General features: G+C 59.6%; 59 protein-coding genes and 1 tRNA gene (1 of these 60 only partly in view). 47 read left to right on the plus strand and 13 right to left on the minus strand.

Annotation, left to right across the window (positions count from 1 at the left end; all coding sequences use genetic code 11):
• The 13 genes from OCV66_RS11915 to OCV66_RS11975 form a co-directional block, all read left to right on the plus strand.
• On the plus strand, positions 1-2,225 hold a 2,225-nt coding region (locus OCV66_RS11915), incomplete at its 5' end, for a helicase-related protein (protein WP_262564593.1).
• Positions 2,226-2,250: 25 nt separating this feature from the next.
• Positions 2,251-3,390 carry a beta clamp domain-containing protein gene (locus OCV66_RS11920; RefSeq protein WP_054328360.1) on the plus strand — a complete coding sequence of 380 codons (1,140 nt, stop codon included), beginning with the start codon at positions 2,251-2,253 and terminating at the stop codon, positions 3,388-3,390.
• A 17-nt stretch (positions 3,391-3,407) separates the two neighbouring features.
• Positions 3,408-3,818, plus strand: coding sequence for a hypothetical protein (locus OCV66_RS11925; RefSeq protein WP_147574445.1), 411 nt, complete (start codon positions 3,408-3,410; stop codon positions 3,816-3,818).
• Positions 3,799-4,290, plus strand: a complete 492-nt coding sequence (locus OCV66_RS11930) for a sigma-70 RNA polymerase sigma factor region 4 domain-containing protein (RefSeq protein ID WP_054328362.1) — start codon at positions 3,799-3,801, stop codon at positions 4,288-4,290. Before OCV66_RS11925 ends, OCV66_RS11930 begins: the two co-directional genes overlap by 20 nt.
• On the plus strand, positions 4,287-4,580 hold the full coding sequence (locus tag OCV66_RS11935; protein ID WP_147574446.1) for a hypothetical protein: 294 nt from the start codon (positions 4,287-4,289) through the stop codon (positions 4,578-4,580). Before OCV66_RS11930 ends, OCV66_RS11935 begins: the two co-directional genes overlap by 4 nt.
• 213 nt (positions 4,581-4,793) lie before the next feature.
• Positions 4,794-5,426 (plus strand): hypothetical protein, encoded by a 633-nt coding sequence (locus tag OCV66_RS11940; protein ID WP_054328365.1) that lies wholly within the window; start codon positions 4,794-4,796, stop codon positions 5,424-5,426.
• A complete protein-coding gene (locus OCV66_RS11945) occupies positions 5,419-5,946 on the plus strand; it encodes a hypothetical protein (RefSeq protein ID WP_054328366.1) in 528 nt (175 codons plus the stop codon). The genes OCV66_RS11940 and OCV66_RS11945 overlap by 8 nt, the downstream gene beginning before the upstream one ends.
• Positions 5,946-6,185: a hypothetical protein gene (locus tag OCV66_RS11950; RefSeq protein WP_147574447.1), complete on the plus strand. Its 240-nt coding sequence runs from the start codon at positions 5,946-5,948 to the stop codon at positions 6,183-6,185. The genes OCV66_RS11945 and OCV66_RS11950 overlap by 1 nt, the downstream gene beginning before the upstream one ends.
• Positions 6,182-6,475 (plus strand): hypothetical protein, encoded by a 294-nt coding sequence (locus tag OCV66_RS11955; protein WP_054328368.1) that lies wholly within the window; start codon positions 6,182-6,184, stop codon positions 6,473-6,475. Before OCV66_RS11950 ends, OCV66_RS11955 begins: the two co-directional genes overlap by 4 nt.
• The gene (locus tag OCV66_RS11960; protein ID WP_054328369.1) at positions 6,472-6,756 is read left to right on the plus strand and encodes an LPD11 domain-containing protein; all 285 of its coding nucleotides are present in this window, start codon (positions 6,472-6,474) and stop codon (positions 6,754-6,756) included. Before OCV66_RS11955 ends, OCV66_RS11960 begins: the two co-directional genes overlap by 4 nt.
• The gene (locus OCV66_RS11965) at positions 6,743-8,110 is read left to right on the plus strand and encodes an AAA family ATPase (RefSeq protein ID WP_147574448.1); all 1,368 of its coding nucleotides are present in this window, start codon (positions 6,743-6,745) and stop codon (positions 8,108-8,110) included. The genes OCV66_RS11960 and OCV66_RS11965 overlap by 14 nt, the downstream gene beginning before the upstream one ends.
• Positions 8,111-8,132: 22 nt before the next feature.
• The gene (locus OCV66_RS11970; RefSeq protein ID WP_147574449.1) at positions 8,133-8,774 is read left to right on the plus strand and encodes a single-stranded DNA-binding protein; all 642 of its coding nucleotides are present in this window, start codon (positions 8,133-8,135) and stop codon (positions 8,772-8,774) included.
• A gap of 93 nt (positions 8,775-8,867) precedes the next feature.
• The gene (locus OCV66_RS11975; RefSeq protein ID WP_147574450.1) at positions 8,868-10,394 is read left to right on the plus strand and encodes a vWA domain-containing protein; all 1,527 of its coding nucleotides are present in this window, start codon (positions 8,868-8,870) and stop codon (positions 10,392-10,394) included.
• Positions 10,395-10,712: 318 nt separating this feature from the next.
• On the opposite strand, the gene OCV66_RS11980 is transcribed toward OCV66_RS11975, so the two are convergent.
• Both OCV66_RS11980 and OCV66_RS11985 read right to left on the minus strand, forming a co-directional pair.
• Complete coding sequence (locus OCV66_RS11980; protein ID WP_054328373.1) at positions 10,713-11,330, minus strand: hypothetical protein; 618 nt, start codon at positions 11,328-11,330, stop codon at positions 10,713-10,715.
• Positions 11,315-11,830, minus strand: a complete 516-nt coding sequence (locus OCV66_RS11985) for an NAD(P)H-dependent oxidoreductase (RefSeq protein WP_054328374.1) — start codon at positions 11,828-11,830, stop codon at positions 11,315-11,317. The genes OCV66_RS11980 and OCV66_RS11985 overlap by 16 nt, the downstream gene beginning before the upstream one ends.
• A gap of 633 nt (positions 11,831-12,463) precedes the next feature.
• Between OCV66_RS11985 and OCV66_RS11990 the strand changes: the two genes are divergently transcribed.
• The 3 genes from OCV66_RS11990 to OCV66_RS12000 all read left to right on the plus strand — a co-directional run bounded on the left by OCV66_RS11990 (position 12,464) and on the right by OCV66_RS12000 (position 14,650).
• Positions 12,464-12,772: a helix-turn-helix domain-containing protein gene (locus OCV66_RS11990; protein WP_082397401.1), complete on the plus strand. Its 309-nt coding sequence runs from the start codon at positions 12,464-12,466 to the stop codon at positions 12,770-12,772.
• 328 nt (positions 12,773-13,100) lie between these two features.
• Positions 13,101-13,346, plus strand: coding sequence for a helix-turn-helix domain-containing protein (locus OCV66_RS11995; protein WP_054328375.1), 246 nt, complete (start codon positions 13,101-13,103; stop codon positions 13,344-13,346).
• A gap of 50 nt (positions 13,347-13,396) precedes the next feature.
• Entirely contained in the window at positions 13,397-14,650 is a 1,254-nt protein-coding gene (locus tag OCV66_RS12000; protein WP_159068095.1) for a tyrosine-type recombinase/integrase, read from the plus strand.
• Positions 14,651-14,698: 48 nt separating this feature from the next.
• Here OCV66_RS12000 and OCV66_RS12005 read toward each other — a convergent pair.
• The 4 genes from OCV66_RS12005 to pfkB all read right to left on the minus strand — a co-directional run bounded on the left by OCV66_RS12005 (position 14,699) and on the right by pfkB (position 18,272).
• Positions 14,699-14,785, minus strand: a tRNA-Leu gene (locus tag OCV66_RS12005).
• Positions 14,786-15,092: 307 nt separating this feature from the next.
• On the minus strand, positions 15,093-16,367 hold the full coding sequence (locus tag OCV66_RS12010; RefSeq protein WP_054328377.1) for a dicarboxylate/amino acid:cation symporter: 1,275 nt from the start codon (positions 16,365-16,367) through the stop codon (positions 15,093-15,095).
• Entirely contained in the window at positions 16,364-17,224 is an 861-nt protein-coding gene (gene rfbD / locus OCV66_RS12015) for a dTDP-4-dehydrorhamnose reductase (RefSeq protein WP_054328378.1), read from the minus strand. The genes OCV66_RS12010 and rfbD overlap by 4 nt, the downstream gene beginning before the upstream one ends.
• Positions 17,225-17,348: 124 nt before the next feature.
• Positions 17,349-18,272 carry a 1-phosphofructokinase gene (gene pfkB, locus OCV66_RS12020; RefSeq protein ID WP_054328379.1) on the minus strand — a complete coding sequence of 308 codons (924 nt, stop codon included), beginning with the start codon at positions 18,270-18,272 and terminating at the stop codon, positions 17,349-17,351.
• Between the two features lie 133 nt (positions 18,273-18,405).
• On the opposite strand from pfkB, the gene OCV66_RS12025 reads away from it, so the two are divergent.
• Positions 18,406-19,164 (plus strand): MerR family transcriptional regulator, encoded by a 759-nt coding sequence (locus tag OCV66_RS12025; RefSeq protein WP_107631138.1) that lies wholly within the window; start codon positions 18,406-18,408, stop codon positions 19,162-19,164.
• A 33-nt stretch (positions 19,165-19,197) separates the two neighbouring features.
• On the opposite strand, the gene recQ is transcribed toward OCV66_RS12025, so the two are convergent.
• Entirely contained in the window at positions 19,198-21,033 is a 1,836-nt protein-coding gene (gene recQ / locus OCV66_RS12030; RefSeq protein WP_054327984.1) for a DNA helicase RecQ, read from the minus strand.
• 496 nt (positions 21,034-21,529) lie between these two features.
• Between recQ and OCV66_RS12035 the strand changes: the two genes are divergently transcribed.
• The 5 genes from OCV66_RS12035 to OCV66_RS12055 all read left to right on the plus strand — a co-directional run bounded on the left by OCV66_RS12035 (position 21,530) and on the right by OCV66_RS12055 (position 26,931).
• A complete protein-coding gene (locus tag OCV66_RS12035; protein ID WP_054327983.1) occupies positions 21,530-22,273 on the plus strand; it encodes a YebC/PmpR family DNA-binding transcriptional regulator in 744 nt (247 codons plus the stop codon).
• Between the two features lie 309 nt (positions 22,274-22,582).
• A complete protein-coding gene (gene larA / locus OCV66_RS12040; protein WP_054327982.1) occupies positions 22,583-23,860 on the plus strand; it encodes a nickel-dependent lactate racemase in 1,278 nt (425 codons plus the stop codon).
• A gap of 12 nt (positions 23,861-23,872) precedes the next feature.
• Positions 23,873-24,172: a UxaA family hydrolase gene (locus tag OCV66_RS12045; RefSeq protein ID WP_107631136.1), complete on the plus strand. Its 300-nt coding sequence runs from the start codon at positions 23,873-23,875 to the stop codon at positions 24,170-24,172.
• Between the two features lie 14 nt (positions 24,173-24,186).
• Entirely contained in the window at positions 24,187-25,365 is a 1,179-nt protein-coding gene (locus OCV66_RS12050; protein ID WP_054327981.1) for a UxaA family hydrolase, read from the plus strand.
• Between the two features lie 120 nt (positions 25,366-25,485).
• Positions 25,486-26,931: a GntP family permease gene (locus tag OCV66_RS12055; protein WP_082397318.1), complete on the plus strand. Its 1,446-nt coding sequence runs from the start codon at positions 25,486-25,488 to the stop codon at positions 26,929-26,931.
• 57 nt (positions 26,932-26,988) lie between these two features.
• On the opposite strand, the gene OCV66_RS12060 is transcribed toward OCV66_RS12055, so the two are convergent.
• Positions 26,989-27,648, minus strand: coding sequence for a GntR family transcriptional regulator (locus OCV66_RS12060; protein ID WP_107631135.1), 660 nt, complete (start codon positions 27,646-27,648; stop codon positions 26,989-26,991).
• Positions 27,649-27,772: 124 nt separating this feature from the next.
• Here OCV66_RS12060 and OCV66_RS12065 point away from each other — a divergent pair, with 124 nt between their 5' ends.
• The 16 genes from OCV66_RS12065 to OCV66_RS12140 all read left to right on the plus strand — a co-directional run bounded on the left by OCV66_RS12065 (position 27,773) and on the right by OCV66_RS12140 (position 41,127).
• Positions 27,773-29,011, plus strand: a complete 1,239-nt coding sequence (locus tag OCV66_RS12065; RefSeq protein ID WP_147574451.1) for a glycerate kinase type-2 family protein — start codon at positions 27,773-27,775, stop codon at positions 29,009-29,011.
• Positions 29,012-29,185: 174 nt separating this feature from the next.
• Positions 29,186-30,121, plus strand: coding sequence for a zinc dependent phospholipase C family protein (locus OCV66_RS12070; RefSeq protein WP_147574452.1), 936 nt, complete (start codon positions 29,186-29,188; stop codon positions 30,119-30,121).
• 104 nt (positions 30,122-30,225) lie between these two features.
• On the plus strand, positions 30,226-30,555 hold the full coding sequence (locus OCV66_RS12075) for a DUF1294 domain-containing protein (protein ID WP_147574453.1): 330 nt from the start codon (positions 30,226-30,228) through the stop codon (positions 30,553-30,555).
• The gene (locus OCV66_RS12080) at positions 30,552-31,718 is read left to right on the plus strand and encodes a cation diffusion facilitator family transporter (protein WP_107631132.1); all 1,167 of its coding nucleotides are present in this window, start codon (positions 30,552-30,554) and stop codon (positions 31,716-31,718) included. The genes OCV66_RS12075 and OCV66_RS12080 overlap by 4 nt, the downstream gene beginning before the upstream one ends.
• Positions 31,719-31,821: 103 nt before the next feature.
• Positions 31,822-33,090 carry a dihydroorotase gene (locus OCV66_RS12085; protein WP_054327974.1) on the plus strand — a complete coding sequence of 423 codons (1,269 nt, stop codon included), beginning with the start codon at positions 31,822-31,824 and terminating at the stop codon, positions 33,088-33,090.
• 61 nt (positions 33,091-33,151) lie between these two features.
• Positions 33,152-33,877 (plus strand): alpha/beta hydrolase, encoded by a 726-nt coding sequence (locus OCV66_RS12090; RefSeq protein WP_107631131.1) that lies wholly within the window; start codon positions 33,152-33,154, stop codon positions 33,875-33,877.
• A 161-nt stretch (positions 33,878-34,038) separates the two neighbouring features.
• Complete coding sequence (locus OCV66_RS12095; protein WP_107631130.1) at positions 34,039-34,581, plus strand: stage V sporulation T C-terminal domain-containing protein; 543 nt, start codon at positions 34,039-34,041, stop codon at positions 34,579-34,581.
• A gap of 13 nt (positions 34,582-34,594) precedes the next feature.
• Entirely contained in the window at positions 34,595-34,777 is a 183-nt protein-coding gene (locus tag OCV66_RS12100; protein ID WP_054327973.1) for a hypothetical protein, read from the plus strand.
• Positions 34,778-35,080: 303 nt separating this feature from the next.
• Positions 35,081-36,457, plus strand: coding sequence for an electron transport complex subunit RsxC (rsxC, locus tag OCV66_RS12105; protein ID WP_107631129.1), 1,377 nt, complete (start codon positions 35,081-35,083; stop codon positions 36,455-36,457).
• A gap of 15 nt (positions 36,458-36,472) precedes the next feature.
• Positions 36,473-37,474: an RnfABCDGE type electron transport complex subunit D gene (locus OCV66_RS12110; protein WP_054327971.1), complete on the plus strand. Its 1,002-nt coding sequence runs from the start codon at positions 36,473-36,475 to the stop codon at positions 37,472-37,474.
• A 3-nt stretch (positions 37,475-37,477) separates the two neighbouring features.
• Complete coding sequence (locus tag OCV66_RS12115; RefSeq protein ID WP_054327970.1) at positions 37,478-38,065, plus strand: RnfABCDGE type electron transport complex subunit G; 588 nt, start codon at positions 37,478-37,480, stop codon at positions 38,063-38,065.
• A 15-nt stretch (positions 38,066-38,080) separates the two neighbouring features.
• On the plus strand, positions 38,081-38,728 hold the full coding sequence (gene rsxE / locus OCV66_RS12120) for an electron transport complex subunit RsxE (protein ID WP_054327969.1): 648 nt from the start codon (positions 38,081-38,083) through the stop codon (positions 38,726-38,728).
• On the plus strand, positions 38,729-39,340 hold the full coding sequence (gene rsxA / locus OCV66_RS12125) for an electron transport complex subunit RsxA (protein ID WP_242977857.1): 612 nt from the start codon (positions 38,729-38,731) through the stop codon (positions 39,338-39,340).
• 19 nt (positions 39,341-39,359) lie between these two features.
• A complete protein-coding gene (locus tag OCV66_RS12130; RefSeq protein ID WP_054327968.1) occupies positions 39,360-40,268 on the plus strand; it encodes an RnfABCDGE type electron transport complex subunit B in 909 nt (302 codons plus the stop codon).
• On the plus strand, positions 40,268-40,672 hold the full coding sequence (locus OCV66_RS12135) for a Mini-ribonuclease 3 (protein WP_054327967.1): 405 nt from the start codon (positions 40,268-40,270) through the stop codon (positions 40,670-40,672). The genes OCV66_RS12130 and OCV66_RS12135 overlap by 1 nt, the downstream gene beginning before the upstream one ends.
• Before the next feature lie 290 nt (positions 40,673-40,962).
• Entirely contained in the window at positions 40,963-41,127 is a 165-nt protein-coding gene (locus OCV66_RS12140; RefSeq protein ID WP_054327966.1) for a ribbon-helix-helix domain-containing protein, read from the plus strand.
• 41 nt (positions 41,128-41,168) lie between these two features.
• Here the strand turns inward: OCV66_RS12140 and epsC are convergent, their stop codons facing one another.
• A complete protein-coding gene (gene epsC / locus OCV66_RS12145) occupies positions 41,169-41,837 on the minus strand; it encodes a serine O-acetyltransferase EpsC (protein WP_054327965.1) in 669 nt (222 codons plus the stop codon).
• Between the two features lie 144 nt (positions 41,838-41,981).
• Between epsC and OCV66_RS12150 the strand changes: the two genes are divergently transcribed.
• The 4 genes from OCV66_RS12150 to OCV66_RS12165 all read left to right on the plus strand — a co-directional run bounded on the left by OCV66_RS12150 (position 41,982) and on the right by OCV66_RS12165 (position 46,551).
• Positions 41,982-43,184 (plus strand): nucleotide sugar dehydrogenase, encoded by a 1,203-nt coding sequence (locus OCV66_RS12150; RefSeq protein ID WP_107631126.1) that lies wholly within the window; start codon positions 41,982-41,984, stop codon positions 43,182-43,184.
• Positions 43,185-43,338: 154 nt separating this feature from the next.
• Positions 43,339-43,866, plus strand: a complete 528-nt coding sequence (locus tag OCV66_RS12155; protein ID WP_159068093.1) for an RNA polymerase sigma factor — start codon at positions 43,339-43,341, stop codon at positions 43,864-43,866.
• Positions 43,863-45,329, plus strand: a complete 1,467-nt coding sequence (locus OCV66_RS12160) for a hypothetical protein (protein WP_147574454.1) — start codon at positions 43,863-43,865, stop codon at positions 45,327-45,329. Before OCV66_RS12155 ends, OCV66_RS12160 begins: the two co-directional genes overlap by 4 nt.
• A 91-nt stretch (positions 45,330-45,420) precedes the next feature.
• Positions 45,421-46,551, plus strand: coding sequence for a peptidylprolyl isomerase (locus tag OCV66_RS12165; RefSeq protein WP_054327960.1), 1,131 nt, complete (start codon positions 45,421-45,423; stop codon positions 46,549-46,551).
• Between the two features lie 61 nt (positions 46,552-46,612).
• Here OCV66_RS12165 and OCV66_RS12170 read toward each other — a convergent pair whose 3' ends face one another.
• The 4 genes from OCV66_RS12170 to OCV66_RS12185 are packed head-to-tail and all read right to left on the minus strand — an operon-like array spanning position 46,613 to position 49,490.
• Positions 46,613-47,161, minus strand: a complete 549-nt coding sequence (locus tag OCV66_RS12170) for a peptidoglycan-binding domain-containing protein (protein WP_054327959.1) — start codon at positions 47,159-47,161, stop codon at positions 46,613-46,615.
• Positions 47,161-48,591, minus strand: a complete 1,431-nt coding sequence (locus OCV66_RS12175) for a peptidoglycan-binding protein (RefSeq protein ID WP_147574455.1) — start codon at positions 48,589-48,591, stop codon at positions 47,161-47,163. The genes OCV66_RS12170 and OCV66_RS12175 overlap by 1 nt, the downstream gene beginning before the upstream one ends.
• 6 nt (positions 48,592-48,597) lie before the next feature.
• Complete coding sequence (locus OCV66_RS12180) at positions 48,598-49,029, minus strand: hypothetical protein (RefSeq protein ID WP_054327957.1); 432 nt, start codon at positions 49,027-49,029, stop codon at positions 48,598-48,600.
• Positions 49,030-49,070: 41 nt separating this feature from the next.
• On the minus strand, positions 49,071-49,490 hold the full coding sequence (locus OCV66_RS12185) for an asparagine synthase-related protein (RefSeq protein ID WP_082397314.1): 420 nt from the start codon (positions 49,488-49,490) through the stop codon (positions 49,071-49,073).
• 141 nt (positions 49,491-49,631) lie between these two features.
• Here OCV66_RS12185 and OCV66_RS12190 point away from each other — a divergent pair, with 141 nt between their 5' ends.
• The 5 genes from OCV66_RS12190 to OCV66_RS12210 all read left to right on the plus strand — a co-directional run.
• A complete protein-coding gene (locus OCV66_RS12190) occupies positions 49,632-50,210 on the plus strand; it encodes a xanthine phosphoribosyltransferase (protein WP_054327955.1) in 579 nt (192 codons plus the stop codon).
• 255 nt (positions 50,211-50,465) lie between these two features.
• The gene (locus OCV66_RS12195; RefSeq protein WP_054327954.1) at positions 50,466-51,884 is read left to right on the plus strand and encodes a uracil-xanthine permease family protein; all 1,419 of its coding nucleotides are present in this window, start codon (positions 50,466-50,468) and stop codon (positions 51,882-51,884) included.
• Positions 51,885-52,061: 177 nt separating this feature from the next.
• On the plus strand, positions 52,062-52,856 hold the full coding sequence (locus OCV66_RS12200) for an FAD binding domain-containing protein (protein WP_186950142.1): 795 nt from the start codon (positions 52,062-52,064) through the stop codon (positions 52,854-52,856).
• Between the two features lie 3 nt (positions 52,857-52,859).
• Positions 52,860-53,324, plus strand: coding sequence for a (2Fe-2S)-binding protein (locus tag OCV66_RS12205; RefSeq protein ID WP_054327953.1), 465 nt, complete (start codon positions 52,860-52,862; stop codon positions 53,322-53,324).
• On the plus strand, positions 53,321-54,888 hold the 5' portion of the coding sequence (locus OCV66_RS12210) for a xanthine dehydrogenase family protein molybdopterin-binding subunit (protein WP_147574457.1). 733 nt of this gene lie beyond the right edge of the window; the window shows 1,568 of its 2,301 coding nt (coding positions 1-1,568); its start codon is at positions 53,321-53,323; the stop codon falls past the right edge of the window. Before OCV66_RS12205 ends, OCV66_RS12210 begins: the two co-directional genes overlap by 4 nt.

A 54,888-nucleotide genomic window follows, 5' to 3' on the forward strand; every position in this document is an offset into this window, starting at 1 on the left:
ATCCGGCCCAGGAGCCGTTGTCAGAGGGGGTGCTGGGGCTGGACCAGTTCGTGGCGCAGACGGCAGGGTACCACCTGTACGGCGCCCAGCTTGCCGCCGCGGAAGCGCTTCGGCGCAGGCTGCAGACCGCCAGGTTCGGCCTGCTCATCGCAGAATGCGGGTCAGGAAAGTCTAAGGTCGGCAGCCTCGCCTTGCAGGCATACTTCCTGCAAAAGCACAGGAAGTGCCTGCATATCGTCCTCTGCCCCTCCCACATGACAGGCAAATGGGTGCGCGAGCTGGAGGAGGCCATCCCAAACGCGCGTGCTGCCATCGTGCGGACGCCGGCGGACATGGACGCCCTCTACGCGGGGTATGCCCGCGGCGGCCGCACCGTGTTTGCAGTCCTGTCCAGGGAAAGCGCGCGGGACGGCTATATGCGCCGCCCAGCGGCCAGATGGGACGCAAGGCGGCAGGGCTTTACCTGCCCGGACTGCGGCAGCGTGATCCAGATGGAATTCATGGACTGCGGTAAGCGGACATTGACAGACGCTACGCCGGAATACTTCCGGACAGAGACCCGCGCCAACCGCAAGTGCGAAGGCTGCGGCGCTGTCCTCTGGACAGCCACAACCGCGGAGGAACAGAGCGAATGGGTGCGCATCAGCCATCTGGGCTATGTCCACCGCCGTTTTGCGTACCTTGCGCGGGACGCCTGCAAAACAGCGGCGGCGAAAAAGCAGCTTGCCGCCCTGCTGCGCGAGCCGGACCGTTTCATGGCCGCCCGCGGCGCGTGCCGCCGCTTCCCGCTCAGCACCTATATCAAAAACCGGTACAGAGGGAAGATAGACGGCCTGATAGCGGATGAACTGCACCAGTTTTCCGCGGACAGCGGCCAGGGGGACGCGATGGGCGAGCTGTTCGCCGCCGCGAAAAAATGCATTGGCATGACGGCAACCCTCATCAACGGCTATGCCTCCGGTATCTTCTATCTGCTCTACCGCATGTGTGCATGCCGTATGGAGCAGGATGGGCAAAGCTATGCCGCCCCCGCGCAGTTTGCGCGGGAATACGGCGTGACAGAGGACACTTACGAAGTAACGGAAGGCGGGTACAACAGCAACCGGCGCACCGCGAAGCGGAAAAAACGCTCCCGTCAGAAGCCGGGCGTTTCGCCGCTGGTGTACAGCCGCTTCCTGCTGGAGAACGGCGTGTTCCTCTCGCTCATGGATATGGGCAAGGACCTGCCGGAGTACGAGGAGATCCCTGTGCCGCTCAGGCTTCCGGAGAACCAGCAAAGAGCCTGTGACGACCTGGAGCACGCTTTCCATGAGATCTTCAAGGACCGCAGCCGCGAAGGGCGTAAGCTCGCCCGGAAGCTGTTGTCCGTGTCCCTGAACCTCATGATGGCCTATCCGGACCAGCCGTATGGGCATAAGCCGGTCGTACATCCGGTCACCGCAGACCCGATCCTGGTGCCGGAGGACAGCGGTGCGCCGGAGGAACAGACCGAAAAAGACCGGCGCACGCTGGAGATCATCCGCCGCAAGGTAAACGCCGGCGAACGGGTTCTGCTCTACGTGAACTGGGTGCGTCTGGACAGCCGGACACGCTTAAAACGCTTCCTCACGGACGCCGGCGTCCGCGCCGAGATCATGGAGGATACCGTCCCGCCTCGGGGACGCGAGGAATGGGTGGCAAACCACCTCCGGCAGGGCATGCAGGTGATGATCGTAAATCCAAATCTAGTTGAAACCGGCTTGGATTTGAATGACTTCACCACGCTCATCTTCTATGACATGGCGTTCAAGCTGTTCACGTTCCGTCAGGCGAGCCGCAGGTCGTGGCGCATCAACCAGACCGCGCCCCGTGTGGAGGTGTACATCCTGTACTACCGGCACACCATGCAGGAGCGCGCGGTCCGGCTGATGGCCTCTAAGCTGGCGGTGGCCGGCGTGATCGAGGGCGGCGTGCTCACGGACGAAGGGCTGGCCGCGATGAGCGAGAGCGAGGATATGACGTTCGCGCTCGCCCGTGAGCTGGCCGAAGGTATCCGGCATGAGGACGCAGTGGAGGATATCGCGGCGTCGTTCCGCAAGATGGCAGTGCTGCATCCGGCACAGGAGCGGCAGGTACAGGAAGCGGAATGCGGACAGCAGAGCGTGCCGGTCAGCGTGAGAAAAGAAACAAAGATACGGCCAGTACCACCCGCAGAGCAGTTATCGCTGTGGGAGCTGGCAGGATGAAGAAAGAACAGGAGTTGATGGAACGATGCGATTTCTGGCGAACCGGTCCGAGCTGTTGCCCATCGCCCGGCGCTGCAGCCAGACGATAGGGACGTATTTTGTATCCAAAGAGCATGCCTGCGTCCTGATGGAAGCGGACGCCGCTTCAAACACGGTGATGTTCACCGCGCGCAGCCGGACCTGCACCTTACAGGTGCGGCATGCGTGCCGCGTGGAGGAAAGCGGAAGGGCGCTGCTGTTCGCGCCGGTATTCCAGCGGATGCTGGACGCCTTTGCGGACGAAGCAACGTCTGTCGCCACAGACGGCAGGCAGATCGAGGTGCGCAACGCGAAGGCCGCCTTTGTCTTCCCTTTGATGGATGCGGACAAGTACCCCGCCGTGGGTACGCCCGCGCCCGCACAGCTGCTGGACTGCTCCGGCTTCGCGGAGGTCAGCGCAAGGGTGCTGTTCTCCGCCGCGCAGGGCAAGGCGGAGGGGAAAGAGCAGCTGAAGTGCGTGCATCTCACCGTCCATGACGGCAAGTTCAGCGCGGCCAGCTGCGACGGCTTCCGCATGACTGTGGCGAGAGAGGACGCGGCGCAGGATGAGCCGATAGACCTGCTGATACCGGCGGACGCGATGAAGGTGCTGCTCGCGGTGTTCCGCGGCGTGCCGCACTGCCGGATCGGCGTGGACGGCGGTACCGCGCTGTTCCTCGGGCCGGGCATGGTCTTTTCCGTCCAGCGCAGCCCTTATCAGGCGGTGGACCTGAAGCCGGTATTGGAGCGCTTCCAGACGGCATATGAGGCGTATGTGGACGGCGCGCTGTTCTGTGCGGAACTGCACCGCGCAGGTGTTGGCGGCACAGCCGGCGCGCGCGTGATCCTGCGCACGGGCAAAGGGATGCTGCAGATCGGCTATATCAGCGGGGACCGGCAGGCCGTACAGGGCGGGACGGAATTTCCCGCGGACGTCCGCACGCCGCTTCCCAGGGAAGGCTTCTGCTATACCTACAACTATCTGCTGCAGGCGGCGAAGCTGGTAAACGGGAAAGAGACGGCCCTGCTGTTAGACGGCAAAGGCACCCTGATGCTGCGCACGGGCAGCGAGCTGCATGTATTGATGCCAACGCGTATGCCGCAGGAAGAAGTGGAAAAGCCGAAACGGAAGAAGAAAGCTGCATGAGAAAAAAGGAGTCGTACATGAAAAACAAAAAGCTGATCCTGATCCCAGCCACTGTTGCGGAAAGGATATGCCCGCTGCGGCCGGAAGACCGGCTGCTTTGTGCCGTAGGCCAGTTCGAGCCGCGGCGGATGAACATGTGGTATCCTGTGCGGAGCTGTTTCCTCACAGCCCAGAGCATAGACGAGGCCAACGCGGTGTTCAAACGGCTGCGGAAGACCGTGCTGCACAGCGCGCAGGCCATGCGGCGCTTCTGCGCCGCCAATCCGGAGGCGCAGCGGCATGACTTCTGGTGTCCCACATACGATTTCGCGTATGCGGGCGCGGTGAACGGCTACCGCCTGCGCTGTATGGTGAACCATGGGGATTTCAACTACTTTTTTGTGGTGTACCGAAACGGACGGACAATAAATGAAAGTGAGGCTGCCTGATATGACAGGGAAAACCATGACAAGGCCATTGACCGACGCGGAACGCGCGCTCGCAGAGCGCTATCACAACCTGATCTACCGTGTGATGCATGACCTGCACCTCGGCACGGAAGCGGACACGGACCTGTACGGCGAAGCCGCGCTGGGGCTGATGCTCGCGGCGCAGCGGTACATGACGGACGAGAGCCTGCAGAGGTACCGCTTCACTACGATCGCGTACAGCCGCATCCGCAACGCGCTGCTGCGCCAGCGGCACAAAGAGCGCAAAGCGCCCGTGGCGCTCAGTCTGGATGCATGGAGGGAGGATGGCGGCACGCTGTATGACGTGCTGCCGGACAAGAGCTGTGCAGATCCGGCGGATATTGCCATCCGTCAGGAGCGGGCTGCCGCGCTGCAAAAGGCCCATGCTGTCCGCAGCTGCAGGGTGTACCGCTTCCCCGTCTGCGCCGCCCCCGGAAGGGAGGCGGCATGATGGGCGTACATACCGGCGTTTATGTGGTGTACTACCTGTACCGCTCACGGTACTCCTTTGTGGCGGACCACTTCCTGAACGATGGCCGGCACATGGTGGACCTGGGCAGCCTGGACAAGGCGCTCACCTTTCCCTCCGAACGACAGGCGCGCCGCTTTATCGCGGACGATCTGGAGCGGCCGGAAAGCGGGCCGTATTTCGTGTCCGAACTCTCGCTTGGGGAGCTGCTGGAGTACCATCCGGAGCTGTATGAGGTGCGGCGTGCGGCTCTGAACGGGGGGGCGGCGTGAGTACAGTAAAGCAGCTGCAATACCGTATTTCGCGGACAAAAGAAGCTTTGGAAAAAGAAAAACGCCGCAACAACGAAAAAATGGCGCGTGTCGGCTGGAGATCAGGGTTCAGGAAACAGTATACCGGCCCGAGCTGTACACGGGAGGCCGCGCTTTCCGAACGTCTGAAACGATATGAAGCGGAACTGGAGATGCAGCAGAAAGGGGGACGCCGTGGATAAGCTGTTTACCCTCAACACCACTTATGATCTGGTGGATTGCTGTTTCCTCTTTATGAGCCGCCCGCTGACGACCGGGCATTGGTATATCGGCGTCGGGCATATCGTGGACGGCGGGGCGTACCATCTTTACGACGTCCTGCTGACGGATAGGGACGTTACGGTGCTGCCCCATCCACACAGCGCGCCGGCATGGGAGATCCCGTATGAAAGGATCGCAGAACTGCCAAAGCCGTATCGTGGTTCAGAAGCGGAGCTTCCGCTCCCATCGTTCCTCCTGTCACAAATGGACAGGCGCCTGCTGCCGGTGCATGACGAAGCAGTACTGTATCCATACCGTGTGCTGTCCTGCCTGTCTGCAGACTCTGCTGTAGCGGAATATTTCCTGCAGAAAGAAGAACTGGCAGCTGAACGCGGGGACAGGCGGGATACCGTTTTGATGCGGCTGGACGAGCTGCAGGAGGACATGGAGGACGCATGCACGCGGCTGCGGCTCAGCCTGACGCGGCTGAAGCTGTTGTACCGCGCGCTCTGCCGGTGGAGCCGCCGGCATGGCGGCGCACGCTTCCCGCTGGAAGCGCATAAGGATAAGATCTGTGACTATTTGAGGGAGGAAAAGGATGTTTAAGCAGAAAAGTTTTGCAGAACCCGGCTGTATCGGCTGTGAAGCGCATCTGGACTACGGCTCCAGCCGCTATTGCAGCGGTTTCAAGAACAAAAAGCGCCGCAAGCCGTTCCGTAAGAAGGACCCGGCGTATAAGGCGCCGGAGTGGTGTCCCAAACGGAAAGCACCGCGCGAGTACCGCATCTACAGTTATGCGGATGAGCGATCCGCCGTGATGGCACGGCTGCTGGAGGCGGACGAAGCGGGAGACAGGGAGCTTGTGTTCCCCCTCGCACACCGGTACCGGCTGCGCGCGGAAGGGAAAACCGGCTTATCCCCGAAAGCTTTCTATGAGCAGGCGAATGCTGGGGACCTGTCCTCGCCGCTTCCGGATGAAAGCATCCATACCGGAGACGTGGTGGAGATCGACACAGGGCTGGGGCAGTTTTTCTTTTACTGCGCCGCCCCTCACGATTTCCGCACGGCGTTCTTTGATGTGAAGCGTATCCAGCCCGGCAAATCAGATGATACGGAGGTATCGTAATGGCAAACCTCATGCTCTATGCAAAGGGAAAAGGCGATACGCGCTTCGGCGCGGTGGACATGGCAAACGGCGCGTTCCCCGTGCCGCTGATGTACGCGACGCTTGTCCCAGAGGTGAAGCTGGAGACCCTGAAGCAGCGGGCCGGCCTGCTGCATCGGATGCATCCGGATACTGTTTTCCAGGTCCGCTATGCCGGCACTGCAAAGGTGCTGTTCCAGTCAGGAGGCGAAGCGGAATGAAAGCACTGAATACGGATGCGGTTCGCAAGCTGTACCGCGGTAAGTATGTGCCGGCAAGCGAGCAACCGGAGATCAACGGCAGCCAGATCCGCGGGCTTTCTTTCCGTATCTCGCTGGCGTTTGCGGCGATGGCAGCGGTCTCGGATCGCGAGACCGTGAAGCTGCTGGAGGCGACCACGCACGATTTCGAGTTGCTGCGTGATCTGGAATGCGAGGATGCGTTTGTAAAGGGCTTCCGCTGCGCGATGGAGCTGAAGCTCCCCGCCGAACGGAAGGGGGAAGCAAAATGACAGGGATGAAGCAAAATACTCTGGAATTTATCCTTTCCCGCGATGACCGTTTCCGCTACCAGCTGCTGGATCGGATGCGGCAGGACTGCCTGTACTTTTTGAGCTATGGCAGACGAGACCCCAGGTATCTTTGGGCGAATGACGCTGTAGAGCAACTCGTGTACATGAAGGCGGTCTGGAACAGCTTTCCTTCGGATGGGAAGCCTGAATGGATGACGATGGACGAAATCCTGTCACTGGAAAAACGGATGCTGGAAGGAGATGCGCATGCTGAGAGATAAGATGCTGGCCGTGATGGAGGAAGTAAACAGCGAGGCCGCGGAGCGGCACGAGCTGGTGCAGACGATCGCGCTGGCGCTGCTGAGCGGGAGCAACCTGTTCATTCTGGGCGCGCCCGGGCAGGCCAAGAGCTTCGTGGTGAACGAGTTCCGCAAACGCATCACGGGCGCAAAGCAGTTCGAACGCCTGCTGTCCAGGCAGACGGATGAGGAAGCCCTGTTCGGCCGTCTCGACCTGGCCAGTCTGATACCGGGCGCGGTCCCTGCGCAGGTGCTGGAGCAGGACGGTACTTACCGGATGCTCCGGCAGGAGCTTGCGCAGGCGGCGGAGGATTTCCGCGCAGACCCGACGGATAACGCCGCGGCTACGCGGATGCAGGCTCTGATCGAAAAGCTGGAGCAGTACCGGAAAGGGCTGTCCCTGCTGCACGGCGGCACGCCTATGACCATCACGGCCGGCAAGATACCGGACGCGCATATCTGCTTCCTCGATGAAATCTTTAAAGCGGCGGATGGTCTGCTCAACTCCCTGCTCACGGCGCTCAACGAGCGCCGGTACACCAACGAGGGCGTGACGGTGGACATTCCTGTGATCTCGTTCTTTTCGGCCTCCAATGAGATGCCGAACTTCCGGAATAAAGAAGAGCAGATCCTCGCCCCGCTCTATGACCGCTTCCAGCTTCGCGTTGTGACAAAGGACGTGCAGGAACGCACATCCCGTCTCGCAGTCCTGCGGAACAAGCAGGGCGGGCATTTCGGCGAGGTGAAGGCGACCTTCTCGCTGGACGAGCTGTACGCCATGCAGGCGCAGGTGGCGCTGGTCTCCATTACGGAGGCGGTCAATGAGCTGATGGACGATGTGCTGTGCGAGCTGCGGCGGGAAGGTATCACGGTATCCGACCGCACGTTCTTCGGCTATGGGCCGGTGGCGCAGGCGGCGGCATGGCTCGCCGGCCATGCCGCGGTGCAGCCGGAGGATCTGCTGCAGCTGAAGAACTACCTCTGGAACGAACCGGCGGAGATAGAAAAGGTACAGGCCGTGCTCACGCGCCTGTGCGACGACCCGCTCCGCACGCGGCTGGAGGAACTGCTGGCGAAAGCGAAGGACGCGTCCGGCGCATTCAACGACGCACCGGACGGCCAGAAGGCTAGGGCGCTCGTACAGCTCCGCGCCGGTTTTGCAGCGCTGTACCGTGAGTGGCAGGCGCTGGATGCCACAGCGCAGTCCGAAGAGCAGCGCCGGCAGGCGGGGGACGCGCTCGCCGCGCTTGAGGAGATGAACCGCAGGGCGCACGAGGCGTGCTCGTTCACCCCGTCCCCACTGGCGCAGCTGGCCGTATTACAATCCGCAGCATGAAGAGAAAAAGGAGGAAAACAGAATGCTGAATAAAGTTATCCTGATAGGGCGCATGACCAGGGATCCCGACCAGCGCGGGAAAGATCCGGAAAAGCCGATCGCGAGCTTCCGCATCGCGGTGGACCGTGACTACAAGCGTGACGGCGAGCCGGAAGCGGACTTTTTCGACTGCTCGGTGTTCGGCCAGCAGGCGAAGTTCGTATTACAGTACGGCCGCAAAGGCCGTCTGCTCTGCGTGGTTGGCGCGATCCAGCGCCGCGAATGGCAGGACCAGCAGACCGGCGAGAAGCGCTCCTCGTTTGAGGTGGTGCGCACCGAGGTGAAGTTTCTGGACAGGAAACCGGAGGACGCCCAGCCGGACGGCGCTGCGCAGCCCGCGGCTGCACCCGCTCCGGTACCCGTACCAGCAGTTGGATATGCGCCGCAGCAAGCCGTACCCACGGCGCAGGGGTATGCTGTCCCGCCCGCGGTACAGCCGGCAGCGGCACAGGCGCCCCAGCCGGCGGCCGCGCCTGCGGTAACGGTACAGGCGGCGTCGGCGCTGGGCTACCCGCAGCCGGTGCCCGGCGCTGCGGCGCAGTACCCGACGCCGGATTTCTCCGGCGTACCGGAAAGCTACGCATGGGGGCCGGGCGGCGTCCCAGCCGGCAACCCGCCGTTCTGAACGGCAGGCGTGATATGGAGAAACAGAAGTAAGGCAATATGGAAAAGCAGGGCGTCCGCCCTGCTTTTCCGCCTGATAGTTTGGAGGCTATGGATGAAATACCGTTTTTCTTCGCTGGATCAGATTGTAAACTCACCGTTATTCGATCTTACTGCACCGTACCAACGGCCGGAACGTACGGATCGTTGTACCCGTCCGACACGGCTGGAGCGTATGGCGTTCCATGACAGCTGCACGGCCAATGGGCTGGATGCTGCCGCACCGCTGCTGGCCGACCTGTTCCATCTGCTCTATGCGTATACATATCGCTGGGGGAGCGAAAAAGAGCTGTCCCCCAAAGCGCGCCTTGTCTGGGCATATCTGCTGGATGGGCTGCAGGATAACGGGCAGTTTGCCGCCCTGCACCATCTGTGCAGGGGAGAGGACAGCGCAGCGATGGAAGCTGCGCGCACAGTGCGGCAGGCGCTTTCCGAAGCGGTACAAGGTATCGACCGGGCGGCGGGCGGACTGCTGCCCGTGCTGGAACGGCTGACGCGCCGTCATGATACAGCGGCGGAAAGGCTTTATCATCTGGTGCGGGACGCACAGGCCGATCCGGCCAAGACACCGGAGGCGCTCCGCGCTGCCGCAGAGACGGCAAGCACGGCGGAGCAGATACGGGCCGTGTCCGGAATGATACGGGATAAGCTGCGCAAACGACAGGTGGAAACAGAAGCGGCGGTGCATACTGCGCTGCAACAGGGCATGGACGCCGCGTCTCTGGCCCGCTATGTCCGGCGGTGCTGGGGAGATGGGACGTCTGAAAATGCTGCGCAGCAAGCGGCCCATGACCGCGAGATGCTGGACAGGGTAAAGAGCAATGAGATGCTGCTGGGCGTCACCCGCCAGCTGGGGCGCATGAAGGAGATGCTGTCCGAGCTGCGCAAGAATGATTATGCGCACGGCCGCGGGGAAAAATATTCGATTATGCGCGGGCGTGACCTGAAAAACCTGCTCTCCGGCGAGCTGGCGCTGCTGGCCTCCCCAGCAACGACGCCGCTGTTCCTGCGTAAGTACAATGCGAAAGGACTACTGCAATATGCAAAGCGGGAGCGCGTCCACAAAGGGCATGGCGGTATCATTGTCTGCCTGGATGAGTCCGGCTCCACAAAAGGGGAAAACGCCGAGTGGGGCAAGGCGCTGGCGCTGGCCGTGCAGGATAGCTGCGCGCATGAAGGGCGCAAATTTGCGCTGGTCCATTTCTCCGGTGCAGGCCAGATACGGACAGACCGGTTCCTGCCGGGGCAGTACACGTCCGCCGACCTGCTATCCGCAGCGGAGCATTTCTTTGACGGCGGCACGGATTTTGAGACTCCGATCAGGGAGGCCCTGCGGCTGATAAACGAGGAAGAGTTTGAGGACGCGGATATCCTGTTTATCACGGACGGGAGGCGCTCCATATCCGATGAGCTGGCGGAACAGCTGCGGGATGCAATACAGGACGCACGATGCTCTGTGGTTGGTCTGCTGCTGGATGCCGATGACCCGGGGATGACGTTCAGCCTGGATAAATTCTGTGAGAAGATATGCAGAGTAAGTGAAATGGAAAGGGAGGAGATGGAAAAGTCGATACTAAATTGATAGAACGCGATATCGATATTACATTGGGAAGAAAAGTGGCTGTCTATTTAGGCAGCCATTTTCCATTAGCGGTATATCCATAAATGCAAAGAAAACAGATGGACACTATCGGCAGGAGACCCCCAAAAATTATTGATCCCATACAAGCATATAAAATGCCTACAAAAGATTAAGGGGAATCTATGCAAAAACTAGCTAACCATCTATTCAAAACTACTTGCTGATTAAGGGGGGGGCTTTTGATTTTGCCCACAGGGACATATGATTTGAGCATGAAATTTGAAACTTTATAACAAACGAGGCTATTGCTGTATGCAGTTACGCTTCATTATCCCCCTCTACTTGCATCGTACGCATTTGCACCTCGGAAATATGGTTTTTGCTGCCATAAGACAGCCAATACCTGGTGGAAGCCCGTATAAACATTTTTTTCGTCAGCGGCATGGTAACAGAAAAAGCATCATAGTGGCCAGTGTGTATGGATGACGCCAGTTTTTTGATTTTATGCCTGACCAGAAAGGAAAATGGGGTATCCAATATTGCCTCGCCAGAGCCAATACAAAGTGAGGAGCCATACTTCATACTGTTTTTTGCGCAGAAATATTGCAGGATCGCAAGTGCGGTATGATTCTGCTCCGGCTCTAGAAAACCGCAATTAACAAGGGTGTGGACCCGAAGATTGGCAGGGAGTAAGGCGCGCTCCATCTCCTGTAGAAAGCGAAGCAATGCTGCAGGTAAAGCATCCGCATACAACGGGAAAACCAGGAGCAGATGGTCGTACCTGCTAAGCTGCGCACAAATCAGAGTATGCTGACAATCTGTTACAAGATATTCGTCCACGGGTTCTTTCCAATACCTGCGGAATAATGCAGCATATCGCCTGGAATTAGAGCGCGGTGCGCGCGGACTGCCGTTTATAATCAGTAACCTGCCCATGCGGATACCTCCTCCAGAATTGTTTCATCCCGCTCTGCCTCGGAGACGAATCGAATCCGGTAGCTTCGGAAGTTCATGTTATAGGCATTGCGTGCTACTAAAGCGCGGAAAATATCCTGTTCTATCGGCAGGATGTCGCCATATGCAATAATAACAGCAGCTTTTTCAGCAACGGCACGCTGCACATGGTGTGTCTCGCCGTGGTGTAGACGGATAAATGCCTGCTGAACTGGAATGGATCGTTCCAGCATCTGCTTCATTGGTACGTCATAAGAACCGCAATAGACCCGGCTCACATATAGAAGTTGGTCACTGCACGCAATCAGAGGATATATGGCTGCTGCATCATCTCGCAGCACACACCGGCCAGGTGTTTTCACCCAACAACTAAAGCATCCAAGGCAGCTGCCGATCTGCAACTGGGAGAGATCCACATAAAAGGTTTCTGGCAAGACTGGCAATGTTTCCGGCAAAGCGGTGTCTGAAAGTAAAAGGTTCATTGCGGTTATGCCTCCCGTTTGATGTTGTCACGACGGTATTCATTCCGTACGCATAAGCATGACGAATGGCGACTGGATTGTCTGCCGATAATTGCGATAATTATAGCATAACCAAGATAGAAGTCAAGGTATACCTGGTAGAAGTCTGTCAGTTTGACAAGCTGACGGGCTGCTTCGCTTGAAGTCGTTCGCTTCATAGCATTCCAAGGTGGATTTGAAAATGCCGGTCCGCTCCGCTGAAACGGACGAGAGGAACTCACAAAAAGAAGAATCCACCACTAAACTAATTGTTATGTAGTAGAGAGCATCACCGAGACAGATGAAAAGAGCGGTAAGAAAATCAGGTTGGCCGATAAGGGCAACAGTAAATACGCCTTCAAAATCCCGATTTGACTGTAAAAACCAAAGTACGGTTTGAGTAAAGGTCGGAGATCCACAGTTATATCCTTTGGTGAAGTAGATAGAGCTACGAAACAAAGATGAAAAATTTTCCCCAAATATTTCAGTCCGCAATGTGAAATCCACCACACGAAATACAAAATCTGGTATTCTAAAATTAGAACGTAGACATCAGCCTGATTATACTCAGTTCTGGCGAGGTAGGTTCCGAAAATAGACAGGAGAGATTAATATATGAATACGAACTTATCTGTGAAATTAAGGGAATTGAGATTAACAAATGGGTACAAGCAGAAAGAGGTAGCAAGATATATTGGCGTAAACGAATCGGCAATTTCGGCATATGAAACAAATCTGAGAAAACCAACATACGAAAATTTGATAAAGTTAGCAGAGTTTTATGGTGTTACCATTGACTTCCTGCTTGGTGTAGAGAAATACCCGAAGGATATAATAAACAATTTGACTGGGTGGCGACGCTCTTTTATTAATAATGTTGCAGAGTTACTTTTATATCATGTCAGTGAAATAGATCACAAATAATCTTGCGTAGTGGAGGTACTCTTTCTTATTGGAATGATACGTGCGCGGGGAGTATCTCCACATATCAAGAAGATTGTCATTCTGTTCCAATACATTTTGTATAGGAATGCATTGGAACAGGCTGATGATATACGCAGCCATAGTTGGAATCTACATTCGATTGTGTGAACCTTGAAAAGTAAAGAGCATGGGTGCGTTCCTATGAAGCAAACGCCGGAGAGCCCAGAGCCGTTAGCATATAAGGGAAGATGGGCAGCGACCATCGGCGGCTTTAATACCGATGGACCCTTTGGGGTAATGAAGTCTATAATTGGGAAGTGACAGAAGGATGCCATATCAAAAGAAAACATTTTATCGGCAAATTTTTAGTGATTATCCTGATGCGGTTGGATTTGAGCAGTACAGGCAGATGCTGGGGCTGGGTAAAAATAAAGCATATGAGATTCTGCAAAGCGGGAAAATACCATATCGGCGCAATGGAAAGAAGTACATTATAGCAAAAATGCACATTATTGATTACCTATTGGGATCGGATGCAGAAACGGGTAGAGAAAACGACAGGAATGATGTATAATAGAGCCGTCAACAATGCGTATGGGGCTGCCTGGAAAGGAGAGTATTATTGTGACAGCCCGCATATATGAAAAAAGAGGCACTTGGCAGATCGTTTTGATTTATAAGGACGGATCAGGTGCGCGGAAACAAAAATGGATCGATACAGAACTTCCGATTCGAGGTAATAGCAGACGCGCCAAAAAAATGATGGAGGATGCTATACAGGAATGGAAGCCTGTATTGGAACCCGAGGATCAGGTATTAGAGTCAACGGCAGTACGCGAAGCAAAAAGAGAGACCCATCAAAACCGTAGGGGACAGTCAGAAAGCGGGATCCTATTCTCAGAATACCTTCTGGATTGGGTGGAGTCCCGTCGGAATCGGATTCAGCCGACCACGTTTGGGGCATATCAGAAGGATGTGCAAAGCTACATAGCGCCGTATTTTGCGCAAAAAGGCATTCTTGTTGAGCAGATGACCGACAAAGATATTGCAGACTTTTATCGGTATAAACGGCGTAATGGTGTGTCGGAGAACACACTGCTGCATTACCAGACTGTTCTGAATCAAGCCCTGCGAAAAGCGGCTCGAGAAAAACTGCTACCGGTTAATCCTTTCGCGGTGCTGGATAAGGATTTAAAGCCAAAGCATGTGCGTTATATTCCACAAACGTATGACGAAAATGATTTGCGAAAGATGTTCGCAGCAATGCGCGGTGACCCGATGGCGTTGATTATCCTGATGGATGTGACCTATGGCCTGCGTAGAAGCGAATTGCTCGGTCTGAAATGGTCGGCAATCAATTTCAAGGAGAAGAGTATTCACATTTGCTATAAGGTGACAGAGACCTTGATAGATGGGAAGCTGGTATATGTAAAGGATAGCCTGCTGAAAAACAAAAGCAGTAACAGGACCTTACCGCTGGTTCCCTCAATCGAAGAAGAATTGTTGAGACTAAAATTTCAACAAAACAGGAATCGCAAGCTTTATGGCAAAGCATATGAACAAGACGATAGAGATTTTGTTTTTGTGAATGAATGCGGGAAATTGATAAAGCCGGATTATGTATCGCGGCATTTTCAATGGTTCTTGAAAAAGAACAACCTCAAAAAAATCCGATTCCATGATTTGCGGCATACGTGTGCGACAATGCTATGCCGAAAAAAGATATCGTTGCAGGAGATTCAAGTCTGGCTGGGACATTCCACTTATCAAACCACAGCGGATATCTACACGCATTTGAATTATACCGATAAAATCGGCACCGCGAATGCCGCGGCAAGAATAGTTTCTGATGTGCTTGGAAAGGGAGGATCAGAGTGAGGGAATAAAAAACCTGCGACGGTAACAGTCGCAGGAGTCCTTGGGTGATGGTGCCGCCAGCGGGAATCGAACCCGCACGCTGAAACCAGCCTCAGATTTTAAGTCTGATACGTCTACCAATTCCGTCATGGCGGCATATGAAAATACATTTTTGTACGATTTGTTGGCAAAGTGTTGGCAAACACCGAAGTGTTTGCCAACATGCAGGGGACAAAAAGGAGGAAGAAAATTGCCAACATGAAGAATATCCACTTGAAAAGATAGGTTTTTATCACAAAAAATAATAAAATTAACAGAATGTTGCATGCTGCATGGTCTGGGATTTGTTTTGAACGCAAGGGATTTTAAGTCCTCTGCGTCTACCAGTTCCGCCATGGCGGCATGCATCGTTGTTATTATAGCAGACCGGACGCGGCCTGTCAAACAGGCGGGGCGGCGAAAGTTACGCCTTTTTTTCAAACACACGCTTATCCAGCGCGCCGTCCTGGTGCGCGACGATCGTGGTGCAGACCGCGTCGCCCGTGATGTTGACCGCCGTGCGCGCCATATCCAGGATGCGGTCGATGCCCATAATCAGCCCAATGCCGGCAACCGGCAGGCCGACCGAGTCGAACACCATCGCCAGCGTCACCAAGCCGACAGAGGGGACGCCGGCCGTGCCGATCGAAGCGAGCGTGGCCGTGGCGATGACGGTCAGGTAATCCGCGGGCGTCAGCGCGATGCCGAACGCCTGCGCGACGAATACGACCGCCACACCCTGCATGATGGAGGTGCCGTCCATGTTGATCGTCGCGCCGAGCGGGACCGTGAACGACGAGATGCGCCGCGCCACTCCGACCTTTTCCTCCAGCGTTTCGATGGAGAGCGGGATGGTTGCGTTCGAGGTCGCGGTGGAGAACGCAAAGCCCATGACCGGCGCGAATTTCCGGATGAACCGGAACGGGTTGAGGCCGGTAAACAGCTTGAGCAGGATCTGATACACACCGAGGCACTGCACCAGCAGCGCCAGCAGGACGGCCGCCATATATTTGAACATGGGGACCATCGCGGAAAAGCCCAGTTCGGCGAAAGTTTTTGCGATTAGGCAGAACACGCCCGCCGGCGCGAGCCGCATGATCATCATGGTCATCTCCATCATGATGTCGTTGCCCTGCTGGAAAAAGTTTGTTACCAGCTGCACCTTATCCTGCAGTCTGGCAAGGATGATTCCGATGATCAGCGCAAATACGATGATCTGCAGCATGTTTCCGGCGGCCAGCGCTTCAATCGGGTTTTTGGGGATGATGTCCAGCAGCGTCTCGGCAAAGCCCGCGCTTTCCGTGACCGTGGTATCCACGGCCTGCACCTGGGACATATCCAGCCCCAAGCCGGGATTGAGCAGCGAGGCAACGCCCAGCGAAACCGCGACCGCCAGCATGGTTGTGACCAGGTAAAAGCCGATCGCTTTGACGCCGACCTTGCCAAGCGTCTTGGTGTCGCCGATCGCGGCGGCGCCGCAGATGAGCGAGCAGAACACGAGCGGCACGACCAGCATCTGCATCAGCCGGATGAAGCCCTGGCCGACAACATAAAATATGCCGCCGACTAGGACGTCCTGCACGAAAGCGGACCCGTCCGTAAAGCCGTGCAGCAGCGCGCCGGCCGCCGCGCCGAGCAGCAGAGCGATAAAGATTTTGGTGGTCAGGCTGTTTTTTCTCATTTTTCCGGTTTCGCTCATGCCAGCCCTCCCGCGTTCCGCTCCGACAGATACATGCCAAGCGCCTCCCGCCAGTCCGGCATATGGTAGATGCCGGTAATGCGCATCATCATGTTGTCCAGCAGTGTAAAGCGCGGGCGCAGCGTTTCGTCTGCGGCCGCAGGCTCCACAACGGAATCCGCGAAGCCGCTCAGACGGAGGATCTCGCGCGCGAATTCCGCGCGCGAGCAGGCCCCTTCGCAGGAGGCGTGGTACAGCCCGTATTCACGCGCCCCGACCAGGTATTCGATAAAGCCGGCGAGCGCGTCCGCCGAGGTCGGGGAGGAAATCTCGTCCTCGGGCAGGCGCACGGTTTCCCCGCGTGCCGCCGCCTGCAGCACCTGGTCGACGAAATCGTCCGCCCCGGCGCCGTACAGCCAAGAGGAACGCACAATCACGTGCTTATCCGTCAGCTCGCGCACCAGCTTTTCCCCAGCGTACTTGCTTTTGCCATACATGGTCGCCGGATGCGCGTCGTCGAACTCGCACAGCGCGGATGAGGCTGCGCCGTCGAAAACGTCGTCGGTCGACAGCTGGATCAGCTTGGCGTCGATGCGCCGCGCGGCGACCGCGAGATTGCGCGCGCCGATGGCATTGACCTTATACGCTTCCTCCGGCTGCCGCTCGCAGGCGCGCACGTCGGTCAGGCCGGCGCAGTTGATAATAACGTCGGGATGGTTGAGGTCGGCGAAGTGGCCGACCTGGAAGCTGTCCTCCACCCGAACGTCAAGGTCGCTTGCCAGCAGCCGGAAGCCTGTGTTGCGGTCGAACCGGCGGCACAGAGCGGAACCCAAACGGCCGCCTGCGCCTGCGATCCAGACGCGTGTCGTGATACTCATAAAACACCTCTCGATATAATCTTCGATCGAAACCGCAGTTCCATTCGGGCATGCGCCTGTATATTCAGATTTTGCGCGCATGGAGTATCAGTATACCATAAAAGTGTGCGCTGCGGAAGAAAAATTATCGGATTTCCGTTGGGGCGGCGGTGCGGCGCAGCACCGCCTCGACCGCGGCGCGGTCAGGGAGCCAGCCGCAGAACGCGGCCGCGCTGCCCGCAGCGACCGCGAAGCGCAGCGCCTCGGGTGCGGAAAAGCCATGCAGGCGCGCGTACAGCCAGCCGGCGGCCATGGAGTCGCCGGAGCCGACGGTTTGGACCACCTGGCCGGCGGGGGCGTCCAGATGGAGCGCTGCGCCGGTAGCGGGAACGAGTACGGCTCCGTCCGGCCCGCAGGAAACAAGGATGTCCTTCGCGCCCGCGGCCTGCAGCTCGCGCGCGCAGGCGGCGATGCCAGCAGGGCTGCGCGGCGCGCCGCCGACCAGCGCGTCCAGCTCCTCCAGGTTAGGCTTGATCAGGTCGGGTGCGCATGGCAGGGCGTTTTTGAGCGCGTCGTCCGAGGCATCGACGAGCGTATGTACGCCGTTTGCCCGCACGCGGTCGAGCAGGCGGGCGTAAATATCCGTCGGCACGCCGGACGGGACCGAACCGGACAGAACGAGCCAGTCCCCGCCGCCGAGCGTGTCCAGCGACGCGGCCAGCTTTTCGAGCGCGTCCGCGGGGATATCAGGCCCCGCGCCGTTAAGCTCGGTCTGCTCGCGCGCGCAAACCTTGACGTTGATGCGCGTCATGCCCCGCCCCAAACGGCAGAAATCGTATTCCACGCCGGTTTCGGCCAGCAGGGAGGCGAACAGCGCACCCGTGCCGCCCGCGATAAAGCCGAGCGCGCGCGTGGACAGGCCGAGCGCCGCGCAGACAAGCGAAACATTGACGCCTTTCCCGCCGGGGCGCAGGGTTTCGCCGTGCATGCGGCACAGCCTGCCCGGGCGGAGGCGGTCGGTCTGGACAAGATAATCCAGCGAGGGATTGAGTGTAACGGTATAGATCATGGAGGCTGCCTCCTCTTCCTTATTATAATAGTATGATACCGCAGTTCCGCGCAGGAAGCAAAATATTTTCACAAACAGGGTTGACTTTGACGCAGCGTAAACCGCTATACTAAGGGCAGGGAGGTGAAAAACGATGGAATACGGGATTCACGCGCTGGCGGGGCTGGCGGGGGTGAGCGCGCGCACCCTGCGGTACTATGACCAGATCGGGCTGCTGCGGCCGAGCGGCACGACCGAAGCCGGCTACCGCCTGTACGGGGAGCGGGAGGTCGACCTGTTGCAACAGATCCTGTTTTATCGGGCGTTGGGCGTGCCGCTGAAAGAGATCGCCCGCATCGTGCAGGCGGACGGTTTCGACCGGCTGCGCGCACTGGAAAGCCATTTGTCGGCCCTGTATGCACGGCAGGCGCAGACCACCGCCCTGATTGAGACGGTGCAAAAAACCATCCGTTCCCTGAAAGGAGAGACAGAGATGAGCGATACGGAAAAATTTGAGGCGTTCAAACACAAAATCGTATGGGAGAACGAGGCACGGTACGGCGCCGAAGTGCGCGCCAAATACGGAGACGGGCAGGCCGACGCGGCGAACGCCGCGGTGCTGGCCATGACCGAGGCGGATTATGAGCGTTTCGAAGCGCTGAAGGACGAGGTGCAGCGAGCGCTGGAAGACGCGGTCCGCGCGGGGGACGATCCCAAGGGGCCGTCCGGAGAGCGCATTGTCCGGCTGCATAAAACCTGGCTGGGCATGACGTGGAGGGACTATACCGCGCAGGCGCACCGCGCGCTGGCCGCGGGTTACACGGCGGACGAACGGTTCACCGCCTATTACGACCGCAAGCTGGCCGGTTGCGCACAGTTCCTGTGCGACGCGGTACAGTATTGGGCGCGGTGAGGATAAGAAAAGGCGTAGGGCGGCATTGCCGCCCTACGCCTTTTCCTGCAGGTAACGCTTGATCTCCTCCAGAAAGGCCCCGCCGTAGCGTCTGGCCTTGGCCTCGCCCACGCCGCGCACGGCGAGCAGCTCAAATTCCGTGATGGGCTGGCGCGCCGCCATGTCACTCAGTGTGGCGTTGGAGAAAATGACGTAGGGCGGCACATGCGCCTTTTGCGCCAGCGCCGTGCGCAGGGCGCGCAGGCGGCCGAACAGGTCCTGGTCCATGGCCGCGCTGGACTCCGCGGCGCGGGCTGCGGGCGCCTTTTCGCGCGGCAGACGGAGGACGAAGGTATCCCGCCCGCGCATGAGCGCGTTACCGGACGGGGTGAGGAACAGCGCGTTGTACCGCGCCGGATCGGTCCGCAGATGTCCGCGCTCGATCAGCGCGTCGGTCAACTGGCGCACGCGCGCGGCGGTCGCGTCCGCCATGATGCCGTAGGTGGAGAGCGTGTCCAGCCGGAATTGATCGATCTTTTCGCTTTTGCTGCCGGTCAGTACGGCGGCGATGATCACCCGCCCGAAATGCAGGCCGCGCTCGCTCAGACGGTATACGCAGGACAGGATCTTTTGTGCCTCGACCGTCGCGTCCACCTGCTCGAAGGTGGTGTCGCAGTTGCCGCAGTGTCCGCAGGACAGAGGCGCCTCTTCCCCGAAATACCGCAGGATGGTCCGGCGCAGGCATTCGGTGGTTGTGGCGTAAAAGGTCATCCGGCGCAGCCGCTCCCGATCGCGTTCGAGCAGATGCTGGCGCACGGCTGGGGCGAGCGCATCGTCCTCGGCCTCGCGGCTGCGCTCAATCAGGAATTCCGCCGTATGCACATCCTGCCCGCTGTACAGCAGGATGCAGTCGGCCGGCTCTCCGTCGCGTCCGGCGCGGCCCGCCTCCTGATAATAACTCTCCATGTTTTTCGGCATGTTGTAGTGGATGACGAAGGACACGTTGGATTTGTCGATGCCCATGCCGAACGCATTGGTCGCCACCATGATGGGCCTGCGGTCGTAGAGGAAATCATCCTGGTTTAGCTGCCGCTCCTCCGCGGACAGTCCGGCGTGGTACCGCGTAGCGGGCAGGCGCTTGGACACCAGCATATCGCACACATCCTCCACGGCTTTGCGTGTGGCGCAGTACACGATGCCGCTTTTCCCCGCCCGTTCGGCCAGCAGCCGTAGCAGGGCGTTCGGCTTGGAGGAGGGGCGCTCGACCGAGAAGTACAGGTTGGGCCGGTCGAAGCCTGTGGTTTTGATGTAAGGCTCGCGCATGCCGAGCGCGCGTACGATATCGTCCCGCACCTGGGCGGTCGCCGTTGCGGTGAATGCGGAAACCAGGGGACGCGCGGGCAGGGCGGCGAGAAATTCCTCAATCTTGAGGTAGCTGGGGCGGAAGTCCTGTCCCCACTGGGAGATGCAGTGTGCCTCGTCCACCGTGAGCATGGCGATCGGCGTCCGGCGCGCAAAATCCAGAAATGCGGGGGCGGTCAGCCGTTCGGGCGCGATATACAGCAGGCGGCACGCACCGGCCTCGGCGGCATACAGGGCGTCGGCCATTTCCGCGGGCGGCATGGAGGAATTGACGCAGGCCGCGGGTACGCCCGCCTCGGCCAGCGCGCCGACCTGGTCCTTCATCAGGGAGATCAGCGGGGAAATGACCAGCGTCAGGCCGTCCAGCAGCAGGGCGGGTACCTGATAGCAGATCGATTTGCCGGCGCCGGTCGGCATGATGCCCAGCGTGTCGCGGCCGGAGAGGATGGACTGCACCAGCTCGCCCTGCCCAGGCCGGAACGAATCATAGCCGAAATATTGCTTTAAGATGCTTTGTGGGGTCTCCATGCGCGTAAGCTCCTTTGGTGGAATCACTTCTATCATACCACGCTGGACCGCGGAATGTAAAACAAAGAATCTGCCAGCCCCACCGGAAAGGCAAAAGCAGGGGGCGCTGAAAATCAGGATTTTCAGCGCCCCCTGCCGTGACAGGCATGTCCGGCCGTGAGCCGGCGATGCCCCGCCCGCCTGGAAGCGGCATGCCCCAGGCGAAAGACTTAGTACTGCTGGTCGTTTTTCTTATTCTGGGTATTCTGCTGGTTCTTGTTCTGCTCGTTGTTCTGCTGCTGGTTCGAGGTAGACGGGTTCTGGTTGCGGTTCTGCTTGCTCATAACGGAATCACCTCTTTTTTTGGATTTTTCGATGATAGTCTGCACCCGTTGTGCGGAAAATATACGCGTGGGTCTTGCGAAAAGCTGCAAAACCTGATAGAATCTATCTGCGCCGCACGGCGTTTTTCAGGTTTGTTTTAATTATTATAATGATAGAAAGAGGGACATCCATCATGTCGGGACATTCCAAGTGGCATAATATTGCCAAGCGCAAGGGCGCGAATGACGCGAAAAAGGCAAAGATATTCACCAAAATCGGCCGTGAGATGGCGATCGCCATCAAAGAGGGAGGCTCGGCGAATCCGGACTTCAACGCCCGCCTGCGCGACTGCATCGCCAAGGCCAAGGCCAACAATATGCCCAACGACAACATCAAGCGCACGCTGGACAAATACTCGGGTGCGAACGGCCAGGTCAACTACGAGGCCAACAACTATGAGGGCTACGGCGTGGGCGGCGTCGCCGTTGTTGTGGAAACGCTGACGGACAACAAAAACCGCACGGTCGCGGATGTGCGCCACCTGTTCGATAAGTATGGCGCGGGCTTGGGCGCCACCAACTGCGTATCCTGGCAGTTCGATAAAAAGGGCGTGATCATTATGGAGCGCGGCGAGCTGGACGAGGATACTGTGATGATGCAGGCGCTCGAGGCGGGCGCGGAGGATTTCCAGGCGGATGAGGAAACCTTTGAAATCTATACCACGCCGGACGATTTTTCCGCCGTGCGCGAGGCGCTCGAAACGCTGGGGTACTCCTTTGTCGAGGCCGAAGTGGAAATGGTGCCGCAGAACTATATCACCCTCGAAAAAGAGGAGGACATGGCCCAGATGCGCAAGCTGCTCGACAACTTGGAGGACAACGACGACGTGCAGGCGGTCTGGCACAACTGGGAGAACGAGGACGACTACGAGGGATAACGCAAGGCGGCTCTCCGCTTTGGAAAGGGATTTGCACCGGCGCAGCTTGGCTGTGCCGGTGCTTTTTGCAGAAAAATGATTATGCAGTTGGAAGAGGCGCGGGAATAGCTGTTCAAAATAAATGAAGAATTCTTGTTGATTTTCCCAATGGAAATTGTGAATATTGTAAATATTGCCCAAAAATAGGGGGGGGGGTAGTCGTATATATCAATTGAATTTGCCAAATAAATATTGTACTATGTATACATAATACAACATACAAATTATTGTATTGGATGCCGGGGAAATGAAAGAATAGGGTGATTGTATATGAAAACATTTTCTATCCCGTACTATACCTCTGCCTTGGAACTGCATGTGGACGAGAAAAACCTCAAAGCGGAGCTGAATTCGCGGACGGACAGCTATGATGCCGGCAAAGGGGAAGCCGAGCTGGTTCGGGAGGCGCTCGCCAACCCGATCGGCACACCGCGGCTGTGCGAGTTGGCAAAGGGCAAGAACCGGATCGTACTGGTTACGAGCGACCATACCCGCGCTGTACCCAGCAAGCTGACGCTGCCGCTGCTGCTGGAGGAGATCCGCCGCGGCAATCCGGAGGCGGATATCACCATCCTGATCGCCACCGGCCTGCACCGTGCGACCACGGAGGAGGAGCAGCGCCGCATGTTCGGCGATGCCATCGTGGACAACGAAAAGATCGTGGTCAATCAGGCGTTCGTGGACGAGGATTTCGAAAAGGTGTGCGACCTGCCTTCGGGCGCGGAGCTGTGGGTGAACAAGGTCGCGCTGCACTGCGACCTGCTGGTGACCGAGGGATTTATCGAGCCGCATTTCTTCGCCGGATTCTCGGGCGGGCGCAAAAGCATCCTGCCCGGCATCTGCAACGCGGCGACCGTGAACGAAAACCACTCGTACAAGGCGATTTCCAGCCCGTATTCCACAACAGGCGTGCTGGAGCATAACCCCATCCATGAGGATATGGTATGCGCGGCGCGCGCGGTCAATGTGCAGTTTATCATGAACGTTGCGCTCAACGCGGAAAAGAAAGTGATCGCGGCCTTTGCGGGCGACCTGGAGCAGGCGCACGAAAAGGGCGTGACGTTCGTGCGCAGCCTGGCGCAGTGCCCGAGTGTGGAGGGGGATATCGTCATCACCTCGAACGGCGGCTACCCGTTGGACCAGAACCTCTATCAAAGCCCCAAGGCGGTCGCGACCGCGGAGGCCTGCTGTCGGGAGGGCGGCGTCATTATCATGTGCGCCTCCTGCTGCGACGGGATGGGAGGCACGCATTTTGAAAAGCTGATCGTGAAGGGGACGGTGGACGAGATCGACGCGTACCTTTCCAAAATCCCGCCTAAGGAAACCATCCCCGAACAGTGGTGCGCGCAGATTTTCGCGCGCATCCTGAAAAAACACAAAGTCATTCTGGTCACCACCTATCTGGATCATGAGCTGGTCCGCAAGGCGAACATGATACCGGCTTCCACGCCGGATGAGGCGCTGGAAATGGCGTATGAGATCATGGGCCGTGACGCGGAGGTCGTCGTCATTCCGGACGGCGTGGCGGTCCTCGCGGTAAAGGAGTAAGGAGGAACGGTTATGGAAGAGTTGAAGCTTGCGCTTAAGGTCGACGACCTGGATAACGTCGCCACGATTTTTGCCGACGCAATCACAGACGGAACAAGGGTTGAGGTGCGGGATAAGAAAGGGAATATGGAGGAGATCACCGTGCACGGCGATGTGCCGTATGGCCATAAGATCGCGTTATGCAATATCGCCAGGGGAGAGCACATCATGAAATACGGCGAGTGCATCGGCGCGGCAAGCTGCGACATCAAAAAGGGCGATTACGTCCATGTACACAATCTTGAGGCGCTGCGCGGCCGCGGTGACCTTTGAGGAGGAATTACGTTATGAGCTATACGTTTCAGGGCTACCGGCGCGCGAACGGCACGTTCGGCGCGCGCAATCTGGTAGCGGTCATTCCGAGCGTTATCTGCGCCAACGACGTGGGCCAGGCGATCTGCCGGCAGGTGCAGGGAACGATCGGCTATTTCCATCATCAGGGCTGCTGCCAGCTGCCGATCGACCTCAAGCGGGTGACGGATACGCTGTCCAACCTCGGGCAGAGCCCGAACGTCGGCGCGGCGCTGATCGTCAGCCTCGGCTGCGAGGGAACCGACCACGAGCGGCTGGTGGAGGAGATCCGCGCGACCGGCAAGCCGGTCGAGATCATCCGCATCCAGGAGCTTGGCGGCACCTCGCGGGCGATCCAGGCGGGCATTGACGCGGCGCAGCGGCTGGTGCAGCAGATCTCCGGCCTGCAGCGCGAGCCGGCCGATATTTCAAACGTAATCATGTCCATCAAGTGCGGCGCGTCGGATACCACCTCCGGCATGGCCTCCAACTGCGTGATCGGCTATGTGGCGGATAAGCTGGTCGACCTGGGCGCAACTGTTGTCTTCGGCGAGACGACCGAATTCCTCGGTGGCGAGCATATCCTCGCGCGGCGTGCGGTCGGCGGCGAGGACGGGCCGGTCGGCCGGAAGATCTACGAGATCGTCGATCGCATGGAAAAGCGTGCGAAATCGGTCGGCGAGGACATGCGCGGTGGCCAGCCGACGCCCGGCAATATCGCGGGCGGGCTGTCCAGCATCGAGGAAAAGAGCCTGGGCGCGATCGTCAAAAGCGGTCACCGTCCGATCCAGGGCGTGCTGGAATACACCGACCGCGTGACCGACCAGAAGGGGCTCTGGATCAAGGACGCGCCCGGCCGTGAGCCGGAGATCCTGACCGGCATGGCCGCCACGGGTGCACAGATCATGCTGTTTTCGACCGGACGCGGCGCGCCGCAGGGCTTCCCTTCCATGCCGGTCGTCAAGATCTGCGGCAACCCCAATACATATGAGCGCATGCAGCACGATATGGACCTGAACGCGGGCCGCATCATCACGGGTGAAAAGACCATTGAAGAGGTCGGCGAAGAGGCGTTCGAGCTGCTGATACGCGTGCTGTCGGGCGAAATGACGAAGAACGAGGCGCTGGGCTATTTCGGCTCGATGGACATTTTCTGTCTCGGTCCGGTCATTTAACCATAGGGGCTGTGGATACAGCTTTGCGGCCGGAGCGGAAAGGGGGATGGGCCATCGCCGGAATCGGATTGGAAGATGAGGAAGATAAGAAAAAAGACGAGTGAATAAGGGGGTAAAAACATGCTAAATCCTGTAGTAGCAATGCTGATCGGTATTGTTGTGATGATGGTGCTGATCATTTTTACCAAGATGCACGCGTTCCCGTCGCTGATTATTTCGGCGATCCTGATCGCGGTGCTGGCGATGCCGTTCGGCGAGGTCTCGTCACTGACCCAGTGCGTCAGCACGGTGACAACCGGCTTCGGCAACACGATGGCAAGTATCGGCGTGGTAATTGGCTTTGGCTGTATCATGGGCATCTTTCTGGAAAAGAGCGGCGCGGCCAAGCGCATGGCGCTGACCATCCTCAAGGCGGTCGGCGTGAAGAACTGCGACGTCGTGCTTGGCCTGACCGGCTGGGTCGTTTCCATACCCGTGTTTTGTGATTCCGGCTTCGTTATCCTGTCCTCGCTGGCCAAGGAATTCTCCCGACTGACCAAGAGGTCCATGGTCGGTCTGGGCGGTATCCTCGGCATGGGCCTGTACATCACGCACTTTATGGTGCCGCCGACCCCAGGCCCGCTGGCAGTCGTCAGCACGTTCCAGGAAAACGGTCTGGGTATCGATCTGGGCATGTTTATCCTGTGCGGCATCGGTATCTCAATCCCGTTGTTTGCCTTTGCGGTACCGTTGTTCCGCCACTTCGGCAAGAAATACCCTAATCTGGTTGTCCCGTATGAGATCGACCGCTCCCAGTACAGCGAAGCGCAACTCCGCGTGCTCGACCGCATCAACGAAAAGTATCAGAAGAACGAAGACCTTGTTACCGAGGACTTTGCGGATCTGCTGGCGGCGGAAAAGCTGCCGAGCGCGTTTATGTCCTTTGCAACGCTGCTGGTACCGATCGTACTGATCTTCGCCAACACGCTGGTCGGCCAGATCTCCTCGCTGCAAGGCACCATGGTCGCCAACGTCGTCCAGTTCCTTGGCCAGCCGGTCATCGCGCTGTTCATCTCCCTGTGTATGGGCGCGTTCCTGCTCTGCAGGGATTACGACAAGAAGACCTGTGTCAATCTGATGCAGGAGGCCTGCCGCGACGCTGGTCCGATCGTGTTCATCACTGCCGCGGGCGGCGCGCTGGGCGCGGTCATCAACGCGACCGGCGCTGCCAAGATGATGGCGGACGCGATCGTTGCCGCGGGCGTTCCCGGCATACTGGTTCCGATCATCATCGGCGTGATCATGCGTTTCCCGCAGGGTTCCGGTACGACCGCGATGATCACCGGCTCCGCGATTATCGCCCCGATGGTGGCGGCCGGTCTGGCAGTCAATCCGTATCTGGCGGCGATGGCGCTCTGCCTGACCACCATGTGTCCAAGCTACCTGAACGACTCGTATTTCCACGTTGTCACGAACTTCTCCGGCATGGATATCAAGACCAGCCTCAAAACCTGGTCGGTCGGCTCTATCCTGATTCCGGCTTTCGGCTCATGCATTTTCATCGTCCTGTCGTTCTTCATCCACTAAGGGACAAAGCAAATAAAAATGGCTGCCGCAAATGCGGCAGCCATTTGTCTGCGGGGATCATTTCTTTTTTTCGAGCTGCTCCTTGATGCAGGAGCGGGCCAGCTCCAGATGCCGGCGGTTGACGCTCTCGGCCAGCTCGGCGTCGCCCCGAATGATGGCGTGTATAACCTGCCGGTGCTCGTCCTGGGATTCCTCGAAGCGCTGGCGGATGTTGAGGGAAAGCACGCGGAACTGCTGGTTCATCGAGCCGACGCGGTAGTAGGCCGAGCTGACGATGCTGTTGTTGCCGAGGGAGACGATTTCGTTGTGCAGCTGCTCGTCCACGCGGGCGTAAGCATCCAGGTCGCCCGCGTCGATCATGGTCTGTAGGTCCTCCAGAATGTCGAGCAGCCGCTGGATATGGGTGGAAGTCAGGTTGGCACGGCTGTTGCGGATGCCGTAACCCTCCAGCAGCACACGCATATCAAAGATCTCGTCGATATCCTTACAGGTGAACTCCTTGACGAACGTCCCCTTGTTAGGGATGCTGACGAGCAGCCCGTCCGACGCGAGACGGAGCAGGGCCTCGCGCACCGGACTGCGGCTGACGCCGAGCTGCTCGCAAAGCTCGGCCTCCTGCAGCCAGTAGCCGGGCGCGTACAGCCCGTTGCAGATATTTTTGCGCAGGATCGCGTAAACCTGATCCGCAATGGTTTGAATCGGCCTGTTTTTTGGCATAATTCCGCCTCCTGACTTGAGTCGGGGAGCTATTCCCTGTATACTTTTATATTATATGGATTTCCTCTGATTTTGCAAGACAGGCCCCGCCGGGGCGCTGTTTGGAAAGGATGGTTTGAGCGCTATGAAAATTCGTGAGGACGCGGCGCGCATTATCGACGCTTCGATCCGCGCCGTGCTGCCGGACGAGGCGGTGGCGCGCGCGCTGAAAGGGTTTACGCCCCCGACCGGCCGGCTGGTCCTGGTCGCGCTGGGCAAGGCAGCCTGGCAGATGGCGAAGGCCGCTGCCGACTGTCTGGGCGGCGCGGTGTCGGACGGTATCGTGATCACCAAATACGGCCACGCGGGTGGTGATATCCCGGGCCTGCGTATTCGGGAGGCGGGACATCCAGTGCCTGACTGGAATTCGTTCGACGCCACCGACGAGGCGATACGGCTGGTGGAGCCGCTGGGGGAAAACGACCTGGTCCTGCTGCTCATATCGGGCGGCGGCTCGGCGCTGTTTGAAAAGCCGCTTTGCGGGCCGGAGGCGCTCGCGGACCTGACCGGCCAGCTTCTGCGCTGCGGCGCGGATATCGTTGAGATGAACACGCTGCGCAAGCGGGTCAGTGCGGTCAAGGGTGGACGGTTCGCGCAGCTCTGCGCGCCCGCGCGGGTGTTCGCCATCGTGCTGTCGGACATCGTGGGCGACCCGCTGGACATGATCGCTTCCGGACCGGCCTATCCGGACCGCTCGACCGCGGAGCAGGCACACGCGGTCGTGGAAAAATACGGGCTGCGGCTCCCGCCGGAGGTGCTGCCGCTGCTCGACCGGCCGCTGCCGCGCCGTCTGGATCATGTGGAAACGCGGGTCACCGGCTCGGTGCGCGAATTGTGCGCGGCGGCGGCAGGCGCGTGCCGCGCGCTGGGCTATGAAACGACCGTGCTGACCGCGAGCCTGTGTTGCGAAGCGCGGGAGGCGGGCAGCTTCCTCGCGTCGGTCGCACAGTACCATGCGGATACAGTAAAGCCGCTTGCGTTTATCGCGGGCGGCGAAACCGTCGTGCATATCACAGGCACGGGGCTGGGCGGCCGCAATCAGGAGGTTGCGCTTTCCGCCGCGCGCGGGATTGCGGGACTGGTGGGCGCGGCCGTGTTTTCGGTCGGCTCGGACGGGACGGACGGTCCTACCGACGCGGCGGGCGGCCTGGTGGACGGGACGACCTGCGGCCGTCTTGCCGCGCAGGGCATATCCATCGACCGCGTGCTGTCGGATAACGACGCCTATCATGCGCTTGTACGGGTGGACGGGCTGATTAAGACCGGACCCACGGGAACCAACGTCAACGACGTATCCGTGCTGCTGCTGCGCCCGCGGGCCTGAACGCGGCGAAGATGGCCTGCTTATATTATAGCATGCCAAGGGGAAAAGGTAAAGCGAGCCGCCGGCAGCAAAAAAACGCCGCAGTTTTTTCTCCTGCACGCTTTCCCTTTGTCGGAAAAGCGTGTATAATGAGGGCGCAGACTGCTGACGCCAACAAAGAAAGGAAGAGCTGTTATGGCGGATTTCGTATCCCATCATTTGTTCGGAGAGCAGGCGCTCGCGGTTTTTCCGGCTCCGGTGCAGGCGCTTGCCGAAAGCCGTCCGGCCTGCTTTTACTGGGGCTGCCAGGGGCCGGACCCGCTGTTTTACCGGAAAGTCCTGTTCGGCAGCCCGCTGCATAAGCTGGGCAACCGGATGCATTCCGAGCGGACGGACCGGCTGTTCGCGGCACTCGCGCACGGCGTACACGACCTGACCGGCACGGCCCATGAGATCGCCAGCGCGTATTTTTACGGCTTCCTGTGCCATTATGCGCTCGACAGCGAGATACACCCGTATGTATACTGCCGGCAGGAGCAGATCCGTTCCGTGGACACGCGCCTGTCCGGCTCCGCGGTCCATTGTCAGATCGAAAGCGATATCGATTCCCTGGTATATGAGCGCGTGCGCCGCGCGCCGGTCACAACCTTTTCACCGGCGGATTCCTACACGCTGGAGGCTGAGGAGAAGGCCGTGCTTGCCGCGCTGCTCCACGCGGTGCTGAAAGCGGTATATGGGGCGGACGCGCCGCCGTACAGCCTCCGGCGGGCGTTTGACGAGATGCTGGCGTGGGAAACGTTTTTCTATTCGGAGAGCCGCGGCATATACCGCGCCGCACAGCGGCTGGAGCGCCTTGCCGGACGCGGCGCGCTGCTGACCGGCCATATGAAGACCGAGCTACCCGCATGGGACGCGCTTAATCTGGAGCATGAGCCGTGGGGCAGCTTGTGGACGCCGGGGGAGGTGCGCACGGATTCCGTACCCGAGCTGTTCGGCCTAGCGCGCATCCGCGCCGCGTCGCTCGCGGGACAGTATGCCGCCCAGTTTGACGCGGGCTGGCTGCTGCGGTACCATTTCGACGCGCCGTTCGACAACGGCAACCCCAAGCGGCTCGCCGCGCAGACAGAATAGCAGTACGGGGGACGCGCAGACGCGCGTCCCCTTTCCGCTGCTCACGCGCGAAAACGTTAGTCGCGGCTACTTTTTGCGCGTCTGGTTGCATCCCGCAGGCGCCTATGCTAAAATATAAGGAAATTCCGGCGGGGGAGGGGCTGTCAGCCGTGAAAGGCGTTTGGTACTATCTGCTTGTGGTCAGTGCGATCGGCGCGCTGGTCAGCATATATGATAAAATAGCCGCGAGGAATGGATGGGGGCGTGTGCCGGAGCGCACGCTGTTTTTCTGGACCCTGGTCGGCGGCGGGCCGGGCGTGTATGCGAGCATGCTGCTGATCCGCCACAAAACGCTGCACCGCAGCTTTATGTTAGGCATCCCAGCAATTATGATATTACAATTAGTAATTTGTATGGGCATATATAATATTCTGTATACGAGGGGGATGCTATGACCAGCCTGTTGATCCGCCTGTTTGTGAAGGATGCGGAAAATACGCGGGACGCCCGCGTGCGGGAGCGCTATGGTGTGCTGTCCGGCGCGGTGGGTATCGCGTGCAACCTGTTCCTGTTTGCGCTCAAAATGGCGATCGGCCTGCTCAGCGGCGCGATTTCCATTGCCGCGGATGCGTTCAATAACCTGTCGGACGGCCTTTCCTGCCTGATTTCGATTGTGGGCTTCAAGGTTTCCGGCAAGGAGCCGGACGCAAAGCATCCGTTCGGTTATGGGCGCACGGAATATATCGCGGGGCTGATCGTATCGTTTATCATCGTCCTGGTCGGCTTTGAGTTTCTGAAAACCTCGGCCGGCCGTATCCTCCATCCAGAGCCGGTCGAGGCATCGCCCATCCTGATCGCCATTCTCGCGGTTTCCATGGCAGTCAAGCTGTGGATGGGTGCGTTCAACGTGGGGATCGGCCGCCGGATCGATTCGCCCGTGCTGATGGCCGCGGGGCAGGACAGCCGGAACGATGTCATCACGACCGGCGTGGTCGTGGTCGGCATGATTGCGGGCCGTTTCACCACCCTGCCGGTGGACGGCTATATAGGGGTGCTGGTGGCGCTGTTCATCATCTGGGCGGGCGCCGGTATCGCGCGCGATACGGTCGCGCCGCTGCTCGGTGAGGCCGCGGACCCCGAGGTTGCGAAAAGCATCGAGCGCATTGTGATGGATTCGGACTACATCGTGGGCGTACACGACCTGATCGTCCATAATTACGGCGCGGGGCGCTCGCTGGCGTCACTCCATGCGGAAGTGCCGAGCGATTCCGACTTTGTCGCCGTGCATGAGGTGATCGACGAGGCGGAGAAACGGGTTTGGCAGCAGACAGGGGTATATGTGGTTATCCACATGGACCCGATCGACGTCAACAACGCGCATGTCGCCGCGCTGCGCGAGCAGGCGGACGCCGTGCTGCGGTCGATCGACGAAAGGCTCTCCATGCACGATTTCCGCGTTGTGGACGGGGAACGGCAGATCAACCTGATTTTTGACGTGGTCGTCCCGTTCAGCTACGACAACGATGCAAAGCGGGAGCTGATGATGCGGATTCGGGACCAGCTGAAAAAAATCGACTGGCGGTATAATCCGGTGGTTACGTTCGACCATCAGATGTAATGCCCGTCGGAAAAACGGCCGCCCAGCGGCCGTTTTATTTTGCATGGCTAGGGCATCCATGATACAATATAAAAACGAATAGAGAAAAGGACGGAGGTTTTCCATGCTTTTACTGCAAAACGGACGGGTGCTTGACCCCTACACAGGCACGGACGCGCCGCGCGACGTGCTGATCGGGGACGACGGTGTGATCGCGGCGGTGTCCAAGCGGCTCCAGCCGCCGCCGGGCTGCGAGTGCTGGGACGCGGCCGGACTGACGGTTTCCCCCGGATTTGTGGATGGGCATGTGCATTTCCGCGATCCGGGGCAGACGGAAAAGGAGGACGTGCTCACCGGCGCTGCTGCTGCTGCCGCAGGCGGCTACGCGACCGTGATCTGCATGGCGAATACCCTGCCCGCATGCGATACGCCTGAAACAATCCGGTATGTGACTGAAAAGGCGCGGGGCTGCGCGGTGCAGGTTCTGCAGGCGGGCGCGGTGACAAAGGGTCTGAAGGGGCGGGAGCTGACCGACTTCGGGGCGCTCAAGGCCGCGGGCGCGCCCTGTCTGACCGACGACGGCCTTAACCTGACGGACGCAGGCCTGTGTCGGGAGGCGATGGCGCGCGCGGCGGCACAGGATATCCTTTTGTCGTTCCATGAGGAGGAGCCGTCCCTCGTACCCTCGCCCGGCGTGAATTACGGCTCCAAGGCGGCGAAGGAGTTTGGGGTGCCGGGCGCGATGGCAAGCGCGGAAAGCGCGATGATCGCACGCGATATTGCGCTCGCGCTGGACACGGGCGCACGGGTCCTGTTCCAGCATGTCAGCTCGGCACAGTCGGTCGCGCTGATCCGCGCGGGCAAGGCGCTGGGCGCGCGGATCTATGCGGAGGTCACGCCGCACCACCTTTCCCTGACCGAGGCGGATGTTTGCACGCACGGAGCCTATGCGCGGATGAATCCGCCGCTCCGCACGGAGGCTGACCGCGAGGCGCTGATCGGCGCGCTTGCGGACGGTACGATCGACATGGTCGCCACCGACCACGCGCCGCATACGGCGGAGGAAAAGGCGCGCGAATTCGCCAAGGCCCCGTCGGGCATCACGGGGCTGGAAACCGCGTTTTCCGTATGCAATACGTTTCTGGTGCAGACCGGACGCCTGTCGCCCATGCAGTTGGTGGAGCGGATGAGCCGGACGCCCGCGGAGCTGTACGGACTGTCCGGCCGCGCGGTACGCGAGGGGAACTTCGCCCGCCTGGTGCTGCTGGACTGGAAGCGGGAGACCGTGTACCGGAGCTACCGCTCGAAAGCGGCCAACACGCCGTACACCGGCATGCCGCTGACCGGCGCGCCGCGCGCGATCGTGACTGGCGCAAAGGTCACGGCGCGGTGACAAAACGGCTGCGCCGGAAAATCCGGCCGCAGGACAACGACACAAGATAGGAAGCAGCAACATGTCTATTGCGAGAGAAGAATTGCGGATCGGCGGTATTCCCGCGCTCGTGCTGGGCGAGCCGTCCAATCAAGTGTATTTATATGTACACGGCCAAAACGGGAATAAAGAGGAGGCGTGCGGCGTTGCCGAAAGCCTGCAGCGGTATGGGTGCCAGACCTTGAGCCTAGACCTGCCGGGGCATGGGGAACGGGCGGACGAGATGCCTTTCTTTGACCCGTGGCACGTCGCACCGGAGCTGGCCGCGGTGATGCGGTTTGCTGAGGCGCGCTGGAAAGGGATTTCCCTGTTCGCAAACAGCATCGGGGCGTGGTTTGGCATGCTGGGCCTGCGCGGCAAGCGCCTGGACCGCTGTCTGTTTGTCTCGCCTGTCCTCGATATGAAGCGGCTGCTGCAAAAAATGATGGGCTGGGCGGACGTTTCAGAGGAACGGCTCAGGCAGGAGCGCGTGATCCCAACCGATTTTGGGCAGACCTTGTCGTGGGAGTATTGGGAATATGCGGCGTCCCATCCGATCACGGCATGGGAAAGCCCCACGGAAATATTATACGGCGGCAGCGATGCCCTGATAGATCGTGATACCGTAGAGCAGTTCGCCCAGCGGTTTCGCTGTGGCTTGACGGTGATGGAAAACGGCGAGCATTGGTTCCACACGCAGGAGCAGATGGATTTCCTGCACCGTTGGCTCGAACGAAGCGCCGCGGCTAACGGCACTCAGACCCGTTAGCCCGCCAAACGACAGTGCCGCCCTCGCTTTTCCATTTAATCAAAAATAACAGGCCGAGAAAAAATTGCCAGAGCCGCGCCGGTGGAAAATCCCGCATATTTGTCCGCGTTGCTGTCATACTACCTGTACAACCAGAAATTCGTATGGGAGGGAACGCGTAAATGAAAGCAACCGGCATTGTACGCCGCATCGATGATCTTGGACGCGTCGTTATTCCGAAAGAGATCCGCCGCACCCTGCGCATCAGGGAGGGCGACCCGTTGGAAATCTTCACCGATCGCGACGGCGAGGTCATCTTCAAAAAATATTCCCCCATGGGGGAGCTTGGTACGGTCGTCGCCGAACTGGCGGAGGCGCTGGCGCGCACCGCGGGCATGAGCTGCGCGATCTGTGACCGCGACGCGGTCATCGCCGCGGCAGGCGGAGCGAAAAAGGACATCCTGGAAAAGAGCATCTCGCCCGACCTGGAGCTTGTGATGGAGCAGCGCGCCACCTATGAGCGCGGCGTAGGAGAGACGCAGGATATCGCGATCACCGCAAATGACGTGTATAATGTGATCGTCGCCGTGCCGATCATCACGGATGGGGACGTAACGGGCTGCGTCGCCTTTGTCGGCGAGGAGGAAAACGCCTCTGCGGACGAGGTGGCGGTCAAGCTGTGCCAAACGGCGGCCCAGTTCCTGTCCAAGCGTCTTGGGCTGTAAGGGGGCGCGCCGGATGGGCAGAAAGAACGGAGAAGAACGCCAGCCAAAAGCGTTCCCGCAATATGATGAGGCGGGGCATGTGGATTCCGCGGCGGTCGCGCCGCTCCCGCCATATCCGCAGAGCATGGTGCAGCGGGGCGATCCGGCGGCGACCGAATATACCGAACGGTATTGCAAACCCAGGGAAAAAAGGTAATATGGGCGGAAACAGGCTGTTTTTACAGCCTGTTTTTCCGTTTTCTGTTTCCTTTGGAGGAAAAGAATGACGATTTGTTCACAAAGTGGGTATACAAAATGACGGGATAAGCAGGGTCTAAAACAAATTTTTTTGATTTTTGGACAAATTTTTTGCGTTTTAGGCTTGCTTATTGGGGGCCAAAAACAGTATAATCTAATTTGCAAGACTATGCGTTCAACATGGTCTGCCGATTTCATTAGTAGATGGAACCGAACCCGCGGTTCGGTTCTTCTTGCGCAAAAAACTAGAGAGGTGAAAAACATGGTGTATTCGTTCCGTGGCGGCATTCACCCCGGCACCCACGCAGACCCGGGGTATAAATCCGCGACAAACACCAAGCCGATCGAGAAACTGGCGCTGCCCGACCAGGTCATCCTGCCCGTTTCCATGCACATCGGCGCCCCGGCAAAGCCGATCGTTTCCGTCGGCGATACCGTGGATCTGGGACAGCCCATCGCGGAAGCCGGCGGCTTTGTCAGCGCTCCTGTCCATGCAACCGTGTCCGGTAAGGTAAAGGCGGTCGAACCCCGCCTGCATCCGAACGGCAGCAAGGTCCTGTCCATCGTGATCGAAAACGACGGGGAGGACCGTCCGCATGAGTCCGTACATCCGTATGATTTCGCATCCATGTCCAACGAAGAGCGTATCGAGTGCATCCGTTCGGCCGGTATCGTCGGCCACGGCGGCGCAACATTCCCCACGCACGTCAAAATCCAGTCCGGCATCGGCAAGTGCGATACGGTCATCATCAACGCGGCCGAGTGCGAGCCGTACATAACTTCAGACCACCGCCTGCTGCTCGAGCGTCCGGAGGAGGTCGTCGGCGGGCTGAAGATGCTGGCCGACATTATGGGGGTTCAGAACGCGATCATCGCGGTCGAGGAAAATAAGACGGACGCATTCCCGGGCATTGAAAAGCTGATCGCGGACGACCCGCGCCTCAAGCTGTACCCGCTCAAGTGCAAATACCCGCAGGGCGCAGAAAAGCAGTTGATCAATGCCTGCACGGGCCGCGAGGTGCCGTCCGGCAAGCTGCCGGCCGACGCGGGCTGCGCGGTATTCAACGTCGACACCGCGGGAGCGGTTTACCGCCGCTTTACGACCGGTATGCCGGTCATCCGCCGTATCGTAACGGTTTCGGGTTCCGCGATTGCGGAGCCGAAGAACCTTGAAGTACGCATTGGCACGCAGGTCGAAAAGCTGATCGACGCATGCGGCGGTTTCAAGGAGGCCCCTAATAAGCTTCTGATGGGTGGCCCGATGATGGGCGTTGCCCAATACTCGCTCGAAATCCCGATTTTCAAGGGTACGAATGCGTTCCTTGCATTCGCAGGGGACGAGGATAAGCGCGTGGCCGACCCGCAGTGCATCCGCTGCGGCAAGTGCATCAACGCCTGCCCGATGCACCTGCTGCCGGTCTATATGAACGTATACGGCAAGCAGGAGGACTTGGATAACGCGGTTGAGTGCGGCATGCTGGACTGCATCGAGTGCGGCTCGTGCGCCTATGTGTGTCCGGCCCGCATTCCGCTGGTCGCGCAGTTCCGCCTGACCAAGGGCAAGATCCAGGCCAAGCGCATGGCGGAAAAGGCCAAGGCCGATGCCGAAAAGGCAAAGGCAGAGGCGGAAAAGAAGTAAGGAGGGGAAACGAAAATGTATGATCTGAGTAAAGTCGTCGTCACCTCCTCGCCCCATATCAAGGCAGGGGACGATACCCGCAGCCTGATGCTCGACGTGCTGATCGCGCTGCTGCCCGCGCTTTGCGTGGCGGTTTATACCTTTGGATGGCGCGCGCTCGTCCTGACAGTCATCTCCATGGTTGCCTGTGCAGTATTCGAGACGATCTATAATAAAATTGTCGGCCACCCCAACACGGTCGGCGACCTGTCGTGCTTCGTCACAGGCGTTCTGATCGCGTTCAACGTGCCGGTATCCGCCCCGTGGTGGATGGTTGTGTTCGGCGCGCTGTTCGGCATCATCATCGTCAAGATGCTGTTCGGCGGCATCGGTAAGAACTTCATGAACCCGGCGCTCGGCGCGCGCGCGTTCATGATGGCTTCCTGGGCCGGCCTGATGACCACCTGGACCGCGCCGCACGCGAATCTCCCGCTGCTCGGCACGGTCAGCCTGACCGACGCGATTTCCACGGCGACCCCGCTGGCCTCGCTCAAGAACGGCGTCCTGCCGGACGCGACGCTGATGGATATGTTCCTTGGCCAGACCGGCGGTGTGATCGGTGAAACGTCTGCGCTTGCGCTGATCGCAGGCGGTCTGTATCTGCTGTGGCGCAAGGTCATCACCATCAATATCCCCGCAGCGTACATCCTGACCGTTGCGGTCGTTACATTCCTGTTCCCGATGGGAGACGTATCCCGTGTGCAGTGGATGCTGTACCAGGTGCTGTCCGGCGGCCTGATGCTCGGCGCGATTTTCATGGCGACCGATTACGTCACCAGCCCGGTCACGCCGCGCGGTCAGATCATCTTCGGCATCGGCTGCGGCCTGCTGACGGTGTTCATCCGCTATTTCGGCGGCCTGCCGGAAGGCGTGTCGTACTCCATCCTGATCATGAACACGCTGGTTTGGGCGATCGACAAGGCCACCCATCCCCGCAAGTTCGGTTATGCGCTGGATAAGAAGAAGGAGGCACAGTAAATTATGGATAGCAGCAAAAAGGGCGGCGGCATTCTGATGCTGGTCGTCGTACTGGGCCTGATCACCTTTGTATGCGCCCTGCTTCTGGGCTTTACCAACGGCGTGACCAAGGATAAGATCGAGCAGAACGGTATTGAGACCCGCAACGAGGCTATGAGCGCCATCATTGCGGACGCGGAAAGCTTTACCGACGTAGAGGTCGGCGAGGAATGGACCGCGCCGGCGGATAAGAATCAGCCGGCAATCAGCGGCGTATACGCGGCAGAGGCGGGCGGCGAGACGATCGCCTACTGTGTAGAAGTAAAGCCCAAGGGCTTCGGCGGCGAGCTGACGCTGATCGTCGGCGTCAACACGGACGGCACCATCGCGGGCGCGCAGGTAACGGCGCATGGCGAGACCCCGGGCCTGGGCGCCAAGGCGCAGAGCGATAAGAACTGGATCACCCAGTTCGCGGGCCAGCCGGCGGATGGCAGCCTCGCAGTCTCCAAGGACGGCGGCACGATCAACGCCATCACCGGTTCCACCATCACGTCCCGCGCAGTGACCCTCGGCGTCAACACCGCGGCCAACTGCGTTGCAAGCTTGGGTTAAAGGAGGAACAGCCAAATGAAATTTTCTGAACAGCTGAAAGCGGGCGTCATCCTCGACAACCCGATCTTCATGCAGACCATCGGCCTGTGTCCCGCACTGGCCACCACGACCTCGCTGTCCAACGCTATCGGCATGGGCGTTGCGGCGACCGTTGTACTGATCTGCTCCAACGTGGTTATCTCCGCGCTGCGCAAGTTTATTCCGGATAAGATCCGTATTGCGTGCTTTATCACCATTATCGCAACCTTTGTTACCATGATTGATCTGGCGCTGCAGGCGTTCGTACCCAGCCTTGCGGCTTCGCTGGGACTGTTCCTGCCGCTGATCGTGGTTAACTGCATTATCCTCGGCCGTGCCGAGGCGTACGCTTCCAAGAATAAGGTCCTCCCCTCCGCGCTGGACGGCGTGTGCATGGGTTTGGGCTTTGGCTTCGCGCTGGTCCTGATGGGCTTCTTCCGCGAGCTGCTGGGCGCGGGTACGGTGCTGTCCGGCCTGTCCACCCTGCTGCCTTTCCTGAGCTTCATTCCGGCGGAAGGCTTCGCCATCCCCGGCCTGAGCGCCAACCCGGCGGTCATGATGATCCTGCCGGCGGGCGGCTTCCTGATGATGGGTTTCATCTTCGCGGTGATCCAGAAGGTCATGGCCGGAAAGGAGGACAAGTAAATGTTTAACTTCCCTGATGCAATGGGCTTGACCGAGGTGCTGTCGCTCGCGGTGGCGGCCGTGCTGGTCAACAACTACATCCTTGTCCAGTTCCTGGGCTGCTGCTCGTTCTTCGGCGTTTCCAAAAAGACCGATACGGCCATCGGCATGGGCATGGCGGTCGTGTTTGTTATGGCGCTGGCGAGCGCGGTTTCCTGGGCGGTATGGTACTTCATCCTCGACCCGCTCGGCTTGGAGTACATGCAGACCATCGCATTCATTCTGGTTATCGCGACACTCGTGCAGTTTGTTGAAATGTTCATGAAAAAGGCGATGCCCGCGCTGTATTCCGCGCTCGGCATTTTCCTGCCGCTGATCACCACCAACTGCGCGGTACTCGGCGCGGCGATCTCGAATATTGACAACGGTTATTCCTTTATTGGTTCGATGGTTTACGGCGTAGGCGCCGGCCTCGGCTACACGCTGGCGATCGTGCTGTTCGCTTCGATCCGCGAGCGTCTGGACGCAACGGCCCAATGCCCCAAGTGCTTTGAAGGCTTCCCGATCGCGCTGGTTTCCGCCGCGCTGCTCGCTATGTCTTTCATGGGCTTCTCCGGCCTGTCGATCTGGTAAGCAAGGAGGAGGATAAGAAATGGATACCATGAATATTGTTTACGCGGTCGCTGTCCTGTTTATCATGGGCATCGTGTTCGCGATCCTGCTCGGCGTGGCGGCCAAGGTGTTCGCCGTCGAGGTGGATGAGCGCGTACCGCTGGTTCGCGAGTGCCTGCCGGGCGCAAACTGCGGCGGCTGCGGCTACCCAGGCTGTGACGGCCTGGCGGCCGCGATCGTGGAAGGCACCGCGCCGGTCAACGGCTGTCCGGTCGGCGGCGCGGCGGCTGCCGCCAAAATCGCCGAGGTTATGGGCGTAGCGGTTGAAGCGGGCGAGCGCAAGGTGGCGCATGTTTACTGCAACGGCGGCTGCAACGCGGTCGATAAGACCAAGTATGAGGGCTTGCAGGACTGCACCGCTGCGATGCGCGTCGCGGGCGGCCCCAAGGCTTGTGCGTACGGCTGCATGGGCCTCGGCTCGTGCGTCAAGGCGTGCGCGTTCGACGCCATTCATGTGGTGGACGGCGTTGCCAAGGTTGATACCGAAAAGTGCGTGGCCTGCGGCAAGTGCGTCGCGGCCTGCCCGAAGAAGCTGATCGACCTGGTTCCGGAATCCAAGAAGGTCCACGTCAACTGCGTGAACAAGGATAAGGGGCCGGAGGTCATGAAGGTCTGCGCGAGCGGCTGCATCGGCTGCAAGATGTGTGAAAAGACCTGCAAGTTTGACGCAATCCATGTGATCGACGGCGTTGCCAAGATCGATTACGACAAGTGCAAGAACTGTAAGATGTGCGCCAAGGCCTGTCCAAAGGGCTGCATCGAGCCTGTCCCGACCGAAGAGGAGAAGGCAAAGTTCAAGGAGATGCAGGCCAAGCAGGCTGCCGCCGCCAAGGCGAAGGCCGAGGCTGCAAAGGCCGCTGCCGCTGAAAAGGCGACTGAGGAACAGTAATGGATTATCTGCATCCCAAGCTGGATGACGCTGCTATCGCCCGCATGTCGAGCCTCGCGCTCGCCCATGTGGGCGATGCCGTTTATGAGGTCATGGTGCGCACCTGGCTGGCGTGCGGCGGCATGCAGACCGCGCGCAACCTGCACAGACATACGGTCGCGCTGGTGCGCGCCTCCGCGCAGGCGGAGGCGGCGCAGCGCATCCTTCCCCTGCTTGACGGGGAGGAACAGGACGTGTACCGTCACGGCCGCAACGCAAAGCCCAAGAGCGTGCCGCGCTCCTCGTCTGTTGCGGAATATGCGCAGGCGACCGCGCTCGAAGCGCTGTTCGGCTGGCTGTACCTTAAACAGAGGTATGGCCGCATCAACGAGCTGTTCGGCGTGATCGCGGAGGGGTTTCAGTGAAAAAGCGCCCCGTACTTTTGTACGGGGCGCTTTTATATCGTGAAGAAGTATCAAAAGGATAGGGTGACAGAATACCCAAGATAGTGAAAGGTATCAAAAGCACCAATGAACCAACCGACGAAAATGCCAAGCAAAAAAACCAAAAAAAAACAATAACAATGTAAGCAAGTGTTTTTTGATCCAAGTTATCATGATACCCATCTCCTGTGGTTATACTATATAATATTTTGTATGATAAATCAATATTAAGTATAATTTAATGGTATGCTGGATAACAAGAGGTGAGCGAAGTGAGGCCGTTGAAGGAACGAGTAACGATTACACTGGACAGCGATATTGTTGCCCGCCTGCGTGAATTGGCTGATGAAGATGCCCGCCCGTTTTCCCAGTACATCAACGTGATCTTACGAAAATACCTGCATGCGTTGGACAAAAAGAAACCGTCCGGAGAATAAAACAGGCAGGGGGCCGCGGCTCCCTGCCTGTTTTTTCGGTGTTATTCGTCTGCTTCGCGTTCCCGCTGTTCCTCGCGCTTGAGCCGCTGCTCGTTGGCGTATACGCGGCTTTGCAGGCGGCAAAGCTCCTGCGCGAGCGGATCGGGCAGGTTGACCTGGTCGAGATCGTAGGACGGGGAGGAAACGCGCTGCCCGTCAATCTTGACCACGCGCGCCTTGACGCCCACGACCGTGGAATTGGGTGGCACTTCCTGCAGCACCACCGCGTTCGCGCCGATGCGGCTGTTATCGCCCACGGTGAACGGGCCGAGCACCTTGGCGCCGGTCGCGATCAGCACGTTGTTGCCGATGGTCGGGTGGCGCTTGCCGGTGTCATGGCCGGTGCCGCCGAGCGTGACCCCGTGGTAGATCGTGCAGTCGTCTCCAATCTCAGCGGTTTCGCCAATGACGATGCCCATGCCGTGGTCGATGAACAGGCGGCGGCCGATGGTCGCGCCCGGATGGATCTCGATGCCGGTCATATGGCGGGCAAACTGGGAAAGCGCCCGCGCAAGGAAAAAGAGCTTGTGCTGATACAGCCAGTGTGCCTGGCGATGGTAGATCAGCGCGTGGAAGCCCTGGTACAGCAAAAAGACCTCCAGTGTTGTGCGTGCGGCGGGATCGCGGTCGCGGATTGAGCGCGCATCGTCCAGCAGGCCCTGAAAAATCATAAAGCATACATCCTATCGTTTGGGTATGAAATCGCTACAGTATCCATTATAGCGGTATTTGGGCAAAAATTCAAACACTACGTTGAATTTTGCGAAAAAAGTGGTATAATGTAAGAAGATTTTGCTGAATGAGGTACGAAAATTATGAAAATTACTGTCATGGGGCTGGGCTACATCGGCCTGCCGACCGCGATCACGCTGGCCGAGGCAGGGTTTGAGGTCTGCGGCTTTGACGTGAACGAAAAAACGATTGAGACGCTCAAGGGCGGCCATATTCATATCGTGGAGCCGGGCCTGCAGGAAGCGTTCGAGAAGGCGGTCGCCCACGGGCATCTGCATTTTTCCTCCAAGCTGACCCGATCGGATGTGTTCTATATCGCCGTGCCGACACCGTTCTACCAGGACGAAACCGGCAGCCACAAGGCTGACCTGAAATTCGTGGAGTCCGCGGGCCGCATGGCGGGCAAGGTGATCGAACCGTCCAATCTGGTCATTCTGGAATCCACCGTGCCGCCGCATACGACCGAGATGCTCGCGCGCGTGCTGGGCGAGGAGTCCGGCATCGATATGAACCGGCTGCACGTCGCGCATTGTCCGGAGCGCGTCATCCCCGGCAATATGATGTACGAGCTGAAGAACAACGATCGCATCGTTGGCGCGCGCACACCGGAAGCCGCCGAGATGGCGGCGTCCATCTATGAGAAGGTGCTGGAAAAGGGGGTCGTCCACAAGACTGACGACCTGACCGCCGAAATGTGCAAGCTGACCGAAAATACCTTCCGCGATGTCAATATTGCTTATGCCAACGAGCTGTCGGTCATTTGCGACAAAATGGGGATCGACGTGTTCGAACTGATCAAGCTGGCCAACTGCCATCCGCGCGTCAATATCCTGACGCCGGGCGTGGGCGTGGGCGGCCACTGCATCGCGGTAGATCCGTGGTTCATCTATGAGCAGTTTCCGGCCGAGGCCAAGGTTATCCTCGCCGCGCGCGAGCGCAACGAGAACAAGCCGCACTTTGTCGCGGGCAAGGTGGTATCCTCGCTCGCCAGGGTGACGGATACGGTCGGCGTGCTCGGCCTGAGCTATAAGCCGGATGTGGACGACCTGCGCGAGTCCCCCTCGATCGAGCTGTGCCATATTCTACAGGAAAAAGGCGTGAATGTGATCGCCTGCGAGCCGTTCGCAAAAGACGGCGAGGTGCAGGGCATCCCGAATGTACCCTTTGCGGAGGTTTTGCAGAAAGCGGACTATTTGGTGATTACATTGGGACATACTTTGTTTAAAGATAACAAAAAGTTGATTGCTGAAAAGCCGTATTACGACTGTGTCGGCTTGATGGAATAAACAAACAACGGAAAACGGCACAGCGGAACGCTGTGCCGTTTTTTCATCCCGCGGACGGCCCTGTATGTGGTTTACAAATTGAAAACAGGGCGTGGGTTCGGTGGGAAATTTCCGTAAGATAGAGTAAAGACAGATGGGGAAAGGGGGCGGCGGTATGGATGACAGAATCACCGAGCTGCTGTCCGCGGGCGACCAGGAGGGTATCGCCCTGCTGCAGAAGCAGTACGGCAATATGGTGCGGTACATCGTGCGTGGTATCCTGCGGGACGAGCAGGATGTGGAGGAATGCGTCAGCGACGTCTACCTGCGCGTTTGGGACCGGTTCGGCACATTCCGGAGCGATCGGGGCAGCCTTGCGGCCTGGGTGACCGCGGTGGCCCGCAACACGGCGGTGGATTGCCTCCGGCGGCGGCATACGCCAGAGGAGACACTGGAGGAGCGGACGGGCGCGTCCCCCTCGCCGGAGGAGGAAGTGCTGCGTCGGGAACGCGCCGCACAGCTCCGGCGCGCGGTGGATGCGCTGAGCAACAACGAAAGGCTGCTGTTTTACCGCAAGTATTATTATCTGCAGTCCACCGCGCAGATCGCCGCCGAGCTGGGCTTGACCGAGCGGGCGGTCGAAGGGCGACTGTACCGCCTGCGCGGCCGGCTGCGCAGGCTGATGGGAGGTGATGCGCTATGACCGGACGGGAACAGGAGGAATTCGACCGTTATCTGGAACAGGAGCTTGGGGAAGCCCTGCCGCGCGAGAGCGCGGTCGGGGAGGTCAATCCTTGGGACACGCCCATCCGCTATATCGTCTGGGGCGTGATCCTCACGCATATTGGGCTGGAATTCCTGTACCTGCAATACCTGATGCCTATGATCGGCGTGCTGCTGTCCTACCTGGGCTTCCGGTCGCTGCGGCGGTGCGGCGCGGGGTTCCGCGCGGCATGGGCGCTGGCCCTTGCAGAACTGGTCTGGCAGGCAGTGTATCTCGGCCTTTTGGTCACGCCGCACCTGCCGGAGGGATCGTGCGCCGTCGCCCTTGGCCTTGTGCATACGGCGGCGGGGATCGTACAGCTTTGCGCGCTGCGGGCGGGCCTCCGGCGCGTGTACGAGCAGGCAGGCGTCGCACCCGAGGGCGACCCGCTCCGCTCGGCGGTTGTCTGGCAGCTCATGTGCGTTGCGCTGGCGCTGTCGCCGCTGTCGCACAGCTGGCTGGCGGGGATTCCGATGCTCGTTGCGTTTGTTGTGATTGTCAAAGCCATGTTCCGCATCAGCGACGGGCTGGGCGACGCGGGCTACTGCCTGACCGCTGCGCCGGTGCAGGTGAGCGGCAAGCGCTTCGGCTGGTGCTATGTTGCACTGTGCGCGGCGTTGGTGGTGGGCGGCAGCCTGTGGGTCAACCATCCCCGGCTGGACGCGCAGCCGCGGCCCACGCCTGAGATGGCGGCGGAGCGGCAGGCGTTGGCGGCGCTCGGCATGCCGGAGAACGTGGCGGCCGACTTGTCCGACGAGCATGTGGCCGTGCTGGAGGGCGCGCTCTATGTGGAAAGCGTTCAGGAACAGATGCTTTTTGACCCGGGCGAGGGCCGCGTCAGCAACATGCCGGAGAATTATCCGGAGGGTTATTCCGAGAGCGCGGAATGGATGGATGTCAGCGCCGTGTATATCGAGCTGCCGGGCAACCGCATGGCGGTGCTCAACCACTTTGCATGGCGGCGGGGCGCGGCCTGGTGGGGCGATGCGCTGGCGCTGCTGTGGCAGGATGAGCCGGCGGAGCTGATTGGCGGCGTCCTGCTCTATGAAAAGGACGGGCAGAGCTATACGGCCGCGATGCCCAACCTCAAAAACGAAATGGTGACCACGACCGATTGGGTTTTCGGCGTACAGACCGCGCCGCGCATCACCGGCACGGTCAGTTACCCGTTCGGCGCGCAGGCGCAACGCGGCTACACGCTGTATATCATCGAGCTGGAAGGCAGCAACGTGTTCGGCGGCGCGAACCTGATTTACTGCCACCGCCGGCAGCCGGTCAGCCTCCCGTACCGCGCGCCGGAAGAGCTGACGCAGGGGTGGAGCGGAAAAAATCTGCAGAACAGCTATACCAATTACGCGACACGGGAATACCGCGAGTGGGAGAAGAACGACGGCGCTTTGTGACGTTTTTGTGTTTTTCCTTGTATAGAACGGAAAACAGTGCTATAATAACAAAAGTCTGTTTAGTTTTTTGCAATACAAGGAGAGTCGGAATATGAACAAATGGGTACAGCGTATTGCCGCGCTGGTCGTTTTGCTGGCAATCGTACTGGGCATCACCTACTGGCAGGGCTCCAAGGTATCGGTTTCCTATCAGCCGATGGGGGAGGATTCGCCTGTCGTGATGACGGTCAACGGCGATGAGGTCAGGGCGGAGGAATTCGCAACCTACATGATCTATAACATGAAGTACTACGAAAACATGTATTCACAGTACGGCATGATGGGCCTGTGGAGCGACGACAGCTCGGCCGAGATGCTGGGCGTGATGATGCCGGGCTTTGCCAAGGACCAGGCGGTCTACTCGCGCGTTGTGCTGGAGCAGTTTGAAAAGGCCGGTCTGGAGCTGTCCTACAGCAACCAGAAAGAGCTGTCTACCCTGCGTAAGGACACCATTGACCAGGCAGGCGGCTACGACGGCTATCTGCAGAAGATCGCGCAGCTCGGCTTCAACGACCAGACCTATATGAATTTCCTGTATATCACGCAGTGCTACTCCGCGCTCAACGAGTATTATTACGGCTCGGACGGGATCGACAAGCCGACGGACGAGGAGTTGATGGAGCACTTCCGCGACAACTACATCTCGGCCAAGCATATCCTGATCCTGACCGTCGACCCCTCGACAGGCGAGACGCTCCGCACGGACGAGGAGGCCAGGGCGCTGGCGCAGTCCATCCTGGACCGCATCAACGCGGGCGAGGACTTTGACGCCCTGATGAACGAATACAGCGAGGACGGCGGCTTGGAAGGCAATCCGGACGGGTATATCTTTACCGAGGGCGATATGGTCACACCGTTCTACGAGGGCGCCAAGGCGCTGGCAGAGGGCGAGGTTTCCGACCTTGTCAAGAGCGACTACGGCTATCATATCATCCAGCGCACGGCGCTCGATTACGAAAACCAGTTCATCAATTATCAGGCTGACCTGGCCACGCAGATGGGCCGGACGATGGACGCGCTCCTCAGCCAGTGGATGACCGAAGCAGAGGTCGAAACCACCGACGTGTACGACGAGATCAACTATAAGAACGTATACGATTACGCGCCGGCAGGAGTCGCGGAGATTCTGAACGGCTCGGACTCGGACGACAGCGCGGCTTCCGATGAAGCGGCCGCGGAATAAGCGGGAAAATCAAAAAGGACGTTCCGGAAGGGAGCGTCCTTTTTTGCTACGAAAACGGGTATCAGAGCTCCGCAAGCAGCCAGGGAAGCGGCGTGCGGCCGAAGAAGCTGTTGTGAAACAGGGCGAGCGCTTCCCAAGTGGCGCGGTCGGTCACGCCGTTCTGTGGGAGCAGGAACACCCCTTGAGCAAGGCGGACAGCGTCCGCTGTCGCGCGGTCGTATTCTCCGGTGAGCGGAACAGGGGTCACGGAGGAAAAATGGGGCACCGCCGAGGAAAGCAGGAGCTGCAGAACAAGGACAGACGGGCCCTTGTCTCCGGCAGCCAACTGCCCGTCAGAACCGGCAGGGGAAAAGGAGACTGCGGCAGGCAGCGTGTCGCCCAAGAGCAGGAGCAGATAGGCTTGGTAAATTGCAGTCCATGTTTCATAGCCGGCCGTGCCGGTAACGAGCAGGCCGTTGCGGCGCTGGAAATCGCGTACCGCCGCCGCGGTTTCCGGACCGAAGATGCCGTCCGGAACCAGTGGATGGACATGTGCCTGATCGAGCTGGATACGGCGCAGGAAGGTCTGCAGGTCAAAAATATGCGCGCGGCGCTGTGCTTCGCTGTACATCAGGCGCTTGCCTCCTCTCCCACCGGATAGCCGGGGTACTGCCCCTCGCTGGTTTGACTGCCCGCAAGCACATCGCTGGCGAGCTGCGCCATATACTCCCAGGTCAGCGGGCCGATGGCGCCGGTGGCGGGCAGGCCGACCAGCGCCTGCACGACCGAGACCGCGTCGCGCGTCGCGGGGCCGAAAATACCGTCAATGCCGACGGCCGGCACCTCCGGATAGGAGCGCGCGATAATATTGATCACCTGCTGCGCCCGACGCACCTCTTCACCGCGCATGCCTTCCACCAGGAAGATCTCGGGCAGGCCGGCAAGCTCCTGTAGCCATTCCTGCTCGGGGCGGGCCGCCAGAATGGACTGGTAGGTGGAAAGCAGCTCGTTCCAGGTCGTGCGGTCCACAGCGCCGGTTTCCGGCAGGCCCATCATACGCTGATAGGCGGTAACGGCCTCGCGCGTCTGGGGGCCGAAGACGCCGTCCAGCTGATTGATCTGCCAGCGGGGGAGCTGGTCGTAATATTCTCCCGCCACGGCCAGAAAATATTGCAGAAGCTGCACGCCGGGGCCGGTCGCGCCTTCGCGCAGTTCGGTTGGAAACTGACGCGAAACATCCTCCAGCCGCAGCCCTTCGCTGTCCAGCTCGCTCAGACGTTTCACATTGTTATATATGAAGGCGATGCGATACCAAGTGGACTTGCCGACGATCCCGTCTACCGCAAGGTTGAACTGCTGCTGGAACGCGCGCACAGCGCGCTCGGTGTCCGCGTCAAAAATTCCGTCCACGGGATAGATCTTGGGAATGTTGGGATAGTTGGTCGAGATGCGGTTGAGCCGGTTCTGGATGATGCGGACCTCCTCTGACACGTCGCCCAGCCGGAATGTGACGCCCGGCCAGGAGCCGCCGAGGTTGGGGGCGATGGGTGCGTTGCGTACAAAGTTGATGTCGTCCCCGTAAAAGGAACGCACAATCTCCTCCGCGCTCATGCCCTGCTCGGCGAGCGGGACCGTACCCCACTGGCTCAGCCCGCCCGGGCAGGTCGTGGTCGTGCCGTTGCAGTACTGGGCGAACAGCGGCTCGATTGCTTCGCCGCGCGTCAGATAGTTGTTGAACATATCGTCCACGATGGTGGAGATGTTCTCAAAGATATCGCGCCCAGGGACGAAGGACTGATCGTAGCGCGTGGAATTTGTGATGTCGAAATCATAGCCCTGCGCGCGGTACCATTCGGTAAACACACGGTTGAGAGCATAGGATGTCTGCGCGTAGATGTTGGCGCGGATCGCCTCCTCCGGCCAGGTGGGGTAGATCTCAGACGAGGCTACATTTTTGATATAGTCGGCAAAGGGAACGGTGATGTTCTGCGCGTTGGATGAGGGCGCGCCAAGATGCACGGTGATCGTTTCCGGAATAACGACGGGGGATTGTTCAGGCAATTTCGTTCACTCCTCTCCGCCCGTTTCGGAATGGTATAGCACCTGTGGGTCGCCGGTGGCGGTCAGATCGGTCTGGCTGGACGGCTGGTTTTCCTCCAGCGGGGTCAGCGCGACCGGCAGCACGGCTGGAATGCCGGGAAACATGGGGATATGCAGAGCGGTAAGCGGCGTATAGCCCTCCTTGGCAACTTCTACGGTATAGAGGGAAAACGGCGTGCCACTGTCCGGTGTCATGGAGTTGGACAGCGGCGGGGTGGGTAGCTCCATGGGCGGCGTCATGCCGTTCTGATCGGTGCGGACGCTGTAAAGCAGCGTCCGTTCACCGGGTTGGTCGGCTGCGGTGGATACAGTCACGGAAGCGCCCGCGAGGGGGAGCGCGCCTAGCGCGGTCGTTACGACAACACGCAGCACGGCCGAGCTGGTAGCGGGATCGGGCATGGATAGCGACCTCCTGTATGATTGGATGGATGTGCCGGTGGTCAGGCCAGACGGACCTTATACTGCTTGAACCACCGGTCGAGCTGCACGATATAGGCGAAGATCTGCGGCGTGCGCATAAGCTGGCCGTACCACGGCTCGGCAAGGCTTTCCGGCCGCTCCATCAGCGCCTCCACCGCGGCATGGTCGAACAGGGCGGAGGCGATGGATTCGCTGTCCGCGAAAATGCGGCGCACATAGTCGGCGCACAGGCGGGTATAGACCGGATGAAAGGTCTTGGGATACGGGCTTTTCTTGCGCCAGACGATCTCCTCCGGCAGCATGGCTTCAAAGGCCTTGCGCACAACGCCCTTTTCCCGCCCGTCCAGCGCCTTGAACGCCCACGGCATATTATAAGCATATTCCACGATGCGGTGGTCGCAGAACGGCACGCGCACCTCCAGGCCGGAATACATGCTCATGCGGTCCTTGCGGTCGCGCAGCGTTGCGGGAGGATACGGGAGCCTCTGGAAAAAAGGTCGAAAAAAAGCTATACAGCCGGACGGAAAAATGGTATGCTTTATAACAAAGATACTTCAGTACGGACAAGGAAGAACGCGACCATGGAACTTTTGAAAGAACGGATCAGAAAAGACGGTGTGATCAAAGAGGGTAATGTGCTCAAGGTTGACAATTTCCTCAATCATCAAATGGATATCGGTCTGTTTAACGAGATCGGCAGGGAGTTCAAGCGCCGGTTTGCGGACGAGCGGATCGATAAGATCCTGACGATCGAGGCCTCCGGCATCGGCATTGCGGCGATCGCGGCGCAGTATTTCGGCGTACCCGTTGTATTCGCCAAAAAAGCGCAGTCGATCAACCTGGACGGGACCATGTTGTCCGCGCCGGTCGAATCGTTTACCCACAAGCGCCGGTATGAGGTCATTGTTGCCAGCCGCTTCCTGCGGCCCGGGGAAAACATCCTGATTATCGACGATTTCCTGGCCAATGGCTGCGCGGCCATGGGCCTGTGCCAGATTGTCGAGGCCGCGCACGCGCGCGTGGCCGGTATTGGCATCGTGATCGAAAAGGGCTTCCAGTGCGGTGGAAAGCTGCTGCGGGAAAAGGGGCTGCGCGTGGAATCTCTCGCCATCGTGGACGGGATGGATGCGGCAACCCAGACCGTGCAGTTCCGCGACTGAGCGCGCTGCAGGGACCGTATGAAAAAAACCGGCTGGATTCAGCCGGTTTTTTTCATACGGTCCGGTAAGACGCACCGAAATGCAGACGGGATATGGCAAAAAAGGCCAACGCGGCCGGATTTTGGGCGGCCGGACTTGAACCAAATGTAGAAAATGCGGGATTTGGACAAAAAATTGTCAAACTGAGTGGGACAAAACAGGGATATTTGTTATAATGGGGGTATCATTTCACTAAATCAAAACAGGGAGGACAATATGGAAAACGAAAAGAAGGAGCAATCCTTTTTCGGGCCGTATAACTTCACGGCCAAAATCCCGCTGGGGCAGGCGATTCCGCTGGGGCTGCAGCATGTGCTGGCGATGTTCGTCGGCAACCTGACCCCCATCCTGATCATCACCAGCGCGTGCGCCGCGATGAGCGACGCGGAGCAGTTCGCGGCGGTCCAGGTGTCGCTGCTGCAGAATGCAATGCTGGTGGCGGGTATCGTCACGCTGGTACAGCTTTTCTCGATCGGGCCGGTGGGCGGCAAGGTGCCGATCATCATGGGTACCAGCTCGGGCTTTATTGGCGTGTTTCAGAGCGTGGCGCAGGTGATGGGCGGCGGCATCCTCGCCTATGGTGCGATGATGGGCGCGTCCATCATCGGCGGATTGTTTGAAGGCGTGCTGGGCTTTTTCCTCAAGCCGTTGCGCCGGTTTTTCCCCGCGGTCGTCACGGGTACGGTCGTGCTGTCCATCGGCCTGTCGTTGATCAGCGTGGGCGTGGCCTCGTTCGGCGGCGGCAGCTCGGCGCAGGACTACGGCTCGGTGGAAAACCTGCTGGTGGCGCTGGCCGTGCTGGTGGTCATCCTGGTGCTCAAGCACTGTTCGAAGGGCATGCTGAGCTACTCCTGCATCCTGATCGGCATTATCGTTGGCTATGTGATCTGCGCGGTGCTGCCGTTGTTCCTGCCCACGACAGGGGTAACGGCCGAGGGCGTGGAGTACACTAAGGCGTGGGTGCTCAACTGGGACAAGGTTGCCCAGGCAAGCTGGTTCGCGGTGCCTGAGCTCATGCCGGTGCCGGTCGTGTTCGACGTGCGTGCGATCGCGCCGGTGATGATTATGTTCATCGTTACCGCGGTGGAGACTGTGGGCGACATTTCCGGCGTGATGGAGGGCGGCATGGGCCGCGAGGCGACCGATAAGGAGCTTTCCGGCGGCATCGTGTGCGACGGGCTTGGCTCCTCGTTCGCGGCGGTATTCGGCGTGCTGCCGAATACCTCGTTCAGCCAGAACGTGGGCTTGGTCACGATGACCAAGATCGTCAACCGTTTCGCGCTCGCGTGCGGCGCGGTGTTCCTCATCCTGTGCGGCCTGCTGCCCAAGCTGGCGGCGCTGGTGTCGATCATGCCGCAGAGCGTGCTGGGCGGTGCGGCGGTCATGATGTTTTCGTCCATCGTGATGAGTGGCATCCAGCTCATCACCCGCGAGCCGCTGACCGCGCGCAATATGACCATTGTTTCGGTCGCGCTCGGCCTAGGCTACGGCCTGGGCGCGAATACCGCGGTCCTGGCGGGGCTGCCGCAGGCGGTGCAGCTCATTTTCGGCGGCTCGGGCATCGTACCCGCGGCGTTCGTGGCGATTTTGCTAAACGTGCTGCTGCCCCAGGAGAAAAAAGAGGAAAACGCATAGGCTTTTTCCCGTAGGCACAGAGGATACCGGCTTCCGGCGCACAGGCGCGCCGGAAGCCGGTTGTGCGTCAGGGAGACGTTGTTATTGACAAAGGATAACGAAAAAGCGCGCGGCAAATTGTTTTTTGCGCGCGCACATGCTATGATAAGCACATCAGACCATACGGAGGGAACAGCTTTGTTGACGATCGGGCAATATGTCAGGCCGGAGAGCCTGGACGAAGCGTACGCGCTTTGTCAGAAAAAAAGCAGCGTAGTGCTGGGCGGTATGCTCTGGCTCAAGATGCAACACAGGAGTGTTGGGACGGCAATCGACCTGTGCGGGCTTGGGCTGGACCGGATCGAAGAGACAGAAACGGGATACCGCATCGGTGCGATGGTCCCTCTGCGCGCGCTCGAGACGCACGCGGGCCTGGCCGTGCTGACGCAGGGTGCGATGGCCGAGGCGCTGCGCCATATTGTGGGCGTGCAGTTCCGCAACTGCGCCACCGTGGGCGGCAGCCTGTGGGGACGGTTCGGTTTTTCGGACGTACTGACGCTGTTTCTCGCGCTGGACGCGGCGGTCACGCTGCATCATGCGGGCGAAATGCCGCTTGCGGACTTTGCTGCGCTGCCGCGCGTCACGCGGGATATTTTGACGCACGTCACCCTCCCCAAAGCGTCGCAGCGGGCGGTTTATCTGTCCCAGCGCAACATCTCGACCGACTTCCCTGTGCTGGCCGTGGCGCTCAGCGAGCGGGACGGCCGGTATACATGCGCCGTTGGCGCGCGCCCCATGCCCGCCGCGGCGTTTGCGGACGAGAAAGGCGCGCTTGCACAGGGTATCACAGAGGACAGCGCGCGCGCGTTTGCGGCCGATATCGCTGCCCGAGCGGTGCTGGGCGGCAACCTGCGCGCGGGAGCGGATTACCGCTGTGCGGTCTGCGAGGTACTGGTGCGCCGCGCGGCACTCGCGCTCAGTAAGGAGGGATAAGGCATGGAGATCAAACTGACGCTCAACGGCAGGTCGCTGACCGCGTCCATCGGCGCGGATACCCTGCTGATCGACCTGGTGCGCGACCATGGCTGCTATTCGGTCAAGCGCGGGTGCGAGACCGCCAACTGCGGCCTTTGCACCGTACTGCTGGACGGTACGCCTGTACTGTCGTGCAGCGTGCTCGCCGCGCGCGTGGCGGGGCGCCATGTGCAGACCCTTGAGGGTCTGCAGGAGGAAGCTGCGGACTTTGTCGGCTTTATCGCCGACCAGGGCGCGGAGCAGTGCGGCTTCTGCAACCCGGGCTTTGTGATGAACACCATCGCGCTGCTGCGAGAGAACCACGACCCGACCGACGACGAGATCCGCGCCTATCTTGCGGGCAACCTGTGCCGCTGCTCGGGGTATGAGGGGCAACTGCGCGGCATCCGAGCGTATCTGGACAGCCGGAAGGAGGCGCGGGCATGAGTGAGAACCGCTTCCGCGTGGTGAATCAGCCCGTGCGCAAAAAGGACGCCATGCAGCTCCTGCTTGGCAGGCCCGCCTATGTGGACGACGTGACCCCGCATGACTGCTTGGTGGTCAAGGTGCTGCGCTCGCCGCACGCCCACGCGCTGATCGAGGAGATCAATACGGACATTGCGCGCAAGGTGCCGGGCATCGAGTGCATTTTCACCTACAAGGATGTGCCGCAAAAACGCTTTACTATGGCGGGGCAGACCTTCCCCGAGCCGTCGCCCTACGACCGGCTGATCCTCGACCGGCGCGTGCGCTTCGTGGGCGACGCGGTGGCGGTCGTCGCGGGCGAAACCGAAAAAGTGGTGGATAAGGCGCTGGAGCTTATCAAAGTGAAGTATCAGGTGCTTGAGCCGCTGCTTGACTTCCGCGCGGCCAAGGATAACGCAATTCTCGTGCATCCGGAGGAGAACTGGCGCTCGCTCTGTCCGGTCGGGGCGGACAACCGGCGCAACCTGTGCGCGAGCGACATCTGCGGCGACGGGAACGTGGACGCGGTGCTGGCCAGCTGCGACGAGGTCGTGGATCGCGTCTACCACACCAAGGCCTGCCAGCAGGCCATGATGGAGACTTTCCGCACTTACACTGAGATCGACCACTACGGCCGCCTGCACATCGTGTCCTCCACGCAGATCGTGTTCCATGTGCGGCGCATCATCGCCAACGCCTTGGACATCCCCAAGAGCAAAATCCACGTCGAGAAGCCGCGCATCGGCGGCGGCTTCGGCGCGAAGCAGACGGTCGTGGCCGAGGTGTACCCTGCGCTCGTCACGTGGAAAACCGGCAAGCCTGCCAAGATGATCTACTCCCGCGAGGAGTGCCAGATCGCCGGCTCGCCGCGTCACGAGATGGAGGTGCATGTGCGCGTGGGCGCAAATAAGGACGGCGTGATCCGCGCGATTGACGTATACACCCTGTCCAACACGGGCGCGTTCGGCGAGCACGGCCCGACCACGGTCGGCCTGTCCGGCCATAAATCCATCCCGCTGTACACAGGCAATCTCGAGGCGTTCCGCTTCGCCTACGACGTAGTGTATACCAACGTGCAGGCCGCGGGTGCGTACCGCGGCTACGGCGCGACGCAGGGCATCTTCGCGGTCGAGAGCGCGGTCAGCGAGCTGGCGGCGCGGCTGGGTATCGACCCGGTTGCGATCCGCGAAAAGAACATGGTGCGCGAGGGCCAGGTCATGGCCGCGTACTACAACGAGCCGGCGAGCGCTTGCGCGCTCGACCGCTGCATGGCGCGCTGCAAGGAGCTGTTCGGCTGGGACGGAAAATACCCCGTGCGCGACATGGGGAATGGTAAGGTGCGCGCCGCGGGCGTGGCCATGGCCATGCAAGGCTCGGGTATCTCGGGCGTGGACGTGGGCTCCGCGACCCTCAAGCTGAGCGACGAGGGCTTCTATAACCTGATGATCGGCGCGGCGGACATGGGTACGGGCTGCGACACCATCCTCGCCCAGATGGCGGCCGAGTGCCTGGACTGCTCGGTGGACGATATCACGGTGTTCGGCGC

The sequence above is a fragment of the Agathobaculum ammoniilyticum genome (genome assembly GCF_025567315.1).
Taxonomy (GTDB): domain Bacteria; phylum Bacillota; class Clostridia; order Oscillospirales; family Butyricicoccaceae; genus Agathobaculum; species Agathobaculum ammoniilyticum.

What these genes read in the sequence shown, in the direction of transcription:
- OCV66_RS11920 (WP_054328360.1), top strand. Translation starts at nt 2,251, where the DNA reads ATGCGATTTCTGGCGAACCGGTCCGAGCTGTTGCCCATCGCCCGGCGC.
- OCV66_RS11925 (WP_147574445.1), top strand. Translation starts at nt 3,408, where the DNA reads ATGAAAAACAAAAAGCTGATCCTGATCCCAGCCACTGTTGCGGAAAGG.
- OCV66_RS11930 (WP_054328362.1), top strand. Translation starts at nt 3,799, where the DNA reads ATGAAAGTGAGGCTGCCTGATATGACAGGGAAAACCATGACAAGGCCA.
- OCV66_RS11935 (WP_147574446.1), top strand. Translation starts at nt 4,287, where the DNA reads ATGATGGGCGTACATACCGGCGTTTATGTGGTGTACTACCTGTACCGC.
- OCV66_RS11945 (WP_054328366.1), top strand. Translation starts at nt 5,419, where the DNA reads ATGTTTAAGCAGAAAAGTTTTGCAGAACCCGGCTGTATCGGCTGTGAA.
- OCV66_RS11950 (WP_147574447.1), top strand. Translation starts at nt 5,946, where the DNA reads ATGGCAAACCTCATGCTCTATGCAAAGGGAAAAGGCGATACGCGCTTC.
- OCV66_RS11955 (WP_054328368.1), top strand. Translation starts at nt 6,182, where the DNA reads ATGAAAGCACTGAATACGGATGCGGTTCGCAAGCTGTACCGCGGTAAG.
- OCV66_RS11960 (WP_054328369.1), top strand. Translation starts at nt 6,472, where the DNA reads ATGACAGGGATGAAGCAAAATACTCTGGAATTTATCCTTTCCCGCGAT.
- OCV66_RS11965 (WP_147574448.1), top strand. Translation starts at nt 6,743, where the DNA reads ATGCTGAGAGATAAGATGCTGGCCGTGATGGAGGAAGTAAACAGCGAG.
- OCV66_RS11970 (WP_147574449.1), top strand. Translation starts at nt 8,133, where the DNA reads ATGCTGAATAAAGTTATCCTGATAGGGCGCATGACCAGGGATCCCGAC.
- OCV66_RS11975 (WP_147574450.1), top strand. Translation starts at nt 8,868, where the DNA reads ATGAAATACCGTTTTTCTTCGCTGGATCAGATTGTAAACTCACCGTTA.
- OCV66_RS11980 (WP_054328373.1), bottom strand. Translation starts at nt 11,330, where the DNA reads ATGGGCAGGTTACTGATTATAAACGGCAGTCCGCGCGCACCGCGCTCT.
- OCV66_RS11985 (WP_054328374.1), bottom strand. Translation starts at nt 11,830, where the DNA reads ATGAACCTTTTACTTTCAGACACCGCTTTGCCGGAAACATTGCCAGTC.
- OCV66_RS11990 (WP_082397401.1), top strand. Translation starts at nt 12,464, where the DNA reads ATGAATACGAACTTATCTGTGAAATTAAGGGAATTGAGATTAACAAAT.
- OCV66_RS11995 (WP_054328375.1), top strand. Translation starts at nt 13,101, where the DNA reads ATGCCATATCAAAAGAAAACATTTTATCGGCAAATTTTTAGTGATTAT.
- OCV66_RS12010 (WP_054328377.1), bottom strand. Translation starts at nt 16,367, where the DNA reads ATGAGCGAAACCGGAAAAATGAGAAAAAACAGCCTGACCACCAAAATC.
- rfbD (WP_054328378.1), bottom strand. Translation starts at nt 17,224, where the DNA reads ATGAGTATCACGACACGCGTCTGGATCGCAGGCGCAGGCGGCCGTTTG.
- pfkB (WP_054328379.1), bottom strand. Translation starts at nt 18,272, where the DNA reads ATGATCTATACCGTTACACTCAATCCCTCGCTGGATTATCTTGTCCAG.
- OCV66_RS12025 (WP_107631138.1), top strand. Translation starts at nt 18,406, where the DNA reads ATGGAATACGGGATTCACGCGCTGGCGGGGCTGGCGGGGGTGAGCGCG.
- recQ (WP_054327984.1), bottom strand. Translation starts at nt 21,033, where the DNA reads ATGGAGACCCCACAAAGCATCTTAAAGCAATATTTCGGCTATGATTCG.
- OCV66_RS12035 (WP_054327983.1), top strand. Translation starts at nt 21,530, where the DNA reads ATGTCGGGACATTCCAAGTGGCATAATATTGCCAAGCGCAAGGGCGCG.
- larA (WP_054327982.1), top strand. Translation starts at nt 22,583, where the DNA reads ATGAAAACATTTTCTATCCCGTACTATACCTCTGCCTTGGAACTGCAT.
- OCV66_RS12045 (WP_107631136.1), top strand. Translation starts at nt 23,873, where the DNA reads ATGGAAGAGTTGAAGCTTGCGCTTAAGGTCGACGACCTGGATAACGTC.
- OCV66_RS12050 (WP_054327981.1), top strand. Translation starts at nt 24,187, where the DNA reads ATGAGCTATACGTTTCAGGGCTACCGGCGCGCGAACGGCACGTTCGGC.
- OCV66_RS12055 (WP_082397318.1), top strand. Translation starts at nt 25,486, where the DNA reads ATGCTAAATCCTGTAGTAGCAATGCTGATCGGTATTGTTGTGATGATG.
- OCV66_RS12060 (WP_107631135.1), bottom strand. Translation starts at nt 27,648, where the DNA reads ATGCCAAAAAACAGGCCGATTCAAACCATTGCGGATCAGGTTTACGCG.
- OCV66_RS12065 (WP_147574451.1), top strand. Translation starts at nt 27,773, where the DNA reads ATGAAAATTCGTGAGGACGCGGCGCGCATTATCGACGCTTCGATCCGC.
- OCV66_RS12070 (WP_147574452.1), top strand. Translation starts at nt 29,186, where the DNA reads ATGGCGGATTTCGTATCCCATCATTTGTTCGGAGAGCAGGCGCTCGCG.
- OCV66_RS12075 (WP_147574453.1), top strand. Translation starts at nt 30,226, where the DNA reads ATGCTAAAATATAAGGAAATTCCGGCGGGGGAGGGGCTGTCAGCCGTG.
- OCV66_RS12080 (WP_107631132.1), top strand. Translation starts at nt 30,552, where the DNA reads ATGACCAGCCTGTTGATCCGCCTGTTTGTGAAGGATGCGGAAAATACG.
- OCV66_RS12085 (WP_054327974.1), top strand. Translation starts at nt 31,822, where the DNA reads ATGCTTTTACTGCAAAACGGACGGGTGCTTGACCCCTACACAGGCACG.
- OCV66_RS12090 (WP_107631131.1), top strand. Translation starts at nt 33,152, where the DNA reads ATGTCTATTGCGAGAGAAGAATTGCGGATCGGCGGTATTCCCGCGCTC.
- OCV66_RS12095 (WP_107631130.1), top strand. Translation starts at nt 34,039, where the DNA reads ATGAAAGCAACCGGCATTGTACGCCGCATCGATGATCTTGGACGCGTC.
- OCV66_RS12100 (WP_054327973.1), top strand. Translation starts at nt 34,595, where the DNA reads ATGGGCAGAAAGAACGGAGAAGAACGCCAGCCAAAAGCGTTCCCGCAA.
- rsxC (WP_107631129.1), top strand. Translation starts at nt 35,081, where the DNA reads ATGGTGTATTCGTTCCGTGGCGGCATTCACCCCGGCACCCACGCAGAC.
- OCV66_RS12110 (WP_054327971.1), top strand. Translation starts at nt 36,473, where the DNA reads ATGTATGATCTGAGTAAAGTCGTCGTCACCTCCTCGCCCCATATCAAG.
- OCV66_RS12115 (WP_054327970.1), top strand. Translation starts at nt 37,478, where the DNA reads ATGGATAGCAGCAAAAAGGGCGGCGGCATTCTGATGCTGGTCGTCGTA.
- rsxE (WP_054327969.1), top strand. Translation starts at nt 38,081, where the DNA reads ATGAAATTTTCTGAACAGCTGAAAGCGGGCGTCATCCTCGACAACCCG.
- rsxA (WP_242977857.1), top strand. Translation starts at nt 38,729, where the DNA reads ATGTTTAACTTCCCTGATGCAATGGGCTTGACCGAGGTGCTGTCGCTC.
- OCV66_RS12130 (WP_054327968.1), top strand. Translation starts at nt 39,360, where the DNA reads ATGGATACCATGAATATTGTTTACGCGGTCGCTGTCCTGTTTATCATG.
- OCV66_RS12135 (WP_054327967.1), top strand. Translation starts at nt 40,268, where the DNA reads ATGGATTATCTGCATCCCAAGCTGGATGACGCTGCTATCGCCCGCATG.
- epsC (WP_054327965.1), bottom strand. Translation starts at nt 41,837, where the DNA reads ATGATTTTTCAGGGCCTGCTGGACGATGCGCGCTCAATCCGCGACCGC.
- OCV66_RS12150 (WP_107631126.1), top strand. Translation starts at nt 41,982, where the DNA reads ATGAAAATTACTGTCATGGGGCTGGGCTACATCGGCCTGCCGACCGCG.
- OCV66_RS12155 (WP_159068093.1), top strand. Translation starts at nt 43,339, where the DNA reads ATGGATGACAGAATCACCGAGCTGCTGTCCGCGGGCGACCAGGAGGGT.
- OCV66_RS12160 (WP_147574454.1), top strand. Translation starts at nt 43,863, where the DNA reads ATGACCGGACGGGAACAGGAGGAATTCGACCGTTATCTGGAACAGGAG.
- OCV66_RS12165 (WP_054327960.1), top strand. Translation starts at nt 45,421, where the DNA reads ATGAACAAATGGGTACAGCGTATTGCCGCGCTGGTCGTTTTGCTGGCA.
- OCV66_RS12170 (WP_054327959.1), bottom strand. Translation starts at nt 47,161, where the DNA reads ATGTACAGCGAAGCACAGCGCCGCGCGCATATTTTTGACCTGCAGACC.
- OCV66_RS12180 (WP_054327957.1), bottom strand. Translation starts at nt 49,029, where the DNA reads ATGCCCGATCCCGCTACCAGCTCGGCCGTGCTGCGTGTTGTCGTAACG.
- OCV66_RS12185 (WP_082397314.1), bottom strand. Translation starts at nt 49,490, where the DNA reads ATGAGCATGTATTCCGGCCTGGAGGTGCGCGTGCCGTTCTGCGACCAC.
- OCV66_RS12190 (WP_054327955.1), top strand. Translation starts at nt 49,632, where the DNA reads ATGGAACTTTTGAAAGAACGGATCAGAAAAGACGGTGTGATCAAAGAG.
- OCV66_RS12195 (WP_054327954.1), top strand. Translation starts at nt 50,466, where the DNA reads ATGGAAAACGAAAAGAAGGAGCAATCCTTTTTCGGGCCGTATAACTTC.
- OCV66_RS12205 (WP_054327953.1), top strand. Translation starts at nt 52,860, where the DNA reads ATGGAGATCAAACTGACGCTCAACGGCAGGTCGCTGACCGCGTCCATC.